Source organism: Halovenus amylolytica (assembly GCA_004015825.1).
GTDB classification, from domain to species: Archaea; Halobacteriota; Halobacteria; order Halobacteriales; family Haloarculaceae; genus Halovenus; species Halovenus amylolytica.
Window position 1 is genome coordinate 1 of record SAYS01000023.1, and the last position, 50949, is coordinate 50949.

Consider the following 50949-nt stretch of genomic DNA (forward strand, 5'->3'; position numbering starts at 1 on the left):
TGCTGGCGACGTGGCGCCAGCAGGGACGCAATCCCTACGACGAACTCAAGCGAGTCGCCCAAAACAACGAGATGCTTTCACGAGATCAGGCTGTGCCGGCCGTTGAGTCCTCGGAGTAAACACGTACCTCAAATCTTCTACCATGGCGTGCTTCGTGACAGCCACGACAGAGCGTTCGTAGATTGATCGGGTCATCTGGACCGCCCTGACTCCGTGGGACTTGATGATCAACGTGTAATTCGGCGTTCCCATCGCGTGGGCCACCAACCGCGCCACAGTTGCGACACTGATGCCCGTCACGCTGACGAACAAGTGTGGCGATGGTTCCCCAGTCCTCCGGATACGGAGGTACATCCGCTGATATATCTGCCTTCTTTGGCGTTGTGCCGCCTGGCAGAAGCCGTGTCGCTGTTGCGATTGGTGATTGCCGAATGTACAACCGTCCACGGGCAAGCGGATACAACAATGGGAGGTGTGTGAGATAGTTGAGCGAGGCTCCAATCAACACTCTGAGTCTGCCCTCAGGAGTTCTTGCTCTGGGTTTCAAATGGATGAGCATCTTAAAAAAGCGCCAGAACCAGAAGAACACCGAGGCGACGGCAAGCGGAACCCAGAGTACTGCATTCACTCCGACTCGCGCTGGTTTGCTGAGCGGCGCCCACTTGCCCATCGGGACAAGGTCGTCTTCGAGTGACCGACTCGCCATGTCTCCACCTTCAAGCGATTGGATTGCACTTTCGAGTTGGTTCGATTCGAGGAAATAATCCTCGTGATCGTCGAGTGAATCCCGCTCACGGACCTGCTGCAATCCATTCAAGGCTTGTTCTCGGGGTGTTACTAGATCAGGACGATAGTACGCGAGTTGGGTCAAGGCACTTGCTGCGGCGATCCGCTCCATTTGATAGTGATTGTTGCGGTTATTTTCGCGACCACGTCACAGATATCGATGTTTCACGGCGCCTGTCCGACATTTTCTTCCACTGTGGCGGTAAAGACTCGCAACAATCACTATGAGTTTCCGATGAAAGGGATGCAACCATGAGATTGCTCCCATCACCGAAATCTTGTGGATACCACTGCGAGAGGGCCGTAATCGTCAAGAGGATATTACCCCTGACGGTTGGATCGTTGTCGTCAAGCCGTGCAAGTATCGCCTCACTCGTTGAGCGCAGTTCTGACATTGAGACTTAAAATATGATATACCTGCTATTTTTACAGTCGTACGCTGGTAGCACAAATGAACAGTCAGTGTCATAGATAGGTGACTACAATACATAGAGGATAATCGATCTTCAATATCCATCGATATTCTAGCTGTGAAAAGACGATTCGCTCCTTCGACGAAACAACACTCAAAAAAAGCGGTCATCCGAGCTGTCTCACTGGAACTGACCTTTCCCCATCACTGCTGATTATTCTCTATCGATCAAGAGTGTAGCTTTTTGGTACACAGTGAGTATGATTACGGGTGCCCAGAAGGCAATACCGACGAACAGCGATTCTGATACTGGGACGGTGTCCGTCCCGAATATCGCATAGACGACGACTACGGACCATATTACAGCCATACCCGTGAATACCCATCGCATAGCTTCTCTGAAAAGAACTGACGGGATCGCGAATCCAGCGAGTATAAGAATTGAAACCTCTGTTGAAACTATCGAATCTTCAAACGGGGCAAATAATGACAGTACCGCCATAAGATAGAATGAACTAATAGCGCCCAAAATCCAACAAATAACAAGAAGTCCACCCAGCATGGCGATAATGCCGTCGTCACCAAACAGCGACCATGACGTCCACGATGTACTTTTTTGAGTATCGGACTTATTTGACGTTACTTCCTCCTCAACGACATTCTCGGTCCGATCACGACTCTCGGCTGATTGGTTAGTTGAAAAGCGTTCATCACCGTCCTCTGACGACCAGGTATCTGAATCCTGGGCTGTTGACGACGAATCTCCATCGGTGTCGTTCGTGGTTTCGGAGTCTGTGTGAGACGACCGTCCGGTATCGGTCCCGACAGTTATATCCCAATCTCCGTTGAGTGAATCAATGGGTTTCAGCTGTCGTTCACCGAGGAGAACCTCGCGAGCAAGATTAATGTCACTGGCTCTTTTTGAGGCTTCACGGACGACAGCTTCGGTGGCCCCATTGCCACGGACAACGTCGGGGCTTTCTTTTTTCATCCATGAACGCCATGCGGCTTTGACATCGGCGTCAGAATGATCCTCGTCGAGATTAAGAATCTCGCGAAGGTGTGATTTTGTTACGGTGTCTTCCTCAGACATCGGTTGTTACCGCACCTCAGGTAACCCGTTTTCCATCTGCTCAAGTTCCTGCTGGGTAAACTCGATTTCCGAGGTCACAGTGATTGTCTCTGTATTGCCCCTAGCCATGTTCTCTGCCTCAACGTGAAGAATACCGTCTTGATCGAGGTGGAACTCAACGCGAACCGTCATCTGACCTTTTGGTGCGGGTGGGATATTGCCGACGGTGAATTTATCGAGGAACGTATTTTCTGAGGCAACTTCTGACTCCCCTTGGTATACCTTAAAATTCATCGATGTCTGATTATCGGAGATCGTGACGTACTCTTCAGTTGCCTTTGCGGGTGTCGAACTATTACGCGGGATGTGGCGTGAGAACCGATCATCTACGCCATCAATTCGCGCGTCCACTCCAAGTGTCTGACCGACCACATCGATTAAAACGACATCTTCAGGGGCAGTCGGTAACGAGCGGCCTTGGTTCCCACCGGCAACAGACGCTGAAACGTTGTCCGTGCTATCTGTTGAGAGAGTTTCAGCTTTTGCTCCAGTCGGGAGCGAACGTGAAACAATTGAGGCCTGAACGGCCGCACCCTCAGCAACCACCTCGTTGGGATGGACAGTCTGTGCGGGCTCCTGGCCGAAGAAGTGAGTGAGCCGGTCTGCAACCTGAGGCATCCGCGTTGCCCCACCGACGAGAAGTACTTCGTCAAGATCGCTGTGCGATAGTCCCGATGCCTCCATTACCTCCTTGCAGGTTTCAATGGTCTCTTCGAGCAGATTTTCGGTTATCTGCTTGAATACATCTCTTGTTAGAGTCTCCTCAAAAGAATACTCCGTCGGCTCTGTGATGAGATACGGAATGCTAATTGTCGTCTTTGACCGTGACGTCAGGTCGTGTTTGGCCTGCTGGGCTGCGTCCCAGATCCGCTGCATTGCCACTGTATCGTCTTCAAGACAGCGCCCGGTATCGTCTTCAATCAGTCCGAGAATCTGGCCTACGATCTGATTCTCCCAGTCTTCTCCACCGTGGTCCGAGAGACCATCTGTTGCAATGACCTCAAAGACGCCGTCATTTATATCAACAACAGAGACGTCAAACGTACCCCCTCCGAGATCATACACTAAAACGGTCTTATCGTGCTCTTGACGAAGCCCGTGCGCGAGACAGGCTGCTGTGGGTTCGTTCAGTAACCGTCGAACAGTGAGGCCAGCTAATTTGCCTGCACGTTTGGTAGCCGCACGTTGGCGATTTGTAAAGTATGCTGGAACTGTTATTACTGCTTCATCAACCTGCGTACCAAGGTTGGCAGACGCATCCTGAACTAATTTTGAAAGAATAAGTGCCGAGATCTCCTCCGGGCGATATGACTGGCCGTCAACTTCGAAACGTGTTCCGTCCTCACCCATTCGACGTTTGATAGAGTAGATGGTCCGATCAGGGTATTGAACGGCTCGGTTGACTGCTTCCCGTCCGACAAGTACGTCACCTGAATCGGTGAAAGAAACAACTGACGGTGTCGTTCGCTCCCCAATACTGTTCGCGAGCACATTAACGCGGTCATCTTCATGGACAGCTACCGCGCTATTTGTCGTTCCCAAGTCAATACCAATAATTGGCTTATTACCCATAGTGATGTAGTTGGGAATAATTAATATTTACAGTGTAATACTGTTTCGATACATGTAATTCAATTCACCGAAATAGTAGACACGTATAGTTAATTCACAGATCATACACTTCTGTTACCGGATGACTCAAACATCGCATTTGACTCAAAAGGGAACCAATCGTCGCACTGTTGTCGGAATCCATGACTGACCTCACCTACAATTGAGTCACCACCTTTCGACTACCTGTTATCACTCACATTCTGTGATTGCACGCCTGAACAGTCCTGTTGAACCGGACCCAGATAATCAAATAGACAAACCATTAGCTGTCGGTAATAGACATGCCACCTGCGTCTGTTTTTATTTGGTGATATCGACCGTTTGTATTCTGGCTTTGTCCAGTGTCTTTCAATTAGTGAGTACGAGGGTACTAATCGTAGACATATTATGTTACTAATGAAATAAATATTAATATTATAATTTATACACAGGACTAAAATTAGATTATTAGTCAAATTAAAAACAGATATAGGAGTTTTTACATCCCTGTAAAATAGATACCATAATATGTTCTTATGATACAAGGATGGGAATTATTTATTCAAGAAAAAGTACAAGCAGGAGGGAACATACCGATGCCAAGAGAGGTTCTCAATTCCGTTGGATACGATCACGAAGTTCACGGTCCATCTATCCACTGGAATTACGAGCGTAATGGTGACTATATAATTCTCTCGAATTATCCCCTCAGAGAGTCGAATTATGTTGATATTGAACGAACCAAAATCTATGATATTGACACTATAGACAACGGGCCGGGACGGATCCGGATTCCGGGTAGCATGGATGACAAGGTCAAATCCCATTTCTTTGAAGGTACGCGAGTAAACTATATGGCGTATACTGAGATGCTCGAACAAGACAATCCAGCAGTCTTCGTTCTTTCGAATCCGCAACTCCAGCAGTTGCTTCCCCGCGAGGCCAGTGAGGTAATTACTGAATCAGATGGCAGTGACGATCTTGATCAATCCGTATTTGAGCTTCCCGCATTTCTCCCATCTCCATGAAACTCGTATCGGTAGCAGGGACACTCAACAGGCCGTGGAAATTGGTACGGAGTGAATTAAATCAGTTGTTAGGCTCACCGTCGACCTCTGACTCTGATTCTATTTATACATGGACTACAACAATAATCCGGCTGTACACACTTGTGATTGTAATTGATAAGTCAACCAGTGATGTGACTCTCAACATACGGACTAGTGTCCCCTATACTCTAATTGGAATTAGTGCAACTCTTTTAATCCTCGTTGCCCGTATATTGCATTTATCCCAATATTTTTTGCTATTTATGATGGTACTTTGTCTTGGCATTGTCGTATTCCCACTAGTTCCTAGCTTATTAAATTCTTTTCAAGGCTATTTTCCAGTCCAGGGACTCATGGACACGAATGAAATTCAGGTCACACCTGTGGTACTTATCCCGCTTGTTGGATGGCTCACAGGACTTGTTTACGCTGCAGGGACGGGGCCATTTCGGATACCTATTCTCGTAATGGCTGTATTCATGTTCGCTATTTTTGCCTATCACACTGTCCCGCAAATGATGGAGTTACGACGCCAATGGCCAATTGGAGCTGTTTCCGTTTTAGCGTCTCTTCCCTTGTTTTTGGTAGCTGGCGGTCTTGCGTTATTGTATGAGTTTGCTACAAGACTTCCATTAAATACCTTCCTTTTTGCTACCAGTGCTCTGGTAGGCGGTATGATTTTCCTATCAATCTCATATCTCAAATTGACGCGTCAATTCGTCTTGGTGGCCCAATCGCAGACTGCTCCAAATGAACCGATCGAATCTCTATTAGCCAGAATAGCATGGGGCGGACTACTCGTACTTCAAAATATTTGTCTTCTAGCCTTTACCCTATTTTTTCTAAGCGATCGCTGGGTGTTTGATGCTTGGCCGACTTCGGTTAAGCCGGTAAGAAATCAAATCGCCCAGGCGGGCCTGCCTCTTCCAAGCATACTTGCTTGGAGTCTTATTCTTGTAGTCTCAATACCGCTCTTGATGCTTTTCATTCTCTGGACCTGGCACATTTATACAACTATCAGGTCTCAAATAGCGTTATCCAACGATACGACCCATCTTAATATTGACACTGAGACACCAATTCGGATTATAGATTCATCGTCATTGCATGCCTCGGCACGCACAAGCCTACAAGGGAAACAGTCCATTTTGATCACAAAAGGATTACTTGAATTGCTTGACGATGATGAATTACAAGCAGTGATTGCTCATGAGTCGTACCATTTGAAAAACCGTGATCCGTTACGAAGCTTTCTAGCTTCTCTCTTAGGCCTCCTTGTCGGCGGAAAGAGTACAGGTATGATTATTTTTGATTTTCCACGGATTGAACGCCAAGCAGATCTGTACGCTGCAGACCAGGTGGGGACTCAAACAGTTATCAGGACCCTTCGGCGTATAGAAGCACAAGAAACACGCTATGCCGCAGAGAAGGTATTCTCAGATAATAGTCCCGAGTTGATGGGTTCAGACCACTACCTTGGTGTTATTGGATTGGCCTGGGATCTGTACAACACATTATTTGGGAATCTTATATTGGCAAACGCACACTCCTCTGTTGATGAACGAGTTCAATATATCCTTGCCTCCGAAAGAACCTGACTCTCGATCAACTTATCGACACTGACCAGTATAAGATTGTATCGGGTTTACGTTACTGCAATCTCATCGCGTGAAGCGAAACTGCACGCCATCCCTAGAGTTCGCGTGCGCTCGCTGTTTGATACGGCTTTATCTCCAACGTCAAACCGCTCTCTGACAAGGGAGACAACACAGACGCATTCTATCACAAAGAGGTGTCATTGAAATGCTTGACTTTTCTACAGATCACCTGACACGCTTGATTGATTACAGATGTGTAAATCCCTCTGCTCTCGCAGTGGTTTTCGGTATTGTATTTTGTGACATATTTGAAAATTGATATTTTTTATTATACACCCGCTCCTTGGTTACTATGCATGCCAAGTGAAACACCTGAAATAGGCACCTCAGTCCTTGGGGATACAGAACTAGTAGAGAAGGCCGGGAACGCGGCAAACGGTCGAAAATTCAAATTGTTGTTTGAGGAGGGATGGGAGTCAACGGTAATAAAGCGGGTATATGACACGCCCCGGCGTGCCCGACTCGCTCTTGTCAACCATCTTGTGTGGTGGACGCGTCACGACATAGCTCAAGTGCGACGGCTATTCAAGCAATCCGCACTGTGCACTGATGAACTCATTCAGTACCGCGAGTACTATACCGAACTCGTCCAATCTGCACTTTCCCTTCTCGGAGATGAGTGCTACAATCCGAATCATTCGTAAATAATATTAAACCAAACAATGTGTAATCATAATCCAGCTGAAAATACGAGTAGTACTGAGATTTCAATCACCCGGCGATCATGTCTAACCGGCATTGCGGCCGGTACTGGTCTAATCGCAGGCTGTTTCGGTAGCGGGAATGACACCGGATTTTCAGCAAAAGACGTACCAGAATTCAGTGTAGACGAGTCAGCACAGCCGACTCCAATCCTTCTAGCATACACCATCCCAGAATCGTCTTCCATTGAGTTCCTCGACGAGTTCGAACTCAAGTTAGCAATTGGCAACGCAGGTGGCTCTCCTATTTCTGATCAGACTATCGAATTGGGGATGAAGTTCGGAAACAATTCAGACGATCCATTTTCGCCGACAGTTAATGTACCAGAACCTGTCTCTACTGACCTCCCAGAGATTGAATCAGGCGAATGGAAATCAATACGGGTATCCATGCGAGTAAACGCAGGGGGTAATTGGACGATCAAATCAAACGCGGTTGCACATCCATCGTTCAATCCACAGATTGATGTTAAACCCAAGCAACTCAACGTCGGCGACGTGGTCTCCTCGGAAATCGGTCATTTTGAAATCAGAGCACTCAAACCAGAGTATCGGCGGGCCATTCACTATCAAACCGAGGAAGGTGGAATCGGTATGTTCTCTGAAGAGGCTACTGGTCTTATCCAAGCTGAAGACGGCAATATTTTCGTTGTCCATCGATTTCATATCGAAAATACGAGCGGCGAGAAAACAGTCGGCTTTGGTCGAACCCAGGCGAATAATGGCTTCGGAAATGCAAATATAATTGTGAGGTCGGGCCAGACGATAACCTCTGACAGGATTCGAGATCCCCTCGACGTCGGTGAAAATAAAGAACTGTTTGGTGATAACTACATTGATACTGACCAAACAAAGGAATTAGTTGTCATTCAGGAAATTGAAGAAACCAAGATAACAGAGGCAACAATGACACTATCTCTGTGGGGTAATAGTGAAGATATTCTCTTTGATACAATTCAAGAGTCACCTGCAGTACCTGAATTTGAACTGGAGAGTGCTACCGTATCAGAACAAGATGACGGTACTGCAGTCATAAATCTGACAGTGAAGAACATAGGTGAAGGTGCTGGTACTTTCTACGGAGCTGGGCAATTCTATGCCTCCAGGCCAACAGCATCTAATTGGGTATTCCTCCCAGATGGTATCACTATGGCGCTTGACCCGGGCGAAAAAGTAACGGAATCGTTCGTCCCCTCTCGTGGCGGTGAACGGTTCAGGATACTGCCATTTAAAAAGGAACTCGAAGTCTGAAAAGAGGCAAACATACTTTTTCACTAATGACAATATAAATAGGCACAATAAGTCGGTTCGGCGGTTCGATGATTAAATTAAAAACTTCAAGACCCGGTACGTATCATTACCCAATCACGTAACTCACACACAGACAAGCCACCTCTATTTATCGATCAACTCAATTGGTAGCGATTGAGACATTCTTATCTAGTTGGAGTTGCAGTCTGACTGCGTCTGAATCGTCGTTCGCAGTCGATCGGTACTGGATACCGCAGTTGTCAAGCGTGACTGTTTCATCACCATCTATAAGCTCTTGTACCTGGGCATACTGAGCATCTGTCGCATCATATAGGTTCAAATCAATCAGCCCTCGACCGTCCCACTCGAACGTCGCGTACCCTTGATTATACTGCGCGACGAGTTTCCCCTCGACTCTTTTTCGGAGTTCACTATCCGCAACTTCTTCCAGTTCGTCCTCTGAGAGGGGTCGTAGATGATCACACAGTGCATTCGGAAGTTCATCAATAAAGACAGATTCCCCACCCTGAACAGTGAGGACATCCAGTTGTGATTTGGCCCTGGTGAGCGCGACATAAAACAACCGTCGCTCTTCTTCTAACTGGTAACTGACACCATGCTCTTCGTATATTTTGGGTGGGTGCTTAACTGGACGAACCCACTTGTCCGACTGGATACTCGGATACCCACCGGTCTCAATGACTTTCGGGATAATGACGTGCTCTGCTTCGGACCCCTTCGAGTTGTGTGCCGTTCGGATATCAACAGCGTCCGGAAGAGTGTCTTTGAGGGGGTAATAGAACGAAGGGTCGCCGTCTTTTTGTCGTAACAAAACCTGTGTCTCCCCAGGATCGTACGGTGAGTGCCGTATCAGAGACGAAATCTTCTGTTCCATCGATTGATTCAGTTTGTTTGGAAACAAGTCACACCCTAGATGATGAACGTCTATCATCTCTCCGCCTGAGCGCCCACTCGGGTCTTTCTCTGTTCGAACTTCGTTGTTTTTGATTACGGTGTTGCTGGCGTTGACAACCGAATCTGGGCACCGATAATTGTCCTCCATTCGAGTATCCACATACGCGTCAAATTCAGCTAATATCGGGTTTTCATCGCTAAACATCTCTACTGGCTCGGCATCGAAGTCCGCATACGTCCCAGCGTCGAGCTCTTCCCCGAAATTGATAAACAGATCCGGTCTGGCACCCTGAAACCCGAAGATGCTCTGCCAGTCATCACCAACACCAAATGTTCTAACGTTTTCCTGCTGTTTGGCGAGCTGCTTCACGATACCAAACTGGAGGCGATTCAAGTCCTGCATCTCATCAACAAAGACGTGCTTGTACAGAAACTCCTCGCTTACCTTGCCATCTTTCAGCAGTTCTCTCGCAAGCACGAGTGAGCCGTGAAAATCGGTCTTAGTACGATTATCGAACACTCCAGTGAACTTCCGATATGCCGCCAACGCGAGGGTAGTGAACTCGCGGACACCTGGGTCTACATCATCACCCTGATCATCTAAATACTCTGTAACTTTTCGCTCAGCTTCTTCGGGATCCCACTCGCGGACCCGGGCTTGGTTGATGAAACTTTTAACAGACTCAACGATATCGTGATAAAGAATTTTCCGGTCGTATACGTAATCACGCAGATCCTGTCCTGTGGTGCGGTCAGCAACGTCGATACCTCGTTGCTGTAGTTCTGTTTCGAGACTGGATTGGACGTTCGTAGCGAACCTGTCCGTGACTCGATCGTCGCCCCAATTCAACTCATCGGCCGGATCTCGAAGAATATCGCCCCCATCAAGCGTAATAACAATCTTCCCAGATGGGTCCCCGTCCAGTTGCTCGTTTTGCGTAAAAATACGCTGAATCGTCTCTGGCTTCTCGCTGTTGGAGTTTCGATAGCCAGGCCGGGTATCTTTCGTCTCCTCTGATGGACAGTATTCGATATAGACCCGTTCACCGTTGATTGGTTCAACAAGCTCGAAGTCTATGACATAACCACCTGTCGGCGATGAAGCCCACTTGAGATGAGTCTGATAATCGTACTCCAGTTCAAGCGATGTGAGTACTCGAGCAATGGCCTTGTGGGCGATGGCTTCCTCTGGAATATCATCGATCTCAACTTCCTCTGCTTGGACCGTGAGAGTGGCTTTACTATCGTGAGATTCGTACACACCGTTCACTGCATCCACATCATTCGGATCATACCGTGAGTCTTTCCACGCCTCAAGAAACGTCTCGTAGGTATCTGCAAACTGCTCGGTCTGATTGATCGACCGCCAGATCCGCGCAATTTCAGTATCTTTTGCCTCATCAACAATAAAATCCAAATCCGGGTAGTGCTCCTCAGCAACCGATTTACTGTACGAGTTAACCGTGCGGACATCTACGCCAGTAATATCAAATGTCTCATCAAGTTCTTTCTTCATCTCCTCACGACCGGGTCGAGTGAAGGTAATCGCTAAGAGATCGGTCGCTGCAAGGTTGTCAAATTCCGACAAGATAAAATGGACACGACGACCGAACGTCGTTGTTTTTCCAGTCCCGGCAGCAGCATTCACTCGATTAAAATTGTCGTTCGAAAAAATCGCACGAAACTGCTGATTCGTGTGCTCGGCTTCGGGATCCTCAAAGAAGTCATTCAGTTCGGCACCATACTGTTGTGTCATCTCATCAATCCATGCCTCGTTGTACTCTTCCCGGCTTTCGATGAAATCCAGTACTTGCTGAAGATCCCCTTCTAAAGTTTCTGCAGCGTCTACGACGTCTTCATTCTGATTGTCCAAATCACTCAACAACGGCTCCAACTGATCCATGGCAGCAGAGGCCGTTTCATACGTATCCAGTGCTTCGTAGACTGTGAGATAGTCGACATAGTTCTCAAGATACGATTCCTGCCACGCTGACAGTTCAGTAGCTACTTTGATAACTCCATCGTCCTCTTCAGTTCCATGTAAAATTGCATCCGGGTCAACCGGCTCGGATTCAGAACCAGCAGAGAACAGTTGACGAATAGCCGAGAGAAGTCGGCTCATTAATACCGTACCCGATGGAACTCCCGTATATAAATATTCTTATTATGGTTATAAAGTATACAACAGATTGTTATATTGCGATGCTGTTCCAATGGCCAACTCAACTCTGTCCACCAGTTGCCGCCCGTGGCAACTGAATCCTGACGAGTCCTCCTTCATTCGTCTTTCCAGCGAGTAGTTTTCCATCTTTTTACGCATCCAGCGAACGAACCACAACCCCACACCGCACCCATGAGGTGGCACACCCACACCAGTTGTCACTGTCTCGCCCCGTTGCTCCCCGTCGGACCCGCGTTGCCACCGGCACCCGCTGTCGGCTGTCTTTCGTCGGGCCCTGTCGGCGGCCGCCCACCCCGACTATCGAGCGCCTCCAACGGAAAATCGTACGCATAGGCTCGTTTCTGCATGTGGAACGTGGTGCGACCGGTGACATCGAGGACATCGGCAATCGTCGCCCGGTCACAGCCACGCTCCAAGGCTTGCCGCACTCGCTCATCTTCCATGCGCTGCAGCAGTGTCTGCGGGTCATCAGCGATGTGGCCACGTGCTGAGTTGTGGATCTGCCCGACCAACCCCCACCGCCCGGTCTCGACGTCTTGATCGACGAGTTGTCGCTCCCGATCAGCCACACGGTTATCGAGCCCCATCAGCACCCACAACCGCTCTCGCACGGTCATCACGGTCGGGTCAGTCGTCAGCTCAGCCGTTACCTCGCCAGTCGTTGCTGGTCCCGTCTCGGCAAGGATACGCAGGATTTCGAGATCCCGCGGCAGTAACTCACACAGATCAGCCTCGGTAATGGTGACAGGCAGGTCAGCCTCGGTCACCTGCTGGTGATGCCAGTGATGACACATCCGGCACAGCACCGTGAGATTCGCCGGGTCGTGTTCGTCTATCTCGTCCGGTTCACGCGTCAAATGGTGGACGTGCAAGGTTGCCAGTCCCCCGTTCGCCGGGCTCGTCCGGCCACACGTCTGACAGCGATATTTATACTCGGCGAGCATCGACGCTCTGGTCGCTGCATCCACTGTCTCGTGACAGCACTCGGAGCCCGTCTCCGCCGCCGCCCCGTGCTCTGTCTCAGTGGTTGTCGATTCATCCTCGTCACTCGGTCGCGTCTGCATTCGTGTCATTAGTACTCAGTCCTCCAATCGCCCGCCGCATCGCCTCGCACCGCCTCGCGTCGTATCACCGCCACTCCACGGGATAGCGCTACACTCCGCACCCTCGTTCCGCACCGTCCGCCCACCGGGCAGTACGCATCGCACTGGCCACCGACTGCCGTTCTCGACACCGACTACCACGCGTTACTCTCCTCCTGCAGCTCCACGCGCTGCGACCCGATCATCGCCAGCCGGTCGCACTCGAAACTCGCCGAACCCGAACCGCGAATGCGTCCCGACGCGCACCACGCCGTTACGTGCCGTCTCACCCGGGGCATCCCCGGCGTACCCGACGACTTGCCCGTGATCGATCGTCTCGACATCGTACACATCGTCGCCGTCGACGAGTCGTGTCGTCCGCCGCCGCAGCCCACCGTCCGTCGCCCACCACCACGGCACCGACTGCCCGTCAGCACCCGGCCACGCACTCTCCACCACGTACGGCGACAACAGTTCAAGCTGCAGCGACGACGCCTCCCGCACCCGCGAGTAATCGAGCGAATCCAAGTCAATCACCTGCGTGTCTTGTAGCGACAGTTCCCCGAATCCGTAGTTGCGCCCGCCACCGACACGCAGCCCATCCAGTACCTCCTCGGCAAGCGGAAGGACATCCCCGTCACTCCCGTCGACGTGCAGGTAGCAGTGCACGTACCAGCGCATCGTGCGCTTCGTATTTCGACTCTCAGGCGGCCGCCCGAACCGCGTCGCCGGCGCAAACGCCTGCCGGCCACCATGGGAGGTAAGATCGTGCGTGTTGTGTGCATCCCGTGGCCGCGAGTCCAGCAACCACCGCTGCGCCGCGTCCCGGAACAAGAACAAATCCTCGTACGTCTCGACCGGTCGCAGTCCCGTCCCCATGTACGGCACGCCGCCCCCCTGTGAGTATTCGGCGGGGTACGAGCCGTACTCCCCGGGCACGAACACGCCAGTACTCACGTGCAACGCCTGCCGCGCCCGGGCATCCACCCGGCGAGCCAACGCGGTGAACAGCGCGTGACCCGACACAAAGTACGGGTGGCCCATGTAGTCCGTTTCCAACTCGAACAGCACTTGCTGAATCGTGGTCATCGGTCACACACCGCATTGTTTCGTCTGGAGATGTTGATGGGACTCACGGTCACGCACCCCTGTCACACGCTGCGCCGTGGCCCGTGACGTACTCGGCACTATAGGCGAGCGCCGTCGACCACGCCCGAATGCGCCGTAGTTGCGCATCCAGAAGGCGCCAGCACCGCCGGCCATCCGTGTCGAGCGGATGCGCGGACAGGCGAGCCCACGTGTCCGCGAAGGAGCGAGCCGGCTTCTCACCAAGACGCGCCGCCGGTCGATTACCCGGGTCGGCCGTTACGTGCAGCGCGAGCGCGGGCGTCCACAGGACCGTCCGATGGGGCTCGACCTCGTCAGCAGCCAGCGCCGCTCCCGGGTCACGGGACACAGGTGCCCCCTGATCCGAGCACGTGTCCACGGCCCGGTCCGACGCCGTCGCCACCAGCCACAGATCCGCGAACGCGTGCCCGGCCCGATACGTATCGAGCACCGCCGCCGTCAGCAGCGTGTGATACTGCACCGACGTGTACGGATAGTGGACGGCTTCACTGTAGGCCCCCGCAACCCGGCTCGTCAACCACCGCGCGTGCAGGCGTTCAGGGTTGTCGGATGTCACGAGATCGCGGAACCCGCCACCAGCAGCCGCCTGAATCCGGTCCGTCTCGACAGCCGGCTCGCCCGTCAGCAGCGACAGCCGGTACGGCGACCGGTGATTGGCGACCGTCTGCTTGGGCTCCCCACGCGGCCGACTCAACAACGCCGCATCCCGATCCGCGCCGCACGGCACCGTCTCGTTCACCGCGACGCCCGCATACGACTCCGCCGCCGCGGCGTGCCGCCTGTGCCGCAGCTTGTGGACATCGTGGCGATAGACAGCCACCATCGGGTCGGCACGTGTCGGCGCGTCCTCGCGGCGCCTCTCGCCCTCGAAAGCCGGCCCATCAACCATGTCGAGCCCCGACATCCGGTTCACCGTCTCCACCGGCCCGACGCGCGGCGTGGTCGCACTCGTGGGTGTCGTGTACTCGCGCCGCCGGGTCAGGGCCGGGGCCAGAAGCATCGTCCGCTGCGTCTGGCGACCGCTGCACCGGTTCGTCCTCGCATTTCGGCTCCGGGCGGCGCTCGGGCGCGTCGACTGGCTGCCAGTCCCGAGCACACGCGCGGTCGGGGTCCACTTCGAGGTTCGGGTCTCGGTCTGGATCCAAGTCCGGACACCGGTCAGCGTCTCGGGTCACGCTGACTCCTCCTCCGTCGGCATCGGCAGGTCGCCGTCCCCGGCGGCTATCCGCGCCTGCAGTGCGCGGACGAACTCCTCGCGGCACTGGTCACGCCAGATGTCGTCCTTGGTGTCCATCGCGCTCGTCGGATCTTGGGCGCGGTTGTAGACCCGCCGAAGTTCAGCCTCCGTGTACAGCGGGTTGACCACCTCAACATCGGCGATGCCACCGCCGAAATTCCGCGCCCCGCCGAGTTGCATTTCGTAGTCGTCACTGTGGGCATCCAGGTAATCGACGGCCTCGACGAGCAGGCCCACATATTCGGGCTTCAATTCGCGGAGCGTCAGTCGCCACGTCCCGACCAGGTTGCCGACCACGTCCCTGGTCGCTTGGCGCAACGGTTGGCCTTCGTCCTCAGCGTTGCGCGATCGAACCTGCGTGTTCAGTTGGCGGTAGTGCGCTTCCGCTTCGCCTTGTGTCACGTCCACCTGGCGGCGAATCGGCGAGAACCTGATCGGCCGGCGGATCACGCGGCCCGCGCGGTCGCCGAACCCACCGAAGAGGTCGTGGATAACACAGCCCGCATTGTCATCGGCGTTCTCACCAATACAGGTCCCTTTCTCGTGATACCCCGCATCGAGATCGCGGTCGTACACACCCTGCAACATGTAGTCCGCGTTCGCCTCGCCGGGATGGCACGCCGTCGCGCCCGCCGCCTGCACCACCCGTTCACAGCCATGACGCAGCCACCCCGACAAGGTAAACGGTGAAATCTGTCCAGCGATTTGGTTCTGCGGATCATCAGCCTCGTACCGATCCGCCGACGCGTGATGGCGATCCGTGACGATCCCATCGCCAGGCGCCAGCAGGTCAATGTCGAGGCCGATGTAAATGTCCGGAAACAGCATCTCACCGACCGGGCGCGGCAGACCAAACTCAATATCGAGGTGCGCATCATCGAAGCCGTCCCTGTCTCGCTCCCCATGCATCGTCAGCGCGCACCTCCCGACCGGCCAGCAGGCGTACGATGATCGGGTGTTTCGGTCGCGTCGTCACTCTTCGACTCTGGTTCAGGTTTGCGCGTGCTATCACGGTCGGTCTCACGCGCCCGCACCACCGGTCGCTGCCAGGGCTTGCGTGCCGACACACGACCCACAGCCGCGAACACGTCACTGGCCGCGATCGGACGGCGATACCACGTCGCTCCCGGCAGTGGCTGTATCGTCGTCGTATCCGCCGGACTCACCGCACGTGGTTGTGGGTTAAGTAGGACCGGCCACGCCGATTGTGTTGCCTGGTCTGTGCAGGTACCGATACGGCCATCCAGTACGATTTCGCGCACGCCCAACGTAACGTATTCCGTTGGCTCGTGCCGACAGTCCGTACATTTGACATGCCCGACCTCGAAAGCCGGCTGGTCGGCCGGCCGGAAGGCGAACGCGACAACAGCATCGCATTCCCGCAGTTCTTCACCGCAGGCTTCACACACCGCCGCCCCTTCCCCGAGCACTAGTTGTTCGATTTGTGATATATCTTCAATTAGTCGATCGTCGATAACTTCTTTGTTTTGTAGTTTTGAGTCTTTCATGGGTTCTTAGGCAGTTGTTTGGAACCCAGCCTGGGTGCTGCAACACCCGGGCACTTCTACCAATCAGCGCCCCTTGGCTGAGTTCACATCCATTAGTCATGTGTCTATTGGCATAAACCTTTGGACGTTTGACTAATGGAATTGCACCCAGTAGTCCTTTGTGAAACGGTACTCACATCACCAATATGGACGATCGGGACCGTGACGAAAATAGTGGGAAATTTACCGAAGAGTATCCAGAAACGGATTTTCTTGAAGCTTTAGATGAAATTGGCCCTGCTGGAACCACAGATATTTCGGATCATGTTGGATGTGACCGCCGGACCGCATATCTAAAATTGAAATCACTTGAAAAAGACAATGAAGTCAGAAGTCAAAAAGTTGGGAATGCCCTTCTCTGGGAACTTGTTGGATGAAATTCTCATATCCGTTATTATAATTTTATTTATGTATATCTCAGAATATATGCAAAAACATATATGAATATATACCTTTGATGAACGAAACCCTATGCTGAGTGAACCTACCGTCTTGGCAAAAACCAAGGAGTCCATCTTTTCGAAACGATCATCTGATAATTCAGATATCATTCAGTATGCGACCGTTGATACGCAATTCCAACAAGATTGTTGGCCAAATGCAGGTCCAATTAATGAAGAAACAAAGGAAATACTCACTCCATTTAATCATGTCCGAATTGGTTCTGGATATCCAGACATGGTAGTAGCTGGTCCACCCCCAGATTTTCTTGAAGGATTTAATATCAACCCGGATACAGTACCGGTAATTGCAGTTGAGGCAAAAGGAGAGACAAAAGATGTCAGAGGTACTAATATCCCAGTTACAGATGCGCTTTTCAAAGCACATGATCGACTGTCAGAAAGCAATGCCGCGATTGCTGCTATACCGACTACGGCTCTTTCCGGACAGGCAAAGCAGCTTGCACGCGATTTGAACATAGGATTGATAGGTGTTGATACAGATGGAGTTTCAATTTCAGTACCGCCAGTTCCGAAAGGCGTGGACAGCGATGAGACGGCAGACGCTGTTCGCTGGCGAGCAAGTGCACAACGCGTAGCCGACCAGTCATTTCACTATAATCACCCGAAAACTTACCTTGGTATCCCGCTGGCTATCGCAGCTGATAGTGAAATGCGTAATAGTTTCCAATCTACAATCGCAAAATCTGGTTTCAGTGCAGGAAAAAAGGGGGCCCGGACTCTCGGCCTGATACAAACAGGGCCAATGGGTGAACCTGAACTCACACCATTGGGGAGAGAAGTCGTAAGGTATGGAATAAGAACACATGGAGATATTCATGCGTCACTTGATGAGATGTCGAATTGGGGGGGAAGGGGGAGTCGTACGGACTTAATCGACCGTCATGAGGGATGGGGAGAGCTCACTAGAAATATCCTTTTCCGGCATCCTGCCACGCCATTTATTGTTGAGACGATCGAAGAACTGACTTCAGTAACAAACGATGGACCAAAGGCAGGACCAACTCTCCCTGAACTCGTTCAGGGTCTTCACAAGAAGCGTCCGGCGTATACAGTAGAGTTGTTCTGTAGGGGGAATTCTGAAGCTCGAAGCAAGGTATTAACAGAGGATGGTTCGCTGTCATCAGATGCACTTGAGACGACTCGTGTATACCAGAGTACAACTGTCTACCAGTATAAAATGATGCTTCGACATAGTGGGATTTTACATCCCGATGTCACTGGAAATTCCACAGATAAATTAATACCAACTGAAGATTATTGGACGCTTCGAACGACGATTAGTAACAAATAGTATATCCCAGAGCGAAGGGCCTATTTGCTCTCTTGCAGTATTCAGGGTTAATTCGATGGCCTCGTTTCGCGTGAAAACAGTTGGAGATGACGGATATGGCCGACTGGGGGAACTGGATGTCCCTCACGGTCCAGTCGAAACACCTGCCCTGTTTCCCGTAGTCAATATGATCGGTGGGACAACCGTGAAATCCGGTGGAGTCTGGCGTCGGATGCGTGAGAAACTCATCGATAAGGAGCATCTCCAAGGGATAATGTTCCAGGCAATGAGCTTCACAGACTACGGTGTCTCTCCAGACAACCTCAACGATTTTTGGCGAAACCAGACATTTCACGAGCGGTTTGACGACCTAGACGCACCGGTGTTCATAGATTCAGGCGGCTTCAAATTGATGAACTCAAACACCTTCGGGGAAGCACCTGAAAAAGGAGGTGTTCCGAACGAGTGGGGACTCTATACTGACCCAAAAAGTATTCTTGGACTGCAGATTGATTTTGGCGCGGATATTGTGGCAACGCTAGATTATCCGATTCCTCCGAAATTAAAAGAAGAAGAGCAGATCGAGCGGATGAATCGAAGTATCGACAGCGCGGTGGAGTGTTTAGAAATACTGGACAATCCGGATTTACTCGAGGAGCGGTTTGAGATTAACAGCCAGGCAGCAGACAAATTGCGGAAACAGAAGGCCAATGGTGAGGAGCCAGCTGTCTACGTGGCTCTGCATGGACACGACTACGAAACAGTCAACTGGTATGTCGGAAACTTCATCGACAGAGTAGATAAACTCGATCTAGACAGTACCTTCGAAGGCTTCGCAATCGGTTCCCTCGTCCCATTACGTGATAGTGTAGACGTGCTTGTTGATATCGTCCAAGGTGCCAAAGATGCGCTTCCAGAAGCCCGGGCTGATGAAATTGGACTGCATGTCTTCGGTGTTGGCGGAAAACAGGTTGGCCTTCTCTCGTTATTGGGCGTCGATTCATTTGACTGTTCAACGCATATGCAAACTGCGCGGTACAAAAAGTATCTCCATCCAGAAACATGGACGCACCACGAACTAGCAGATCTCGAGGAGTATCTCCGATCAGACGGTAGCTTTCCGTGTGATTTGCCAAACTGCCGACTGTGTACCGATGATAGTGTCGGGTACGACAAACTGATGGAGGAACTGAGTCGGGACTTCACCTACGACGAAGTCCAGGAACGCAAAGCCAATGGAGAACCCATCAAAAGTGACTACTACGCACTGTTAGCACGGCATAACTTCGAAGTATATAACGAAGAAATGCAGTATGTTCGTGATGCAATCTCAGACGGTCAATTACTGGAGTACGTCATCGAATTTGCCCGTGAACACGATGACATTATGAAGGGGCTCAAACAGGCGCAAGTACGTGACAAGGCGTTACGGCAAGATATCGAGGCTATCGGTGCGTATGACCTCCTTCCTGGTTCAACGCTCACAAGCGATCAAGTGAAGTTGTCAGAGTGGAATGCTGGTGTCGATTCTTCGCACGATACACAGCAAATCTCCCTCGAACATAGCCCAAATGATTTCAACATCTTCTCCCGCGAGTACGAACTTCCTGCAGACAAGAATGTACTTCTTTTCATTCCATGCAGCCAGCGCAAACCCTACTCGGAATCGCGTACCCACTCCGTTCTATACAATAAGTTAGGAAACCGAACCGATGATATACACAAAGTTACGATTTCAGGCATGTACGGGCCTGTGCCGGAAGGTTGTGAGAGTGAACAACCGGTTCTTGAATACGACTACGTGCTTGCCAAGGAAGATGAGGATCAGATTGCATTAGTCACTGATAGAGTAGTCGAGTATCTCGAAACATATGGTGATCAGTTCGATGTTATTCTTGGATATGTGACGAGCAAAACGTACCGGCAGGTCATCGAAGATGCCTTCGAGACCTACGGCCGTGGTGAGTTGTTCCCACGAGATCCACAGGCACTACAGCTCACAGAGTTTTTCAGGAACAGTAATATTGCCGAATTACTTGACTACTTGGACACCTACTCGGGTGAGTAGCCACCCGACTCTGGCTGTTAATCGTCCAGTTTTGTAGCGGTCGGTTCCGTTAGCAATTCGTCTACCTGCAGTATGTCGATATATTGGCTATCACCGTTCCGATACTCGAACCCGCCATTCGATAAGTGTAATTCGACTTCGCCACCGAAATATCCCGTTCGCTCGTATTCTTTGAGTTCTGCAGGGTCTCCGAGATCCCAGCAAATGGCGACATCAATATTCTCTAAGGGAGCATCATTCTCAAAGAGATCCGTGAGTCTAGTGTTCACGGTTGCATTTCGGAGCCGCCCATTCTGTCTAATAATTGTGTCCACGTCTGCCGTTGGGTCGTGATCTTCAACCGAAAGTGAGAGCGAGTGGTTATTGCGGTCAGCTCGTTCGAGCCCGATCAGCACTTCGGCGGTATTCTCTGGAGTGAATCCATCGCTTTCGACCTTTTCTCGTCGTTTCTTGAGCGAAGACTGTTGCTTTGCAGTCTTTCGTTGGTGTTTTCCTTCTTTCCGCTTTTCGAGGTAGGATTTAAACCATGGGTCCTGGGTTACTTTAGAAAGGTAATACTCAATTTCTTTATTAATTGCCTGGTACACAGAACTCGATTTGTTACGGATCGTCTCCCGATTCGCCGAGAGTTCTATATCTTGGCAATTGGCGACGAAGAAAAAGTGAATGTACTCGTTGTCATGTGAGATGGCTTCGTTGAGTCGCTCAACCTTGATATGATCTTTAGCGAGCCAAATCCCAAACTGCGCCGAGTGGCGACCGTACGTTGGGAATTCGTTTCTTGTCTTCTTTCCACCAACCAATCCGACAATTTGTAGGGTTGTCTCCCCGTTTTCGTACTCCACATCGATCTCTTTCGCAGGGTAATGCTTACACATCCGCTCAGCGGGATACATCCCGTCGCTTGGTTCAAGCTGTTCGGAAGGGAACTCTAATCGATTATTCGTGACGAGTTTGTCCCTCGTATCATCGATATCATCATCAAGCGTGACAGTGATTTCCATCTCACGCTCGTCATCGCCAAAGAAATGAGCTGTCGAGCCGGCGATCGTCTTCCATTTCAGATAGTGATGGATCTTATTATAGGTGAAGGACTCTGCTTCGAACCCTTTACCTGATCTGAAATTTGTAATCTTGATCTTGGTTCCTGAGTTCCCACTTCTGACAGTATTCTTTGTTAGTTCGTATTCAGGCAACTCTTTTCGGTTGAGCTTTTCCCACGGCTCATCCATCACAGCACGATACGAGGTCCCATCGTGTCTCGACGTTACCTCTATTCGATCACTTTTGTAGAAAATTTTCGTTCCGTGGCCTTTGTATCCAATTGAATCAGTTTTCTGAGAGTTACCAAGGTCAAAGAATGATTCCAAGTCCCGCTCATCCATCCCGTGGCCATCATCCTCGATGATAATATCCGATCCGGATGGCCGTGTGTAGATTGATATCTGTACCTCTGTCGCCTCCGCATCGTACGAGTTCGAGAGGGACTCTCGGAGTACTTCGAGCGGATCTTCAAAGTCACTGGCAATCTCGAGAAACTCATTGACCTCGTTGACCTTCGGTGATTTTTTCATGCAAAATACCCTCCTAACGACTTATTTACGACTTGATGTGCGTATCGTCGCATTGTCTTGTCCCCACCGAATGTGTCCTCAAAGTAATCGACCAATGCCTCTGTTCCATCTGCGCGAATACACTGTCTGATTGTCTGTAATTCATTTTTTGTGATGATGAGATTGTGCATAGCTACTGCCCCTGAGATATCCTTCTGGTATTCAGCATTTCCATTCATTCGTTCGACCAACAAATCTGACCGGCAGACCGGGCAATCACACTCAGAGAAGTCGGCATCGTCTATCATTGTACTCTCCATGAGCGATTGATAATATTTGCCATTGATAGCGTTGTGAATGTGCGTACTCGAATCGAATGTATCTGCTCCGAGGGCTGCGAGGATTGGTGCTGCCCGACTGGAGATTCCAAGCACATGTAACGGCCAGTCACCCATCCCCCAGTCTGCCATCAGTTCCCGACAGTCAGTCACAGCTTGAATCAACGCACTTCGGTTATCCTTTTTTGGAACCAGGCTCCCCAGTGCGATGCCATCGAATCCTTCTCGAAGGACGCCTTCTGGCACCGAGTCTGTAATCACGTCCAGAAACTCATCCATCATCGAGTAGTTGTACCCGTGTAGAGTCAGATATTTCGCGCCCTCGAACTCACGAGAGACGGTCAAGAATTTATGAATATTCTGTGCTGTCTTTTCTGCTTTCCTTATTCGGTCATCATGAGTATCATCAGGTGCGATCGGGTGGTCTAAGTTTACAATAATGTCAGCCCCAAATGCCTCTTGAATTTCATAGATGGTTTCTTGATCCATCTCAACTTCAAAGTCACTTCCATCAATGGCACCGTCATTTAAGAATTTAAATCCGCCCGAATCTGCGAATATGATAGATTCTAACCCCTCGAACGCTTCTCGTTCTTTGATGGGCTTATCGAGGTAATCATCATATCTGTCTTTGTTGATATTGTAGTCTGTGAGTGACGACACAGAAGTCATTGTGGCGTCGAAATATTCAGAAAAAGAGCCATCACCGACCGCATCTGCCTCGATCATGAACTCTTTCAGCGTTCTGTGGATCCCCCCACCATAGACGCTCGTCTTCGCTCCCCCGCCATAGAAGTTCATGACTGGGAATAGGTTCGGCGTTGATAACGACTCGCCGTTAATTGTGAGTATACCCAGCCGAGCATCACCTGCGGTTGTCTCGACCTCGAATTGCATACCGGGTACCGATTGTTGATTTGGCATTATTGAGACGGATTCTTGATAATTGCTGGGTCTGTTTGCGCGTCTGTCATTCCTCGCACCAACCGTTTGAGAACATTCCCCTTGTCTCCGATTCCACTCCCCGTTATATAATATACTTCATGTTCAATTTCTTCTCCTATGCCTTTTACTGACTCTCGATATGTTTTTCCAGCATTGATAATGATATGATCATACTCTGGTGATATTTGTTTCAATTGTCTTTGAACAGCAGGTGCCAACTCCTGCGCACGTGCTCTATCCATCCGCCGATCATACCACTCAATTTCAGTATCTGGGTGAATTATTCCATGTTCCGCAGAGAGAATACGCAAATCAATGTTATAATCAAACTCATTGTCTCTACGTGCTTTCTTTATTATTTTATAAAAGAACCCGGAGTACAACTCTAGTGCAGAAACCGGTTCACCTGGCTTTATTTTCGATTGGGAACAGCTCTGCACTAACAAGGACGACATAGTTGTAATTGCGATCAAGTTAACTTATAACTTGTGTGTCGCCCCGATATTATTCGGACGAGAGTTATTAATTCGATTGAACTAAAATAGATTACATTTTCTGATTTAACGCAATATATTAAAAATATGATATTTTTCATATTTATATCAGCGTATCTCTCTTGATGAGTGAGATGAACCGTAAAGATTCTTCCCCAAGTTACCATGTGATACCTACTTATGGTGGAGGCCAAAACAATCTGGACATACTACAATTGGTCCAAAATTCTCCGATTGGCTTACTGCTGCGGGTTAAGATTGAGCTCGGAATAGAATTGGGTGAGTTACGGTGAAACCCTACTCTCCTGAGGAACTCGACGTCCTTCTTGAAGCATTATCCCATCACCATCGTCGACAAATCATTTTGCGATTGGAAGAAGCTGACAAAGATACGATCAAATTTGAATTCAAGCCTCCAAAGGAACAACAACAAGTCGACTGGCATATTCGCCTGTATCATCATCACGTACCAAAACTCGAATCAGCTGGCCTAATCAAGTGGAATAAGCAAAATGCGACTCTCACGGTTGGCGATCGGTTTGACCGAGCTGTGACCCTTCTCGAAGCTATACACGAAGAGTATGATGAAAGAGAATTTTAGTGGCCAGACAGGGAGTTTTTAGGATTCCGGGATGCTGCTGTGGCCCACTCATGAGTTTCTATTGTATACTACGCTAACCGACAATAGAGACAGGGTTTCTGCTGTCTACTCCCTCAAATACGATATGATTGCGTAATTAAAACAATAATCTTTCTATCTTAACAAAAGACCAACCGAAGTGTGGCGAAATTCTAAAAAATAATGACAAAGAGGCTCTTGCCGAAGACAGTGAAACAGCGGTATCTGTCGGGAGATTGGTGGGTGGGCCAGTGCAAGATGGAGCGCGGATATCTATCAAAGGAAAGAATCATTTCTGTTTGTCGGTGCTGTGCTCGCAGGAGACGGTGGTATTTTTATCATCGGGTCTGAACTACTTCGCCATGACTCAACTATATGAGGATTATCGACTGGGTGAATTTGAAACATCTCCGGTAACTATAAGAGAAGCATTAGATATTCAGGAAGAATCATGGTATCAGGTTATTGACTCACGTGAATTTCGCGTTCCTGAATACCAGCGGAACTATTCATGGGAAGCATCGAATCGAAGTGACTTCTGGAATACGCTGAATGACAGTTTCACGGAACTGGCCCCACTTCCCGACGATCTGGAAGACCGTGACGAGCTTGCAGGACTCTATATGGGCGCAGTCTACATTGCGGAGCCTGGTGAGGAGTCCGAGTATGATAAATTGGATATTGTTGATGGCCAGCAACGATTCGCGACCTTCCAACTGCTGTTGAAGGCGCTTTATGACTACTGTAAGAGTCTTGAAACTGAAGCTGGTGACGAGGGAGAAATCGACCTCGAAAGCAGCTTGACCAATGTCAAGGTCCAGCTCGGTAAAGCATTCAGCGGGACAGACCCGTCTGTGACGTTGAATTCAGAGGATAGAGATTATTTCACCGCGTTAGCTGCATACCCTGAAAACTGGCATACGTCAGTCCGTGATATCTTGTTAGAGAAGATAGCGAACAACGACGGGGTAACTCACAATATGTACCCCCGGGCTCGTAAGGTGAGCGAGATTATCGACAAAATACAGGACCCAATCCCAGGAGTGAGGAGGATTAATCTTAAGGAAATAGATGCGTTCGCCGGGAGCCATGAAGACGACGATGCGGATAACAAACTGGACGAATGGATACGATATGAAACCTCACACGAACGTCTCTTTAAGGCGTATAAAGAATCGTACGGATTCATCGAAGAGCTCCACGACGATTTGACAAACGGTGACCTTACCCAGCGTGCGAATGTCACAATGAATTTTGCGGCATACATTTTGCATGCAATTACTGTCGATCGCTGTTTGATCACAGAGCCGAATCCCGACCTACGACTCGATATCTTCCAGTCAATCAACGATAAAGGCAAAGAATTACATAATGTTGACAAGATCCGGGCGCGGATCAAACACCGACTTGTTGGGGAAGATGATGCAGGGACTATGGATGAGTGGCGCGACACACTTGCCCGGTTCGATGGTGACAAGGATGATATCGAGCAGATGTTGAAATATTTCGTTGCAGCCATCGAAGATTCGGTCAACGATGTAACAGACGCTGGAAAGGCCGTCATGCAGGTATTTGACCGATCGACGTCTGATGACTCTGACATCACCCCCCGACTCACCAAAGACGGCGCTACTGGTCTCGTTTCGAGAGTGGCCGAGTATTCAAAGTACTATACTGACATTCGGGACGCAGAGCTGAGCCATTTCGACAGGGCGATTGACGATGACAACCGCAAAGAAGTCAAGCGGATGCTTGACCGAGTCGGCAATCGAATAGGTGCAACTCAGTGGTACGCACTAGCGCCCTATGTCTATATGCAGTTAGACGAGGAAGCACCCGATTCCTACGAAGAAGATGATATCGGTGATTTCCTGTATAATGTCGTTGATGCCATCGAAGTTCTCACGTTGCGTCAATCGGTGAGTGACCGCAGCGGGGAAGCAATTGAGGGAGTATATGTGACGACAGTACAGGAGTTTGCGGACCGTAATGGAGACTCCAAATTCGATAGCTCGAAACTCGTGTCCGATTTGGTTGATGCGACGAGCAATAAAGCTGAAGACCTGTTTGAAGATGGGTTGATTTATCATATGGTCAAAAACCGGGCGTGGACATCCGGTGAGTTAGCTCAATGCATTTTCCAGCGCGCGACAAGCCGATACTTGCAAGAAGAGGTTGATCCTGGTCGCGATATTCGTGATTATTCTGAGGTTCAAATCGAGCATATTCTTCCGCAGACGCCAATTTCAGACACTGCAAATAGAACCGCAGCTGCTGACGACCCGGGTGCGTATGCGTGGCTGGAATACTTCTTCCGAACAGATGCAACAGACGAGGATTCGGATATCACAGCATCCGTCCAGACGCTAATCGACGAAGATGTCCCTTCGCTCAAGAACGGAGACCTTGATTCGGATGCCCTCAGTGATGATGTAGATATTGACGAGATTGAAACGATTCAGGATGAAATCGATAAGCGCTTCATCGATGACATTGGGAATCTCTTGTTTTTGCTTGACGCCGATAATCTAGATGCCAGCAATGACCTCCTCTCGAAGAAGTTGCCGATATATACAAAAGACGATTATTTGGCTGTGGTTGTGAACGACTTCTTCAACGGTGGCGAAGATTCTGCGTTCGCTGCTTCCTCACACATCGAAATGAGGCCGGAGGATTTTGAAACGCTTGAAGACGATTCCTCTGACTGGGACAATGACGCCGCTGAACGGGTTGATCGGTCCTGGACGTATGAGGGTATGTTTGAACGAAAGGCGAGCATGGTCTATGAAATTCTGCAGCGGTTGACGTTCAATCTAAAGCCAGCAGACGATGACGAGGGTGACGAAGGCGAGTCGACTGAGATTGATACGAATGAGTTTGAAGGGCTGGAAGACCGGGTTGAGGAAGCAGTCAGGTCCGATCGAGAGCGCCGAATAAATCGTCGGAATTTCTGACTCACCGCTCGCTGTGGTGTGGGCAAGAGAGTCCCGATGCGGAACCGCTCGCGCCGGCCACGAAACGCCATACCATGCTGCGCTCCGAGACGGGTGCTCGCCGGTGCTCGGGGACGCTAGTACCGCCACTGCAAACAGGATTGTCCCACGGTCGCTGCGCTCCCTCCCGGCGATCGGGCAGTTGACCGTTCGCGTTCCTTCGGACTAATCGACTGAATATAGTACGTGCAGTCAGCGTTCAATTCAACAGGTCAGACAGTGACCTGTTGGTAGAAATGCTATCAGCAGAATGGACACCGGGGTATCCTATTTGAGTCGGGGTCAGTCGTGACGCACCGCAATTACTCCCAAGAACTCTTTTTTGGCAGTGGTGAATCGCCAAACATAGTTTGATTTCACTGTTTCAGAGATTGCTTGATGTTTTGAACCGCACACATCAGGACGAGTTCACGGAATTCACCATAACGACAACTCAACCGACCGCTCGGGATGTGCGTCTGTGCTGTTTGAACACCGAAGGAAGGTATCGAGGGCGTCTGGGTCGATGGTTTCGTGCAGAGGGGGTAACTCACAGATATCGGCGTCAGTCTGGTCAGCAATACTTTCACTAACCAGGTATGTTATCTCCCCTCTGTTGAGTTCATCTATATTGATTACCGTCACAACAATTTACCCTTCTTACGAATATACGGTTTTATTTGCTTCCCAATCTTCGAGAGCTCCACGCAACAAACTGGCTCGTTCTTGTAGATTCTTGGGATCAAAATCGCTGCTGACTATACACTCTATATTCAGCACTCCGACATCTTCCATATCATATATTGGATAGTTGTTTCACCAGATTAAGGAAGAGCCGACAAAGATATGATCACGACATCTTTATCAAATCACGACATATTCAGGGATCAGATGACATAAAAATAGCTCTTGCAACACGAACTCTTCAAAATGACAATACTCTAAAACTCATTCAGTTTTTCAATATATAAACAAGGCTCTTTCTGATAGACTGGCTGGCGGGTTGGGCGCCAGCCTTTCACCGAAACGAAATAATATCAAATATCGTTCAGACACTCTCGAACAGTTTGCCACTGTCGGGAGAGTGTAACTGGACTTACCCAAGCTGCCTTGGCGAGTTCTTCCTGCGTAATTTCCACGTTATACTCCTGTGCTGCTCCGTAGAGCATCGCAGCCGCGACTCCTGTCGGACTCTGGCCCACATGAGCTTGGTTATCAACAAGTTTGACTGCGATCTCCCGTGCACGGCGACGGACTGGCTGAGATAGATCAGCCTCCGTTCCGACCCGTTCAATGAAGTCTATTGGGGTCGGAGGTGCCAAGCTTATTTTGAGCTCGTGGGCAAGTTTCCCATATGCGGACCGGATATCACTCGACGTGACAGGTGAAACCTCGACCACTTGGTCTAATGGGAAAGGGATGTTGTTCTTGCGTGCGACTGCGTGGACACATGCTGCAGCCATGGCCTCAATGGACTGACCAATGAGGTGGCCATTGTCCGCTGCTCGTCGATATAAATGCGCAGCCTGTTTCGTCGTTGTTGAAGTGGCCTCAAGCCCGGCTGCAACTGCACGAATTTCTTTGAGACCATGGCGGAGCGTCTCCTTGTCATGCCGTAATCGATTATTGTGCCGTGCCCATCGCCCGCCGGCATGATTATTACTATACCCGATCTTCGTCCCGACAGTCACCTGTGATACAGGACCCGCTGCACCGGTCCGACGCTCATTTCGTGGCCTCCAGCCAGGCTCAGTAAATTCAATCTCAGAATCTGAGTGTATTGTGCCGCATTTTCGACAGTACCATTCGCCGACGGCACTCTTTGCGAACGCCGATTCCCCACACTCGATACAGCCCTCTGAAGTATCGAACGTTTCTGCTGACGGGAGCTTTTCAGTCCGGGCTGCGGTCTTTTGGCTATCTGCCTGGTGATTACTGAAGGTTGATTTCTTACGGGTGACTCGGGTGGAGTATTGATTGGATGATGCCATCAAGCCGTACCGGCCATGCCGGCGGAAGTGCCCTAAACTATGTATTTTATCTCAGTCTGACCAGGGCAGTGTCCCTGCCCCGTACCAACTCTCATTCTCTCCAGAAGGTCCACGGTATTTAAATCGATAAACTGCAGTGAACTGTACACCGCTCAATAATCACTTTCGACGACTCCAGTACAAATCATTCAGCGGCAAAACAAGGCTCCTGACCATCAAAAACCACGATAGAGGAGAGCATCGATATCCGATTAAGAAACCGCCTCAAGTGTCTTGACCGCGAGCATGATGTGGCGATGTCCATTACGCCCCAAATCGTTCTTGACCCGTACCCCACCTGCGAGCAGGTCACAGTGTGTCATAGAAAGCTTCGTACCCTCTGTCGATCCAAGTCTATTCATGACTCTCGTGCAAGATAGAACGCGCGTATACAACACCCCTGACTGTCACAACTGTTGGGGTGCTGACACCAAATTCCCGTGCTAGACATGGTTACTGGTGGACGGTTCAATTCGCTTTTAAAAATAAAATTTTGAGAAATATCAACGGTCACAATTCGTGGTTATTGTCCGATTCAAGTGACTGAATATATTTAACTACAACCTGAAGTTCGGCTTTTGTCAGAGCCTTACTATCGCTGGTTTCCTTAGCAGATTCTACATCGACTCTTTCAGCAAACCAGTTTCGAAGCTCGTTTAGTGATCCCAGCCCCGCCTCATTCGTGGGTGTTGCTGGCCCAGCGAATACCGATTTACAGTCCCTACAGATTGGATTGAATGGCCCCGGTTCACTACTTTGTGGCCATTCTTTCTCACGCAGATCTTTTTTGCATAAGGTCTGGGAATCATCAACTCCAACGAGATGTTGTGTACTTCCAGTTGGTGACGCAACATACTCTCCGTCGAACTGTTCTTCCAAGTCTTCTTTCGATAACTTGTCTTGATTATCGGACGTTTCAGCTTCCTCCAAATTTTCATCTTTTTGGGCCATTTCAGAATCGAAAGAGCTCATTATTTCCTCCAGTTCATCATCGCCGGTTCCATTGCTCATACGGTTGTAAATGGAATCCAACGGTATATTAATATACATTAGTGTAAACAAATACGAACGAAAGTGCTGTGCTAACCTCTATAATCTATGTCTTGCACTGTCTTCTATATTCATACTCAGTCCAGCATGTTTCTTCCACCCGTTTTGCATCGCAACAAATCGGCGGTGAGCATTTCTATGGCACGCAAGATCAGGTTATATGAAGATCACGTCCGCCAGAGAACAACCGCGTATGCTCGCCCTCACTATCGACCGACAGCATGTTACTGTCTTGCACATCTTATCCACCGTTGGCCAAAAGGACTTCACAGCCGACTGTTGGTAATCCTATGCTCTGAGACAATTAGGTGGTGTGAGTAATATCCCTTCAGAGGTCGTCAAACTCTTCGGAGATCTCGCCCAGTATCCCACCAGATTCAGTGTCCCCCTCCTCTGGTGACGTCTCAGTTTTGCATGCATCCATGCCCCCCATCTCACTCTCTTCTTTGGATTCTGTCGCAGTTGTAACCGGGTCCTGTCCAGTCTCTGTGGCCCAGTCTCGGTAAGATTCTTTGACCTCTTCCCATGTGCCGACGCGACTGGTGAGGTGCCCGCCACTATAATTAGCCATTTTATCGAATTCGTTGTAATTAGGCAAATGACCAAGACGTTCAGCGACGCGCTGGAATTCCATCCAGAGTTCCGACAGGCTGGGACTTTTATTGTTTGTTACTGCGTTTCTTTCGTTGACCGTTGAACGTCCAGTATTGCTCTTGGATACGACTTCATCAGTGGTCGCTCCCGACTTTTCGGTCTCAGATGCAGTTTCCGACGTGTCTTCAGTAGACGCAGTGTTCGGAGTGAAGTCCGGGCCGAGTTCGATGACGTTGAGGTCTTTGGTACTGCTGAGTTGTTTCCGCGTTGTTCCGTCATTTGACTCCCATACTTTCCCACGTGCATTCTCAAGAGCGTACCATTCCCCTTCTGTCCAATCCCGGTCGATGTTGTGCTTCGACCAGATATTCATCTTGATCTCTCGCCCGTTCTGATCCCGGACATCCAGCTGTGCTGTCTTTTGATTCCCGACTCGTTTGTCAACGTCAGCGACCTGAATCAAGAACTGTGAATCAATCCGCTCATTGGCGGGAATCGTTTCCCACGACGTATCCAATGCGGTAGACTGGAGTTGATTCGAACTTGCTGCCGGCGTCGAGGAAGAGGACCAACTAGTGCCCGAATGAGGTTTAGAGGTTTGCTCCGAGGCAGTGTTCGTATCCACAGATGAGAGGTCTGCAGCTTCGAGTGCCTCGCCCCAAGAGCCGAAGTATGACGAATAGTACGAGTAAGAGTAGATTCCATGCTCATCCATATCGGTGGAATTAGGAACATGTCCGAGGTTCTCTGCTATCCGTTTTATATCATCCAGTAGCGCCTGTTTTTTATCAATCCCAGCGGCTTCAAGCGCCTCATCCCAACTCCCGAATTCAGTGCGGTAGTCGTACCGCGAATACTCGCACTCTTCAGGAAGCTCGCTCGCCTTCGGAGGTCGGTCAAGACGACGATGAAGAGATTGGAGTATCTCAATTTTTTCCTCACGCTCTTTTTCGGTGTTCTGCGCAAATTCCTTTTTAATTCCAGATTTTTCGAGTGCTGTGCTCCACGAGTCGAAGTATGACGAATACGATGAATAAGCCCCATGTTCATTCATGTCATCTGTATTTGGAATGCGTCCAAGTTTCTCTGCCACTCGTTGGATTTCGTTCAGCATGTCTTGCTCTTTGTTGATACCGGCGGCTTGCAGTGTCTCGTCCCAACTCCCAAACTCTTCATAAAAATCGTTGGTAGAATACCCGCAATTTTCAGGGAGTTCAGTTGTCTTTGGAGCGCGCCCCAGCCGGTTATTCAAGTGTCGAACGACTTTGAGCATCGCCTCTCTTTCATGGCTGCAGGAACCGGAGTCGGGGTCTTGGTTTAGCCCAGCCCGTTTCAGTGCAACACTCCAGGAATCAAAATACTTCGAATAGTCCCCACTTGAGTACGCTCCATGTTTCTCTATATCACCGGTACTGGGAACGCGGCCGAGTTTCTCTGCCACCTGTTCTATTTCCTTTAGCATCGACTTCTCTCTGTCAATTCCAGCAGCCTCCAGTGCCTCGTCCCAACTCCCGAATTCAGTGCGGTAGTCATACTGTGAGTACTTGCAGTCTTCAGGAAGCTCGTTTGCCTTCGGAGCGCGTCCGAGCTTTTTTGCGATCCGTTCGATCACATCTAGCATCGACTCTGTGCTGCGGGTTGCACCGACACCAGCCTCGTCAATCGCAGTATCCAGACTGCCGAACACATCACGAAAATCGGCCGGGGCATAGTCACTGACGGAATTCAATAGTTTCGTATCAATATGACTCCAGTTACCATCGAGCTTCTGCAACTCAGCGATGAGTTCCTCCCGACGCATTTGATCAGAGGAGTCCGATTCCTTTCCGCCATGTCGTTCGTCCGCCTCATTGTCTGAATCATCTGAGGACTCAGTCACCGTTACCCTGGTATCTGCTGCCCCCGAGTCGTCTTCTCCTGTTCCGTCTGCACCTCGGTTTACGGAACCACCCTCGGTAGAAAACGCCTCCGATACCGCATCTGTATATGTCCCAAAGTAGTCCGCATACATTGTAGCACTCACATGGCCGTGCTTGTTCATCTCCGTCGTGCTCGGTTTGTGTCCAAGCTTGTCGGTAACACGGCGAAGCTCTTGCAGGAGACGCCGATCGTTGTCGACATCGGCTTCGTCAAGGGCTTCCTGCCATGTTCCGAAAGCTTGAACCATCTCTTGTACCGAATACGGACTCTGTTCACTGACATCGGTAGATTTCACTACTTGGTCTGTCGAATCAGCATACTCTTTGATAGCCTCGATATAATCAGCTTTAGTCAGTTCATCAGTGTCCATCCCCGAATCACTCTCCAACCTGTATAAAGTACCAGCCTCATCCTGCACCGACTCAGACTCCTCGCTACGGGATTCGCCGATGCCAGCTTCATCCATCGCTGTATCCAGACTGCCGAACACATCAAGAAAATCGTCGGGGTGATAGTCACTAACCGAATACAGTAGCTTCCTGTCGATACTGTTCCATTTATCATCGAGCTTCTGTAACTCAGCGATGAGTTCCTCCCGATGAGCATCGTCCGTAGAATCGCTTTCTTGCTCGCGTTCCAGTTCGTCTGCATTAGCGTCTGGTTTAGCCGAAGTATCAGTCTCTGTTTCACTGGTACCGGCTGCTCCAGAGTCGTCTACACCAGCCTCTGTGAGTGCGTTATCCCAGCTTCCGAAAATCTTGGAATAAACGTCCGAAGAGTGTCCGCTGTTAACATATTTGTCAACATCGGCCTTATCCGGAACCCCATCGACTTTCTCTGCGACGCGACGGAGGACGTCAAGGAGCCGCTGTTCTTTATCGATCCCTGCTGCTTCCAGCGCTTCGTCCCACGAACCGAATACTTCGTAATATTGATCTGGTTCTAATCTACCATGTATCCGAAGAGCAGCTGGCTTCGGATATCCATTAGTTGCGGAATCGACCCTACGCAACTCGTCGGTCAAGTCAGTGAGACTGGTAGTGCTTCCATCCTCTTGCGGTGAGGCTTCTTCTTGTGTTGGGGACGACTGTGTGTTCTCCTGATCATCGTCATCAGCCGACTGGTCGGCTGCTTTTTCGTCACGACGCTCAATTGCTGCGACAACATCGCTACGCTCGTTTTCCAGACCTTCGGTATCAAACCCTGCTTCATCCGCGATATCGATCGCAGAAGTGTATGATACACGAGCTGCTTCCAGTGTGGAGATTGACATCGAATCAGATGGTTCTTTGTCAGGCGGAACGCGTGACCGTGCAGATGTGAGCGAGTCAGTTGCTTCCGATAACGCTTCAAGTTGGTCTTCAATTTCACCAAGCGATCTCTCAGCGGATTCTAATATGTCCTCGCGTTCGTTCTCCGCTGCACTCTCGGCTAGCTCAGCCATCATCTTGTGACCCTGGATTAATTGTTTTCGCGTCGATTCGGGGTCACGAAACGGCGCAGACAGGGCGTCTTCTATATGCGATCCGACTGCTTCTTTCTCTGCTTCTAACTGCTTGTCGACCCCTTCGGTACCGGTCGTTTTGGAGGTATCTTCTCCTGCATGACTCTCCGATTCAGATTTCTCCTGATCGTCAGATTCTAACTCGTCACTGGTATTTTCCGCTTCCTGTCTGATTTTTCGCCGCTTATTAATTTCTTCGAGTTGCTCCTGCCGTTGTTGGTTGAGTTGCGCAAGTTCATCCTGAAGATCTTCAAAGTCATATTTGGAAGCGGTTTCTTTTGCTGATTCAATTTCAGAATCGAGTTGTTCAAGCCTTTGGTGAGCTTTTTCGAACTTCTCATAGGTAGCAAGATGTTCAATATCATCCAAATCAGAACGAATCGGCTGAATTTTCTCTTGTATTTTTCGTGCTTGTTCAATTTCTTTCCTCTTTTTATTTATTGATTCTCGGAGTTTGTCGATTTCATCAGTCTGGTGTCTGTCAGAATACTCCTGTGCCAAGGAATCGAGCCGAGATTCGATACCATCCAGTTTATTTAAATCATGCTGTAGCCTAGTATCAGAAATACGAGTGTCAACGTCGACAAAAGTCGAGCGTACAGAGTCTATTTTCCTCTGATATTCGTTCTGTCGTATCTGTTGCTGAGTTTTCTTTCTTTTTTCTTCAACGTCTGCGTCGACTTCGTCGCTGACTTCAATATCGTCGGTTTCGGCCTTGATACGGGCCGCCAGTGCAGTGCTAACACCCTCAACGGACTGGATCTGGTCTTGATCTGCCGCGCTGATGTGTTCGACTGTTTCGAATCCTGCCCCAGAGAGTTTCTCTGCGGTCTCTTCGCCGATCCCACTGAGATCAGTCAAATCTCTAATCTCGCTACCGGCCGAATCGGTGCCACTCGTATCTGTCGTGTCATCGGTTTTCGCAGATGTTTCATCTGTCTCGGCGTCTTCGTCGCCGTATTGGAAAATGACAATAAAGCATAAAATTGCACTTCCAATGAGGTAATATAAACCGGGAAACCCGTAGCCACCATCGACATAGGTTCCAAGTATAGCCCCGTATTCACCTGCCACCGGAAGCACGCCCCCCAAAGCAGAGAGCCCGACGCTGAGGAGAGCCGAAATTACGGCGAGTGGAAACAGAATAAAAAAACCGATTCCAGCAGCGAAGACTCCCAGCAAGTTATCCGAGGAAAGAACTACTCCGAGAATAACTGCAGACGCGAGGAGTGCGAAGGTCAGTATGGAAAGCATGGTAATTCTGTGTTATTTGCGCCATTGTCTCGACTGTTTATATCTATCTGCTCGGCCTTGTTCTGTCTCAGGTAACATATCCCACCGGATTTTAATTGTCCGCGTTTGCGCTGATTCATGACTGGAGTGCTGATTTGACATTGACTGTGAAATTCGTTGCTTGACTGTTCTCTATACTGACCTGGACGGTACGGATGCCGCCATCGGGTGTGTGGATACTCGCAATACACTCTTGATTAACATCGAAGAATCGAACTTCGCCACCGTCGTCAGTACGATCGAATGTTGCGGTGGTGTCGCCGGAGAGTGAAACGAACGCATCCTCAACTGGCCTGTCACCGCTGTCGAGTACTTTAAGGACTAACTCACCGGGACGACTGGAGCCTGTCCCGCGATCGGTGTCTCGGTCGTCTGGACTCCACGACAGCAGGACTGCTTCAGGGTCTTGTTCGTCAGAAATAGCCGCCAGGAGTTGCTTCAGCGTCTCGCGCTGAGCCTCACTTTCAGGCCACTCGTACAATCCTTCTTCATCGAGAGTGGTTATCCGTTTGTAACCTCCCTCAAAGAGCCGCTTGATACCGGCCAAGTCAGCTCTTTCACCCACCGTAAATACAGGGTCGTTGTCGAAACTATCACCGAACTGTTTGAACTGCTGGGCATCCTCGACTAGGGATTGTCCATCCTCAACCGGTATCTGGACGTCGCGCTCGGTAGGAACACCGACCATGTTGACGAATCGAACTTGCTTGTCGGTGCCTGGGTTCCGGAGGACGCGACCAATCCGCTGGATTAGTTGCTTGTTGACGCTTCCAGTCGCCATGTTAATCCCGACTTCGGCGTGTTGCATGTCTACGCCTTCACCGAGCAAGTCGCCGGTACCGATGAGGACGGCTGGTTCCCCGGGGGTGTCGAACCTGTCCACAGTGTTACGCTGCTCCTGGCTTGACTGGCCGCTCGTCACACTGTACACGTTGGTCGAATCACTGATTCGGCTACGGTCACGTAGCGTGTCCACGATAGCGTCAATCTGCGCGTTGTTGTTCGTAAGCACCACAATCTTCCGGTTGACTTCTCTAGCTACGATATCTGCAACTGCATCGGGATCAGGTGACTGGTTCCAGCGCTGCGTCCGCCGTGAAAACAGCGTTGTAACAAAGTCTCGGAACTGGTCATCCGACTGTTTCAATGATTTCCCCTCGGTCGTATGTGAGAATTTTCTGATATCGTCGAAGGTCCGTAGCCGGCGGTCGGAATCGACGTCAAGTGTTCCATCTTCGAGCCGGTTCTGGAAGGTACGGAATGACGACTTTGCCCGCTCTGTAATCTCGCGGAATTGGGTGTCGTCTCCCGCGGCTTCTGTGTATTCGACCGACCAGTCAAAAGTTGGGATCACACCGTCGCGCTGGGCCTGCGCCAGCGTGTATCGTTTACACTCGGGCCCGAGCTTTGCTTCGAGTCGTTCCCTGACTGTAGAGCTTTCTTGACTATCTGTATCGACAGATCCCGACAGCGCCAACACGTTATTATCGAATTCTTCTAAGAGTTGTCCCCACCCGGTTCCACTGGCGTAGTGGTGAGCCTCGTCGAGGATCACAAGGTCGTACTCGATGCGATCCGCATTGACGAGGGTCTGTGCCGTTTTAAAATGGACTCGTCCCCAGGTGAGGTCGACGGGGTCGCTTCCGTGCGTCCTGTCCGGAGGGATATTGAGATGACGGTCGAACTCTCGTCGCCACTGTTCGAGAATGAGGTCGTTGTGCGCTACGACTAAGATGTCACTTTTGCTTGCGTCTGATTCTTTGCTTCTATCGATGTCCGCGTCTACTGTATGGAGAGAACCGTAGTGGACTGCGATCGCGGCCAGTCCCAAGACGGTTTTTCCAGTCGCCGTTGCCATGTCGACGTAGCCGCTACTCCCAGCAGCGAGCCACTCTTCAATCGCATCGCGCTGATGGTTCCACAGCGGGGTCATCATCTGTGGCCGGTCGAGTTCTGCCAGGAGCCCGGTGTGATAGGCGTCTTCGAAGGCATCGAGTACCTCGTTGACTCGTTCAGCGACGACGGGGTCGGACAACATTTGAATCAGAATATCCGCCGTGGAGTTGCTCGTCTCGGCGAGGTGTGGTGTCACCTTCGACTCGGCAGTGTCGGAGAGAATCTTCTCCAGAACTGCACTAACGGCGCGTTGTGTGTCCTCAAGCCCAGTGTCAGACCGATTGATCTCGTGTTCCAGGCGATTCAAAAGGAACATTGCCTGCCCTATGTCTGTTTCGTTGATTTCGTTCAGTACTGAGGGGAGGTCGGAATACCCTTCTGTCGCTGCTAGGAGCCCGTCACGATAGATTGGGCCAACTTCTCTTGGGAAATTGTACTTGTCTAGGCCTGTGTCTCCGATACCAATACCCGACACGATATCCTTTGCCGTCTCATCAAGATATGGTGACCATTGGGAGCGTGGTCGAGAGCGAAGAAAAGATTGTTTCAGTTGTTCTGACGGGGACTCTGATCCCCGAATATTATTGGCAAGTTCATCGATATTTTGTGTCACAGTTGACCACCCTCGTCTCAATAAGATAGGAAAACCGCCGAATATAAATCGTTACCCTCGTCTTTTCAGCTTCTGATACTCACAGACATGAGTACGCGCAAACATGTCGAAATTCGATTCGGTTGAGACGAGGACGTGCACCATCTCTATTTCACAAATTTGTTGCGTAGGAAGTATCCCGCGTCCGATATCCCACAGCTCTAACGGGCGCGGTGGGAATTGGAGCTGTTGTTAAAAGAGCTGAAATCGCAGTCCGACACAACGAACTCAACACGACCAAACCGTACATCATCGAGGCGTTGATCAACATGGCTGCCGTCTGCCTGATGATCAGCCGTGACATCGTGGACGAACTGAAAAGGATGGACGCGAAGCAATGTGATGCCACGGACACCGACGAGTCGGCTTCGCGGCTTCCTCCTCGCTGTGGTTCACTGGCAGTCGAACGGAATGCACACCTGATTCAATTGTACCCGATGCTGAAGTTAGGCTACGAACTGCCGAATCTCGACGAGTTGTTGCTGGAGGCGTCACAGAACCCAAATTTACACACGAACCGGTTACGCAGCCAGGGTGAACGAGGTGAGTTTGCCTTCGACCGCTACTAAACTCAAACGAGTTAAAATTAGACTCAACATCCGGGGATATCGTCATTCCGACACTGGGTGCGATTTTTTTAGAATGATCCTAACTTTTGTATCAGTTGAACTCCCAAGGTGCGAATATGTCTAATGATTATATCGAAGAGATAGATGAAATATTATCAGAAGAGCTTCCTGACGACCCTGAAGAGGTTTCTGAGGGGGTACCTGTTGAGCAGAAGCAGAAAATGATCTCTTTGCTCGAAAGTGCAAAAGAGGAATTTGGCAGGTCGCCATCGCTACGCCAATTCAACTCGTTGGATTTCGAAGTGTCTGGTTATGCTATACAGAACGCCTTTGGCACATGGAACGATGCCAAGCGTGAAGCTGGATTAGAGACCTATGAAGCGGGTGAGGGCAGGTATGCAACAACCGAAGTTAATGAGGAGTATTTCAATGATTTAGATTCTCCTGAGAAAGCATACTGGCTGGGAACTGTTGTAGCACGCTCTTCAATAAAACGTCAAGATTATGAGTCGTACTTACAAATTGGACGAGCAGCCAGTAAGGAACATTTTGTTAGGGGGTTTGCTGAAGCCATTGACAGTGAGTACTCAGTTACGGAAAACTCCGCCACGTCCAAGCAAGAGCAGAATATTATACAGACATGTGTTTTTAATCAGAGATTTATAGAGAATCTCCTCTCGGCTGGATATCCTGACCCAGACAAGCCAGAATCTGAGATCCCTACCCTGGATACGGGTCTTCGTGCGCCATTCGTTCGTGGATATCTTGAGTCAAGCGGATACTTTAGCACTGGTGGGTGGGTGGTACGCGTAGATGATGAAGAAAGCGCCGAGCGACTGCAAAACTGGTTTGGGTCCTTCGGAGCTAAGCGCCCAACTATTGGAAAAAACACAGGGAGTGTAGTTGTTAACGTTTCCAATGTGTTTGATATTAAATCTGTTTTTGAGGAGTGCTGGCCTAATGGAATTTCCACGGAACCATCCTTTACCCCATACCCCAAGAAGATTCTTGAGTACTTACAGTCGGAATATCCGTATCCAGAAAATGTAAGTTAGTTATCAGAATAAGGCGCAGAAGTTTTGCACGTTCCCGTCAGAGTTCAGGTGCTTTTGAAAGTTTAGCTGATCACTGTTGGATCAACCGTGACTAATTATCCAACGTTTCACTAAGGTGTTTCTCGATATCGTCACCGATTTCTTCGAGTTCCTTCATGATACTGGAGTCGATAGGTTCGGAAGTGGACGTATCTGAGCGATCAGTTGCAGTAGCCGGAGTTTCACCGGCCCCTGGACTAACCTGACCCGCGGAGTCGCTTAGCATGGAGGAAATTATGTCTCTTTCCTCAGCCCAGCTGTCGTTATCCTTGATAGCATACTTTTGTCGCCGTCGCCACTTATCATCCTGATACTGCCAGAGGTAGACAATAACTTCCTCAGTCTCGTACGACCCTTTCTGATCAATCCGCACGATGGCTTTCCACCAGTCGTCAGACTTCGAAACGGTCGTACCCGCATCGATATTGTAGTAATCACTAACAGGAAAATCACCGTCGTTTCCCTGTCCATCAAGCAGAGACTTGATCACCTGACGATCTGTCTCCCACGCCTCTTCGGTTTTGATTACGTACTTATTTTTGCGGGTCCAGCCATCATCATCATCATTATGCCAGAGGTAGATTGCTGTTTCTTCTGAATTACTTTCAAGACGGTATCGTACCACCGCTTTCCACCATTCTTCGGTTCGGTAGATATCTGTAAACTCAATGACGGTTAAAGACTCGTGTACTGGTGGGTCGTTATCCTGATTGGACATCTCAGGTCCCCTTCATTATTTCCTCATCGAAACTTTCGACGATTTTCTCAAGTTCACCCCCCGAACCAGGTTCGTCATCTTGTGCTGTTCTGATGTAATTTACAATGGCATCGGTCGGGTCACCGGCAACCTTTCCGAACTCTTTTTCAGCGAAGTCAAGGCCACCAGCTGCATACTGTGCAAGTGTTTTTGACTGCTGACCTTCATCTACTAAAGCACTCGGGTCTCCAGTATCCTGAAACGCTAGACAAGCCATCACTGTTCGATATAGTTCGTTACCTTTGAGATTGTCTACACCTATTTCACCACTCATTCCGTTGCTACCAAGATAATTTGAGGTGATTTTTTGATTTTCCCGGTAGCCAACCACTGCAAGAAAGACCATAAAGTCATACGAGTTCTCGAAGATTTCGTGCGTCTCAACGACTCGGTCGTACAATTCTGATTTTTTGTACTTCTGTGTCCTCATTTTAATCACCTCGTGCGGCCATCTGTTCTGTCTCAATCCGGGTCTGAGGATGGTTGTCTACACCCTCACCGTCGGTGAAGTTGAGCCAGTACACCTCGCCGACAATATCCTCCATTTCATCTTCGACAGGGCCTTCCCACTGCGCATCAGTTGCGAAAACTACCACCTGGTTCGCTAACCTTGGGATTGCTTCGCTAACTTCTCTTCTATGAGTTTTGTCGAGTGCACCAAAGGGAGAATCCATCACGATTGGATAGATGCCTCCTGTATCGAAATACTCAGACTCTGCTTCACTCTCGTACCGCTCTTGTGCAATATCAACCAAGCTGCCGATAAACGCCAAGCTGGCAATCTGTCGTTCACCTCTCGATTTATCTACCTCTATTTGTTCGTCGCCAACTTGCTGCCAGATTTTCAGGGCGAAGTCCTCTGATATCTCAGCCTGGAGGTCTTTAGTCGCGATCTCACTAAACTCAGACTGAATCCGCTCGTTTGACCACCGTCGGACTTTATTCTTCAAGTTGTCGAACACCGTTTGCAACTCGTGTTCTACCTCTTTAGCAGCTTTCCGACGCTTTTTTGCTAAGAGTGTTTCAGCGTGCTCGTCTTGCTGGTCGTCTATTTCAGTTTCAATTTCTGAAATAGCTTCGTTTTTGTCATCTATTTTCTGCTCAATGGCAGCTTCCTCACCGATAAGATCATCGCGTTCGGCAAGTTTTTGTTCACGATTGTTCTCCAGTTGCGAAGGAGACAGCCCTTCATCAGTCGTGCTGTCCATCTTTTGTAGTTCTGTGCTCACATCGTCGATCTTCTCCTCCCAGTCTTCAACCTCGTCGTGAAGTTCCCTTCGCTGGGCGGTCAACTCGTCAATCTCTTCCAGAAAGTCCGATTCGATCTCAGCAATTCTGTTTAATTGACCGACAATACGAAGGGCAGCTTGTTCGACACCGTCCTCGATCGTGTCTCCGCGTCGTCCAACGACGTGTTCGTACGGTTGCGTCCCCTGTTCTAGCTCCCGTCCACAAATACACTGTTCGGCTTGCAGCAAGGATTCAATAAATGAGTCACTCAGTTCGGAAGGAATCTCACCACGTTCTCGCATCGCGTCTAGCTCCTCAGCTGTTTCCCTGATCAGCGGCATCGCGAGAGGAACTACCCCTTCTTCGGAGAGTTGCTCTTTTATTTGATCGTTTATTCTCTCGATATCTGTTTCGAGTTCCTGGACCTCCTCTTCGTATTCAGACCTTCGCTCCTGGAGTGCTGCGCTTTCATCCAGTCGCTCTAGCTTCTGGTCTATATCGCTAATTTCCTGCTCAATATGTTCAATATTCCGCTGGACATCATCCTGTTCACGCTTTAGAGCATCTATCTCTTCTTCAATAGCCTGTTTCTGGTCAATGAGTTCGGCGAGTTCCTCACTGGCACTTTCCTGTATTTCATTTTCAAATCTTCCTGCCGCGTCGCCGAGGTGTTTGGTCGCCCGCTCCAGTATCGTAAGGCCCATGATATTCTGGATGGCCTCTTGGATGCGATCTTGATTATCGATGCCCGCCAACTCATCAATGTCCTCACCGTCGAAGAAAAACAATCCACTAAGTCGTTCAGGCAATATCTGGTCAAGCTTATTTGATGCGTTGTTTCGTGTTGCCCAGGACCCATTCTCACGGTACTTCAACTGAAGGTCCATTTCGGTAACCTCACCATCGAAGTCGTCACTCGATTGCTTTTCATACACTGCGTTCCGTTCCGCAACGTATTCGACCCCCTCGTGGTCGAATGAGAGACGAACCGAGACATCTACCTTATCGCCAACAGCAGCTTCAGCCATAGCCCCCTCGCTTGCCAGGCGCTCAGGACGAGTATCGAAGTCAACGTCATCATAGAACAGCCAGGTGAACGCATTCAGCAGCGTTGTCTTGCCTGAGCCATTCTGGCCGTGGACTACCGTCACGTTCTTCTCTGACCCATTTGCAAAGGTGATAGCGTCATCCCGAAACTGACGGAAGTTTTCGAGTTCGAGTCGTTTCAGTTCCATTAGTTAATCTCTTCTCGAATAATGTCTTCAACGTCGTTGATGATGCCCCGAGGATTATCCAGGTGGAGTTTGTCTTTTTCGGCCTGCAATACGCGCTCTCGAATCCGCTCCCGTTTGGTCTTAGTTATGTTTACATTTTCGTCTGCGATGTCTGTCATCAATGTAAATGGGCCCCTCCACGTATTTATATGTTAATCAGAACATGACGTTGAAATTAATTGATATCGCATCAAAGTAGCACTGCCGCTTACTTATGAAGTATTTTATAATCTCATATTTGCCGTAATTGGTCAGGCACCGAGAAGGTCGTAACGACGTTTTGTCTCTCGGAGTGTACCCTCGGTCGTCGGGACACCGGTGACTTCAGCGTCAGGGTGATTCCGTGCAGCATCCGTGAAAGTGGACACACGCTCGAGCTCTTTTCGAATTAGTGTCTGTTCGACATCATACTGCTCATCGGACAGAATTTTTGGATGTCTGGATGTATCTGGCACCGTGACAAAATCGTGTATCACCGCGAATTCTTTGTCGGCGTGGCGTCGGAGGATGCGGCCACGCCGCTGGACGTATTGCCGAGGGTTCGTTGTACTTGCGAGCAGATAGGCAGTTTTAGTCGCCGGGACGTCTACGCCCTCATCAAGGCACCTAATTGAGGTCAGAACATCGATCTCCCCAGATTCAAACTCAGACAGCAGTCTTTCTCGTTCAGCCTGATCCTCCCTAGCGGTGAACCGCTCAATATCTAAATTTGTCTCCTCTCGCAAGCGCTGTGTCGTCGCGTCCACGTGACGAGTTCCTTTTGTATCTACACCGGTCGAACCGTCGCTACAGTAGACCAACGAGTGGCTATGGTCTGTCTGGTGTTCAAACAAGTCTATCAAAACGTTGAGTTTCTGCCGGGCAGTTCCAATTAGACGAGCACGTTTAAATAGCGCCTGCTGAAGGGCCTCGCTTTCTTCAAGAGCAGTAGACGGATCGTCACTGTTGGCCTTAGCCATGAGGCTCCCAATTTGTCTGGTTAGTTGCATATACAGTTCCATTTCGTCATCCTCAAGCTCAACGATATGAGGTACATAATAGTACTCACAAAGAATACCGGCATCAATGGCACGTTCAAGTCCGTAATCGAAAACTGTCCCACCAAAGTAATTGTTTAATGCAGTGGTTCCCTCGTCATCGTACCATCTTTCGGGAGTCGCCGACAACCCAAGACGAAGACTGAAATCGTCCATCAGTGCGTTTTGCGTGTGTGGGGCACCCATATGATGTACCTCATCAGCAATCAACATTACCGAGCTTTGCGCCCGCCTAATAGTCTGCCGTGGGCTCTCTCCAGAGAGGGTACGGTGAGTTGTAACGACAACACAGATATCTCGACTGCCTGAATTCAATTCGAGTAGCTGCCGCTCTAGTTTTGGTTGCCAATTTCGTCTCGACTCGTATGCCAATACGGGTCTCGAATTGAATGATCTGACTTCCTCAGCCCATTGGTCGACAAGATGTTGATAAGGGACCGCAATTACAACAAGTAGAGGGTTATCCACGGAGTCTGCGACTTGGCTGGCTGCTAGCAGGGCCGTCACTGTTTTTCCTGTTCCCGTAGCCATGCGAAGGATTCCTCTACCACTTTCCCCTGACCACCGGCTGATTGCCTCCTGTTGATAGTCTCGAGCCTCGACCCACTGCGGTGGTTTCAGCTTTCCCATTGAAGTCTGTTATATTGATTCATGATCCATGCGTATTACTCAACTGATCTTTGGTATCCTATTAGACTGGCCCGACCGACATTCTGATTAGTCTGACACGTGGCTCCGAAATTCCATCTACAGCCGATAGTTGCGCGTCGTCCGCAGATTGGAGATGGCCAAGCGTTTCATATCCGGCTTGAGACAAAGTGTCGGCGGTTGATGACGAAATACCCCGAACCTCCGCGACAGGTGTCTCTTCCGTTGACTCGTCAGTTTCTGAATTCACGGGTCTTGTCTCCGCCGGAGTCTCAATCTTCGGGGGCTCGGTATTTTCATCGGCCACAACGTCCACAGGCTCTGGGTCGAACTCTTCCAATAGTTTGCTTGCACGCTCTAATTCCGCATCCGATTCGACAATGACTGGCAGTGGAGTCTCAGAGTCTGGAGTTAGCGGGACATGCCATGTGGATAGGTCGGCGAATCGGTCGCCAATTAGTGCCAGTACTGCAGCCGGTGGCTCCCTGATTGACAGGGTTTCGAAATCAGTAACTCTTTTTCCATCGCCATGGACATCGCGATACTCGTCAATATCGATGGCATCTGTTTCCGCCAGCTGGGCACCGTAACCTGCCGATTGCTCACCGAACCCTTGTTCGCTAACAATGGCGTTAGTCATCTCTATCCATTGCTTGAACGGATCTGTCTCATCCAGATTGTCCAGCCCGCTATTCAACAGTCCACGATGGATAATTCCGAGACTCCGGAATGCATCATAGTGTTCGGCTAAAGGCGAGGGCGAGGTCTGCCGTTCAGTACCTGCCTCTTTACTCCGTTCAGTCTCCCGTTCGCTAGTCGTAACCATCGACTGAGCTTCAGCGGTAACACCGTATACTGCTGAAAACCACTCCGTGCCGACAGCTGGCACATCAACCGGTGTCTCATCGATCGCAGCAGCGTAGGCCAATTCAAGAATCGTCGCTCCGTTCTCACGGGCCAAGATTTCGACGCCTAACTGTTCTAACTGTGCAACATCGGTGGACACAGTGTCTTCGACATTGACTGATGGTGGCTTGAGAATTCCGTCTTTATCGGGCTCGAGGACCTGCCCAAAGAATTCCGAAACCGTCTTTACGAATGATTCACCGTCAGGTTCGACGGCGGAGTCGCCCGGCTGTACTCCCATCACGTGGTGGAATTGGACAGTGTCTTTGCTCCCAGCATCTCTGAGGAGTCGTCCAAGCCGTTGAACCAGCGTCGAGTTGACGCCGCTCCCAGGTTTGGCGATGTTGATACCAACCTCAACCGAGTGAATGTCGTTACCCTGACCGATGCGTTTCCCGGGACCGATGAGGACTTTTTTGTCAGCATCAGATTCGTCAAACTTCCTAATAGTGGACGCGTGTGTCTCGGCTGACGCCCCCGCCTCCAAGCGCTTGATCAAACGGTCCTCGTCCTTTTTATTCAATTCTTGCCAGAGGGTTTTTGCCTCCCCGTATGTGCGTGTCAGTACGAGTGTGGGTCGACCGCTCGCTAACGCCCGTTCAGTTTCTGTAAGGACCGCTGTCAGATCCGCCGAGAGATTTAATCGGTCCAGGGTCCGATCTGACAGCCCCTTTGCAAGCGATTCAAGCCACTCTGTCGGTGCAGATTCACCATCACCGACATCACGCAACTTGTTCGCCAGCGCAGTGCCTGACGTATACGAACCGACGATTTCTTCAGATACTGCGGTATCCAGTTCTGGCCCTACTGACTCAATTTCTGACCGCTCAACGTGTAGCGTTCCACTGTCATACGTAATGATATCTTGGAACCGCTCGGCCGTATCCCGAAGCCGATCAAGTGCGCTGCCTTCAGTGACATCAGTAAATCTCAGAGTCCACTCGAAGTCTGGAATCACACCATCAGTGAGCGCGCGATCGTGTGTATATCTGTAGACAACCGGGAAGCTTCGGTCAGCTTGCCGAACAATTGCACGGAAATCGTCGGTCACGCTTCCTGTCAACGCCAACACCGGACATGATGAGTCAATGAACGAGACTAGATTGTCACCCCATCCCGACCGAGATCGATAGTTGTGAACTTCGTCGAAAATGGCAAGGCCGTAGTCATCAGGACGAATATCGTCTAAACTCCTTGCTGACTTGATTTCGATTTGCATTCGAGGGAGCTGGATTCCATTTTCAGTGATCCGAGTAAATTCCTCAGGTGTATGGCAGTGTTCTTGGAACAGGCGTGCCCACTGTATGCCGAGCAAGTCGTCAGTAGTGACGATGAGTATGTCGTTAGAGCGCCGCCGGTCAGGTTCGGGAATCTCACTATCGAAGATGTCTTCGAGCCGTTGTTGGTCCGCTGGGTGTAGTGATCCCGCATCGACGGTGTGTGCGACAGCTGCCAGTCCAAGCACCGTTTTCCCAGTGGCCGTCGCCATATCGACATAGCCATTCGAGCCGTGATGCAGCCACAGTGCAAGACTTTCTAATTGGTGTTCCCACAGCTCCGTCGATAGGTCCAACGACGCAAGCTCGGTTGTTAGTGTCTCTGGGTCATCCGTGTCAGGCAGCGCCTTGGTGACAATGTCTGCCAGTTCAGGAGCCGTCGTCAGTTCCGAGACTAGTTCTCTTGGGGTCTCTGTGTCGGGACGTAGCTGGCTGGCCAAGTCAGCTCGCTGCCCGCTCGCCTGCCGCTGGACTGTCCGAGTCAGTAGTCGTGAGAGAATTTCACCAGGTGGTATGTCGTCCTTTTCGATGTCCGCAAGTCCCTCGCGCAGAGCCTGGAATTCGACTAGCAAAGACCCCAAATCAAAGTCGTCAGGCAACGCTGTTTGGCGTGACCGGTCGCCTGTAAGTGCAGCAATGCCTTCAAGATAGTAGTCCCGAGCTTTGTGTTCGAGATCCCAGCCGCTGCTGAGTAATGTCTGATTGTTTATGTCGCCTACGACGTATTCACCATCTGCTACTCGCCGGGCCACGTAGTCGATACGACGTGGCCACTCGCGTTGGTCATGATCAGACAGTACTGATGATTTGAAAACAGGGTCCTCATCGACAACTTTGTCCCAGGGGTTACCAGCTGTCATCGCTCTCCCCAACAAATTCGTAGTAGTATCGTGTGGATTGGTCGCACGAACTCTCTTGAAGTCGTAGATGGTCGGTGGGAATAATTGTTTTCACGACTTTCTCTGGTAGACAAGATTTTTCCAGATATATAAATCGATGTCACGAACTACTCAGTAAAGGTTGCGCTTGTCCAGACACGTCCACCCGGACGCCCGCAGACATCATCTAGCTGTAATAATACATCTCGGACTAATTCCCAATATTCCATTCTATTTCGGCCATTCAGTTCACCCTGGTTCCACACTACGCTCTTGATATCGTCAGCTTTTGCTACATTTTCGGACTCAATATAATCTATGGCGGCCTCAACACCGCCGAGAATCTGGTCGTCTGTGAATGAAGTTGCGTCAGGTTTCTTCGTTTCAGTTTTGTCTTCCCCTCGCACCCCCATTCTATGGGAGTCACTCCTATTTTCTTCGGAGGCTTTTGGACTCAAGTTATCGGCTTCACTAGGCTGCTCTGAGATGGTCTCTGACTCCTTCGAGGAATTACTGTCTGTCGGCACCTCGGATTCGGGAACTGCATCGGAAAACTCACCTGCGATCTCACCCAGAATCCCTTCCGCGGATTCTGCGTCGACATCTGGAACCGAAGGCTCCATTTCATCCGCAGCCGGTTCATATTCTTCGAAGTGCTGTAGCGGGTTGAGCTCCGGATTGATGAACAGCGGTTCGAACTGCTGGTCGACTAAGATTCGCTCATACTCCGTCACAATTCCTTCGATAGCATTTTCACCTTCTGAGGTTAGTTTATAGCTCTCTTCGGGGTTGATCGATAATTCGACAGTCTGACTACTCGAAGGTCCGTGCCGTTTCTTGGGTTCGTTGTCCACTGGCTCGATAAGATGTCTGCGGAGGAATTTCGTAAACAAACCTATCTCTTCAACTGTAACTCCATCCGCATCTGCCACAACTTCCTTTGGGGTAAACTCCGATCGGCCGTGCATTACTTTGGCCAACTCAAGATATTCATCGAAGGCGGCTGCAACCCATAGCATGTCGTAAACAACTGGACTGTAATCTTCCCGCGGGCTCGGAATAATATCAAGCAAGAATTCCAAGTCTTCACCTGTCAGGTCCTGTCCAAGCAGTTGCTGTTCACCCGACATCCCGCGGAGCAATTGAATCTCGAGAAGCCACCGATAGCGCCGTGCTAGCCGAACCAACGCCCATTGCCTGTCCTTCGGCAAAAAGTATATTTTGTAAACTCCTTTCGCCGCTGACTTTGTCGGTACCAGATAGATACTCTCGACAGGCTGGCCGCCAAATTCTGCCTGGATTGTTTGTGTGGTGCCTTCGATTTCATCAGAGAAGGCCGGACCTTCGTTTAAGATAGATACTGGATACGTCTCTGAACCCATTGTGATTTTGTATTAGTCGCTTCCTCAAATGTGTTACTTGAAATGTCCAATAATCTCACTTATCGACCCTGATACAGGCGAGTAGCGTTCCTTTCTTTGATTGGTGTCTCGGCGATCTGTTCCGCAACTCGATCAATATCGTATGATGTACGTTCAAGTGAAATAGTCATCTCTTCGAGATTAATAACCGCATATGACGCTCGAGGATCCTTGTCACGAGGCTGACCCACACTGCCTGGATTCACGACAAGCCGATCGCCGTCAACACGTGCTGAACCCTGTCTGTGCGTATGGCCAAGTACAAGCATATCTTCAGCGTCAAGGAGCGTTTCATCAAATTCCGGCTGGTACGTATATTGGAATCGGTCAACGGGATGTCCGTGAACCACTTTTAGTCGGTCATCGAATAAAAGACGCTGATCGGGAAGAGATTTGATCCACGCTTTCTGCTCATCCGCAAGTACTTCAGCAGCGTACGCATCACCTGCATCGGTGATTTCGTCCCAGAATAATCTTGCATCGTGATTTCCCATGATCGAGTAACTACGTGGATGCCTGATACGCTTGACACACTCTGCAGGCCACGGTCCGTACCCAACAACATCGCCGGCGTTTACGACGGCGTCTACATCTGGCATATCGGCGAGAACAGCTTCAAGCGCGGCTAAATTACCGTGTATGTCTGAGATAAGTCCAATGACATTAGCCTGTTTACTTTCCACGAATATCACCACTATTTGTCTGACCACGAACAAACTTGTCAGAGTTCAAAATCATTGATGATTTCATCGGTAACTGATCCTTCCTCGGTTTCCTCAAGGATTTCCTCGGCATCTCTAGAGTTTGTATCTATTGACTGGCCTTCGCTATCGCACTCTATCTCTCCCGATTTTTTCCCACTATTGTGTTCGATACTTCCATCAGATAATCTCTCAAATTGATTATCCACTGGCGCTGGATCGATGTCCTGACCAAACCAATCAACGGTAAAATCTGCTGTTGAGGTCAGGCGGTGTTTTACATCTCCTGATTCAGTCTTCCATACATGTCCACGCGCTTCGGTTACGACATACCAGTGGCCAACCTTCCAGTTAACAGCGACTTCGTGCATGTCCCAGATGTTGATGTCGAACGGATTCTGATTTCTGTCACTGACTTTCACCACTGGTGCGTTGTCGCTGAGGGGCGTTTGCTGCACCTCATTTGCTCTGACAAGAATTGGACTCTCGAGTCGTAATCCATCTGGAATCGCGGCGCGGACATAATCAAGTTCGGCTAACTCAAAGTCTGAGGTTTCATCAGACATGATTATTACTTGACTCCAATGAATCGGTATGTGAGAAATTCTTCAATAAATTTATTGTTAGTTATGTGGCAAGTTCTAATTTCCGTTTGGATATTATCGTTATTCTTTTCAACATTATTACTGCCCATATCGTACGTGTTTACCCCGAGGATTCTAGGGTCGGGACAGCAAACTCTCGTGAAACCATCTCGTTGTCTCGGACAACTCGCTTGAGTTCGTCGTAGGGATTGCGTCCCTGCTGGCTCCACGTCGCCAG

The 50949-nt window shown here is 50.0% G+C and carries 37 protein-coding genes and 2 pseudogenes; 11 read left to right on the top strand and 28 right to left on the bottom strand.

Annotated elements, in window-relative coordinates:
• Positions 1–85: 85 nt before the first annotated feature.
• From EOW68_RS16145 to EOW68_RS16155, 3 genes are all read right to left on the bottom strand, one after another.
• Positions 86–898 carry an HNH endonuclease gene (locus EOW68_RS16145; protein ID WP_128226200.1) on the bottom strand — a complete coding sequence of 271 codons (813 nt, stop codon included), beginning with the start codon at positions 896–898 and terminating at the stop codon, positions 86–88.
• 514 nt (positions 899–1412) lie between these two features.
• Complete coding sequence (locus EOW68_RS16150) at positions 1413–2291, bottom strand: J domain-containing protein (protein ID WP_128226201.1); 879 nt, start codon at positions 2289–2291, stop codon at positions 1413–1415.
• Positions 2292–2297: 6 nt separating this feature from the next.
• Positions 2298–3902, bottom strand: a complete 1605-nt coding sequence (locus EOW68_RS16155; protein ID WP_128226202.1) for an Hsp70 family protein — start codon at positions 3900–3902, stop codon at positions 2298–2300.
• 617 nt (positions 3903–4519) lie between these two features.
• On the opposite strand from EOW68_RS16155, the gene EOW68_RS16160 reads away from it, so the two are divergent.
• The 4 genes from EOW68_RS16160 (at position 4520) to EOW68_RS16170 (ending at position 8582) form a co-directional block, all read left to right on the top strand.
• On the top strand, positions 4520–4951 hold the full coding sequence (locus EOW68_RS16160) for a hypothetical protein (protein ID WP_128226203.1): 432 nt from the start codon (positions 4520–4522) through the stop codon (positions 4949–4951).
• Positions 4952–5325: 374 nt separating this feature from the next.
• Positions 5326–6570 (top strand): M48 family metalloprotease, encoded by a 1245-nt coding sequence (locus tag EOW68_RS16165; protein ID WP_431358997.1) that lies wholly within the window; start codon positions 5326–5328, stop codon positions 6568–6570.
• Positions 6571–6926: 356 nt separating this feature from the next.
• Entirely contained in the window at positions 6927–7274 is a 348-nt protein-coding gene (locus EOW68_RS18920) for a phage NrS-1 polymerase family protein (RefSeq protein ID WP_431358998.1), read from the top strand.
• An 18-nt stretch (positions 7275–7292) separates the two neighbouring features.
• On the top strand, positions 7293–8582 hold the full coding sequence (locus EOW68_RS16170; protein WP_128226205.1) for a hypothetical protein: 1290 nt from the start codon (positions 7293–7295) through the stop codon (positions 8580–8582).
• Positions 8583–8742: 160 nt separating this feature from the next.
• Here the strand turns inward: EOW68_RS16170 and EOW68_RS16175 are convergent, their stop codons facing one another.
• From EOW68_RS16175 to EOW68_RS19105, 8 genes and pseudogenes are all read right to left on the bottom strand, one after another.
• Positions 8743–11619: a UvrD-helicase domain-containing protein gene (locus tag EOW68_RS16175; protein ID WP_128226206.1), complete on the bottom strand. Its 2877-nt coding sequence runs from the start codon at positions 11617–11619 to the stop codon at positions 8743–8745.
• 257 nt (positions 11620–11876) lie between these two features.
• The gene (locus EOW68_RS16180) at positions 11877–12752 is read right to left on the bottom strand and encodes an HNH endonuclease (protein WP_128226207.1); all 876 of its coding nucleotides are present in this window, start codon (positions 12750–12752) and stop codon (positions 11877–11879) included.
• 174 nt (positions 12753–12926) lie between these two features.
• Positions 12927–13850, bottom strand: coding sequence for a hypothetical protein (locus tag EOW68_RS16185; RefSeq protein ID WP_128226208.1), 924 nt, complete (start codon positions 13848–13850; stop codon positions 12927–12929).
• A gap of 49 nt (positions 13851–13899) precedes the next feature.
• Positions 13900–14793, bottom strand: a complete 894-nt coding sequence (locus tag EOW68_RS16190; protein WP_431358999.1) for a DUF8168 family protein — start codon at positions 14791–14793, stop codon at positions 13900–13902.
• On the bottom strand, positions 14771–15064 hold the full coding sequence (locus tag EOW68_RS16195; protein ID WP_128226209.1) for a hypothetical protein: 294 nt from the start codon (positions 15062–15064) through the stop codon (positions 14771–14773). Before EOW68_RS16195 ends, EOW68_RS16190 begins: the two co-directional genes overlap by 23 nt.
• Entirely contained in the window at positions 15061–16035 is a 975-nt protein-coding gene (locus EOW68_RS16200; protein ID WP_128226210.1) for a hypothetical protein, read from the bottom strand. The genes EOW68_RS16195 and EOW68_RS16200 overlap by 4 nt, the downstream gene beginning before the upstream one ends.
• Before the next feature lie 2 nt (positions 16036–16037).
• Positions 16038–16292 carry a hypothetical protein gene (locus EOW68_RS18925; protein WP_431359000.1) on the bottom strand — a complete coding sequence of 85 codons (255 nt, stop codon included), beginning with the start codon at positions 16290–16292 and terminating at the stop codon, positions 16038–16040.
• A gap of 48 nt (positions 16293–16340) precedes the next feature.
• Positions 16341–16634: pseudogene (locus tag EOW68_RS19105) on the bottom strand (DUF8112 family protein); the annotation flags it as partial.
• A gap of 185 nt (positions 16635–16819) precedes the next feature.
• Between EOW68_RS19105 and EOW68_RS16210 the strand changes: the two are divergent.
• The 3 genes from EOW68_RS16210 to EOW68_RS16220 all read left to right on the top strand — a co-directional run bounded on the left by EOW68_RS16210 (position 16820) and on the right by EOW68_RS16220 (position 20475).
• Positions 16820–17050 carry a transcriptional regulator gene (locus EOW68_RS16210; protein WP_128226212.1) on the top strand — a complete coding sequence of 77 codons (231 nt, stop codon included), beginning with the start codon at positions 16820–16822 and terminating at the stop codon, positions 17048–17050.
• A gap of 94 nt (positions 17051–17144) precedes the next feature.
• Positions 17145–18428, top strand: coding sequence for a hypothetical protein (locus EOW68_RS16215; RefSeq protein ID WP_128226213.1), 1284 nt, complete (start codon positions 17145–17147; stop codon positions 18426–18428).
• Between the two features lie 55 nt (positions 18429–18483).
• On the top strand, positions 18484–20475 hold the full coding sequence (locus EOW68_RS16220; RefSeq protein WP_128226214.1) for a tRNA-guanine transglycosylase: 1992 nt from the start codon (positions 18484–18486) through the stop codon (positions 20473–20475).
• A gap of 17 nt (positions 20476–20492) precedes the next feature.
• Here the strand turns inward: EOW68_RS16220 and EOW68_RS16225 are convergent, their stop codons facing one another.
• From EOW68_RS16225 to EOW68_RS16235, 3 genes are read right to left on the bottom strand one after another with little or no spacing between them, the layout of a single operon-like run.
• Positions 20493–22049, bottom strand: a complete 1557-nt coding sequence (locus tag EOW68_RS16225; RefSeq protein ID WP_128226215.1) for an ATP-binding protein — start codon at positions 22047–22049, stop codon at positions 20493–20495.
• Positions 22046–23263, bottom strand: coding sequence for a tRNA-guanine transglycosylase (locus tag EOW68_RS16230; RefSeq protein WP_431359002.1), 1218 nt, complete (start codon positions 23261–23263; stop codon positions 22046–22048). The genes EOW68_RS16225 and EOW68_RS16230 overlap by 4 nt, the downstream gene beginning before the upstream one ends.
• Before the next feature lie 26 nt (positions 23264–23289).
• Positions 23290–23766: a DUF6884 domain-containing protein gene (locus EOW68_RS16235; RefSeq protein ID WP_128226216.1), complete on the bottom strand. Its 477-nt coding sequence runs from the start codon at positions 23764–23766 to the stop codon at positions 23290–23292.
• A gap of 328 nt (positions 23767–24094) precedes the next feature.
• On the opposite strand from EOW68_RS16235, the gene EOW68_RS16240 reads away from it, so the two are divergent.
• Together EOW68_RS16240 and EOW68_RS16245 are read left to right on the top strand one after the other, a co-directional pair.
• Positions 24095–24406, top strand: coding sequence for a DUF7344 domain-containing protein (locus EOW68_RS16240; RefSeq protein ID WP_128226217.1), 312 nt, complete (start codon positions 24095–24097; stop codon positions 24404–24406).
• A gap of 269 nt (positions 24407–24675) precedes the next feature.
• A complete protein-coding gene (locus tag EOW68_RS16245) occupies positions 24676–27378 on the top strand; it encodes a DUF262 domain-containing protein (protein WP_128226218.1) in 2703 nt (900 codons plus the stop codon).
• 456 nt (positions 27379–27834) lie between these two features.
• On the opposite strand, the gene EOW68_RS16250 is transcribed toward EOW68_RS16245, so the two are convergent.
• The 5 genes from EOW68_RS16250 to EOW68_RS16270 all read right to left on the bottom strand — a co-directional run bounded on the left by EOW68_RS16250 (position 27835) and on the right by EOW68_RS16270 (position 37999).
• Positions 27835–28041, bottom strand: a complete 207-nt coding sequence (locus EOW68_RS16250) for a HalOD1 output domain-containing protein (RefSeq protein WP_431359003.1) — start codon at positions 28039–28041, stop codon at positions 27835–27837.
• A gap of 392 nt (positions 28042–28433) precedes the next feature.
• Entirely contained in the window at positions 28434–29387 is a 954-nt protein-coding gene (locus EOW68_RS16255; RefSeq protein ID WP_128226219.1) for a transcription initiation factor IIB, read from the bottom strand.
• 549 nt (positions 29388–29936) lie between these two features.
• The gene (locus tag EOW68_RS16260) at positions 29937–30437 is read right to left on the bottom strand and encodes a hypothetical protein (RefSeq protein WP_128226220.1); all 501 of its coding nucleotides are present in this window, start codon (positions 30435–30437) and stop codon (positions 29937–29939) included.
• A 367-nt stretch (positions 30438–30804) separates the two neighbouring features.
• Complete coding sequence (locus tag EOW68_RS16265) at positions 30805–35748, bottom strand: homing endonuclease associated repeat-containing protein (protein ID WP_128226221.1); 4944 nt, start codon at positions 35746–35748, stop codon at positions 30805–30807.
• A gap of 115 nt (positions 35749–35863) precedes the next feature.
• On the bottom strand, positions 35864–37999 hold the full coding sequence (locus tag EOW68_RS16270; protein WP_152035123.1) for a DEAD/DEAH box helicase: 2136 nt from the start codon (positions 37997–37999) through the stop codon (positions 35864–35866).
• 435 nt (positions 38000–38434) lie between these two features.
• Here EOW68_RS16270 and EOW68_RS16275 point away from each other — a divergent pair.
• Positions 38435–38904 (top strand): annotated as a pseudogene (locus EOW68_RS16275) (IS4 family transposase); the annotation flags it as partial.
• Positions 38905–39020: 116 nt separating this feature from the next.
• Entirely contained in the window at positions 39021–39959 is a 939-nt protein-coding gene (locus EOW68_RS16280; RefSeq protein WP_128226224.1) for a homing endonuclease associated repeat-containing protein, read from the top strand.
• Between the two features lie 91 nt (positions 39960–40050).
• On the opposite strand, the gene EOW68_RS16285 is transcribed toward EOW68_RS16280, so the two are convergent.
• From EOW68_RS16285 to EOW68_RS16320, 9 genes are all read right to left on the bottom strand, one after another.
• Positions 40051–40716, bottom strand: a complete 666-nt coding sequence (locus tag EOW68_RS16285) for a hypothetical protein (RefSeq protein ID WP_128226225.1) — start codon at positions 40714–40716, stop codon at positions 40051–40053.
• 1 nt (position 40717) lies between these two features.
• Positions 40718–41185 (bottom strand): hypothetical protein, encoded by a 468-nt coding sequence (locus EOW68_RS16290; protein ID WP_128226226.1) that lies wholly within the window; start codon positions 41183–41185, stop codon positions 40718–40720.
• 1 nt (position 41186) lies between these two features.
• The gene (locus EOW68_RS16295; RefSeq protein WP_128226227.1) at positions 41187–43220 is read right to left on the bottom strand and encodes an AAA family ATPase; all 2034 of its coding nucleotides are present in this window, start codon (positions 43218–43220) and stop codon (positions 41187–41189) included.
• The gene (locus EOW68_RS18935) at positions 43220–43378 is read right to left on the bottom strand and encodes a hypothetical protein (RefSeq protein ID WP_431359004.1); all 159 of its coding nucleotides are present in this window, start codon (positions 43376–43378) and stop codon (positions 43220–43222) included. Before EOW68_RS18935 ends, EOW68_RS16295 begins: the two co-directional genes overlap by 1 nt.
• A 132-nt stretch (positions 43379–43510) precedes the next feature.
• Complete coding sequence (locus EOW68_RS16300) at positions 43511–44926, bottom strand: DEAD/DEAH box helicase family protein (RefSeq protein WP_128226228.1); 1416 nt, start codon at positions 44924–44926, stop codon at positions 43511–43513.
• A 61-nt stretch (positions 44927–44987) separates the two neighbouring features.
• Positions 44988–47987, bottom strand: coding sequence for a DEAD/DEAH box helicase (locus EOW68_RS16305; RefSeq protein ID WP_128226229.1), 3000 nt, complete (start codon positions 47985–47987; stop codon positions 44988–44990).
• 146 nt (positions 47988–48133) lie between these two features.
• Complete coding sequence (locus EOW68_RS16310) at positions 48134–49387, bottom strand: hypothetical protein (RefSeq protein ID WP_128226230.1); 1254 nt, start codon at positions 49385–49387, stop codon at positions 48134–48136.
• Positions 49388–49446: 59 nt separating this feature from the next.
• Positions 49447–50109, bottom strand: coding sequence for a metallophosphoesterase family protein (locus EOW68_RS16315; protein WP_431359005.1), 663 nt, complete (start codon positions 50107–50109; stop codon positions 49447–49449).
• A gap of 38 nt (positions 50110–50147) precedes the next feature.
• Positions 50148–50693: a hypothetical protein gene (locus EOW68_RS16320; protein ID WP_128226231.1), complete on the bottom strand. Its 546-nt coding sequence runs from the start codon at positions 50691–50693 to the stop codon at positions 50148–50150.
• Between the last annotated feature and the right edge of the window lie 256 nt (positions 50694–50949).

Excerpts from the sequence above, each read along its gene's own strand:
- EOW68_RS16145 (WP_128226200.1), bottom strand. The coding sequence starts at position 898 with ATGGAGCGGATCGCCGCAGCAAGTGCCTTGACCCAACTCGCGTACTAT.
- EOW68_RS16150 (WP_128226201.1), bottom strand. The coding sequence starts at position 2,291 with ATGTCTGAGGAAGACACCGTAACAAAATCACACCTTCGCGAGATTCTT.
- EOW68_RS16155 (WP_128226202.1), bottom strand. The coding sequence starts at position 3,902 with ATGGGTAATAAGCCAATTATTGGTATTGACTTGGGAACGACAAATAGC.
- EOW68_RS16160 (WP_128226203.1), top strand. The coding sequence starts at position 4,520 with ATGCCAAGAGAGGTTCTCAATTCCGTTGGATACGATCACGAAGTTCAC.
- EOW68_RS16165 (WP_431358997.1), top strand. The coding sequence starts at position 5,326 with ATGGACACGAATGAAATTCAGGTCACACCTGTGGTACTTATCCCGCTT.
- EOW68_RS18920 (WP_431358998.1), top strand. The coding sequence starts at position 6,927 with ATGCCAAGTGAAACACCTGAAATAGGCACCTCAGTCCTTGGGGATACA.
- EOW68_RS16170 (WP_128226205.1), top strand. The coding sequence starts at position 7,293 with ATGTGTAATCATAATCCAGCTGAAAATACGAGTAGTACTGAGATTTCA.
- EOW68_RS16175 (WP_128226206.1), bottom strand. The coding sequence starts at position 11,619 with ATGAGCCGACTTCTCTCGGCTATTCGTCAACTGTTCTCTGCTGGTTCT.
- EOW68_RS16180 (WP_128226207.1), bottom strand. The coding sequence starts at position 12,752 with ATGACACGAATGCAGACGCGACCGAGTGACGAGGATGAATCGACAACC.
- EOW68_RS16185 (WP_128226208.1), bottom strand. The coding sequence starts at position 13,850 with ATGACCACGATTCAGCAAGTGCTGTTCGAGTTGGAAACGGACTACATG.
- EOW68_RS16190 (WP_431358999.1), bottom strand. The coding sequence starts at position 14,793 with ATGTCGGGGCTCGACATGGTTGATGGGCCGGCTTTCGAGGGCGAGAGG.
- EOW68_RS16200 (WP_128226210.1), bottom strand. The coding sequence starts at position 16,035 with ATGCATGGGGAGCGAGACAGGGACGGCTTCGATGATGCGCACCTCGAT.
- EOW68_RS16210 (WP_128226212.1), top strand. The coding sequence starts at position 16,820 with ATGGACGATCGGGACCGTGACGAAAATAGTGGGAAATTTACCGAAGAG.
- EOW68_RS16215 (WP_128226213.1), top strand. The coding sequence starts at position 17,145 with ATGCTGAGTGAACCTACCGTCTTGGCAAAAACCAAGGAGTCCATCTTT.
- EOW68_RS16220 (WP_128226214.1), top strand. The coding sequence starts at position 18,484 with ATGGCCTCGTTTCGCGTGAAAACAGTTGGAGATGACGGATATGGCCGA.
- EOW68_RS16225 (WP_128226215.1), bottom strand. The coding sequence starts at position 22,049 with ATGAAAAAATCACCGAAGGTCAACGAGGTCAATGAGTTTCTCGAGATT.
- EOW68_RS16230 (WP_431359002.1), bottom strand. The coding sequence starts at position 23,263 with ATGCAATTCGAGGTCGAGACAACCGCAGGTGATGCTCGGCTGGGTATA.
- EOW68_RS16235 (WP_128226216.1), bottom strand. The coding sequence starts at position 23,766 with ATGTCGTCCTTGTTAGTGCAGAGCTGTTCCCAATCGAAAATAAAGCCA.
- EOW68_RS16255 (WP_128226219.1), bottom strand. The coding sequence starts at position 29,387 with ATGGCATCATCCAATCAATACTCCACCCGAGTCACCCGTAAGAAATCA.
- EOW68_RS16260 (WP_128226220.1), bottom strand. The coding sequence starts at position 30,437 with ATGAGCAATGGAACCGGCGATGATGAACTGGAGGAAATAATGAGCTCT.
- EOW68_RS16265 (WP_128226221.1), bottom strand. The coding sequence starts at position 35,748 with ATGCTTTCCATACTGACCTTCGCACTCCTCGCGTCTGCAGTTATTCTC.
- EOW68_RS16270 (WP_152035123.1), bottom strand. The coding sequence starts at position 37,999 with ATGTTCCTTTTGAATCGCCTGGAACACGAGATCAATCGGTCTGACACT.
- EOW68_RS16280 (WP_128226224.1), top strand. The coding sequence starts at position 39,021 with ATGTCTAATGATTATATCGAAGAGATAGATGAAATATTATCAGAAGAG.
- EOW68_RS16285 (WP_128226225.1), bottom strand. The coding sequence starts at position 40,716 with ATGTCCAATCAGGATAACGACCCACCAGTACACGAGTCTTTAACCGTC.
- EOW68_RS16290 (WP_128226226.1), bottom strand. The coding sequence starts at position 41,185 with ATGAGGACACAGAAGTACAAAAAATCAGAATTGTACGACCGAGTCGTT.
- EOW68_RS16295 (WP_128226227.1), bottom strand. The coding sequence starts at position 43,220 with ATGGAACTGAAACGACTCGAACTCGAAAACTTCCGTCAGTTTCGGGAT.
- EOW68_RS18935 (WP_431359004.1), bottom strand. The coding sequence starts at position 43,378 with ATGACAGACATCGCAGACGAAAATGTAAACATAACTAAGACCAAACGG.
- EOW68_RS16300 (WP_128226228.1), bottom strand. The coding sequence starts at position 44,926 with ATGGGAAAGCTGAAACCACCGCAGTGGGTCGAGGCTCGAGACTATCAA.
- EOW68_RS16305 (WP_128226229.1), bottom strand. The coding sequence starts at position 47,987 with ATGACAGCTGGTAACCCCTGGGACAAAGTTGTCGATGAGGACCCTGTT.
- EOW68_RS16310 (WP_128226230.1), bottom strand. The coding sequence starts at position 49,387 with ATGGGTTCAGAGACGTATCCAGTATCTATCTTAAACGAAGGTCCGGCC.
- EOW68_RS16320 (WP_128226231.1), bottom strand. The coding sequence starts at position 50,693 with ATGTCTGATGAAACCTCAGACTTTGAGTTAGCCGAACTTGATTATGTC.